The sequence below is a fragment of the Paenibacillus endoradicis genome, assembly GCF_024721975.1.
The window spans coordinates 1-57,671 of the sequence record NZ_JANQBB010000008.1; the positions used below are offsets into that span (position 1 = coordinate 1).

The following is a 57,671-nucleotide window of genomic DNA, read 5'->3' on the forward strand; positions in this document are numbered from 1 at the left end:
CCAGTAGCACCGGTAGCCCCAGTAGCCCCAGTCGCGCCAGTCACTCCGGTTGCGCCATCAGCCCCAGTAGCCCCAGTAGCCCCAGTAGCCCCAGTAGCCCCAGTAGCCCCAGTAGCACCAGTAGCACCGGTAGCCCCAGTAGCCCCAGTCGCGCCAGTCACTCCGGTTGCGCCATCAGCCCCAGTAGCCCCAGTAGCCCCAGTAGCACCGGTAGCCCCAGTAGCCCCAGTCGCGCCAGTCACTCCGGTTGCGCCATCAGCCCCAGTAGCCCCAGTAGCCCCAGTAGCACCGGTAGCCCCAGTAGGTCCAGTCGCGCCAGTCACTCCGGTTGCGCCATCAGCCCCAGTAGCCCCAGTAGGTCCAGTCGCGCCAGTAGCTCCGTCAGCCCCAGTCGCGCCGGTAGGTCCAGTCGCGCCAGTAGCTCCGTCAGTACCAGTAGCACCGGTAGGTCCAGTCGCGCCAGTAGCTCCGTCAGTACCAGTAGCACCGGTAGGTCCAGTAGCACCAGTAGGTCCAGTCGCGCCAGTCACTCCGGTTGCGCCATCAGCGCCAGTAGCTCCGTCAGTACCAGTAGCCCCAGTAGCCCCAGTAGGTCCAGTCGCGCCAGTAGCTCCGTCAGTACCAGTAGCCCCAGTAGGTCCAGTCGCGCCAGTAGCTCCGTCAGTACCAGTAGCTCCGTCAGTACCAGTAGCCCCAGTAGGTCCAGTCGCGCCAGTAGCTCCGTCAGTACCAGTAGCCCCAGTAGGTCCAGTCGCGCCAGTAGCTCCGTCAGCCCCAGTCGCGCCGGTAGGTCCAGTCGCGCCAGTAGCTCCGTCAGTACCAGTAGCCCCAGTAGGTCCAGTCGCGCCAGTAGCTCCGTCAGTACCAGTAGCACCGGTAGGTCCAGTAGCACCAGTAGGTCCAGTCGCGCCAGTAGCTCCGTCAGTACCAGTAGCACCGGTAGGTCCAGTAGCCCCAGTAGGTCCAGTCGCGCCAGTAGCTCCGTCAGTACCAGTAGCACCGGTAGGTCCAGTCGCGCCAGTAGCTCCGTCAGTACCAGTAGCACCGGTAGGTCCAGTAGCCCCAGTCACTCCGGTTGCGCCATCAGCGCCAGTAGCTCCGTCAGTACCAGTAGCCCCAGTAGCCCCAGTAGGTCCAGTCGCGCCAGTAGCTCCGTCAGTACCAGTAGCCCCAGTAGCCCCAGTAGGTCCAGTCGCGCCAGTAGCTCCGTCAGTACCAGTAGCACCGGTAGGTCCAGTAGCACCAGCGGCACCAGTAGGTCCAGCCGCACCAGTAGCTCCGTCAGCCCCAGTAGCACCAGCCGCGCCAGTAGCTCCGTCAGCGCCAGTAGCACCAGCGGCACCAGTAGGTCCAGCCGCACCAGTAGCTCCGTCAGCCCCAGTAGCACCAGCCGCGCCAGTAGCTCCGTCAGCACCAGTAGCACCAGTAGCGCCAGCGGCACCAGTAGCACCAGCCGCGCCAGTAGCTCCATCAGCACCAGTAGCGCCAGCCGCGCCAGTAGCCCCAGCGGCACCAGTAGCGCCGTCAGCACCAGTAGCCCCAGCTGCGCCAGTAGCCCCAGCTGCGCCAGTAGCCCCAGTAGCGCCGTCAGCTCCATCAGCACCAGTAGCGCCAGCCGCGCCAGTAGCCCCAGCGGCACCAGTAGCTCCGTCAGCACCAGTAGCCCCAGCTGCGCCAGTAGCCCCAGCTGCGCCAGTAGCCCCAGTAGCGCCGTCAGCTCCAGCCGCACCAGTAGCCCCAGTAGCGCCATCAGCCCCAGTAGCGCCATCAACCCCAGCTGCGCCAGTAGCCCCAGCTGCGCCAGTAGCGCCGTCAGCCCCAGTAGCACCAGCCGCGCCAGTAGCTCCGTCAGCGCCAGTAGCACCAGCGGCACCAGTAGGTCCAGCCGCACCAGTAGCTCCGTCAGCCCCAGTAGCACCAGCCGCGCCAGTAGCTCCGTCAGCACCAGTAGCCCCAGTAGCGCCATCAGCCCCAGCTGCGCCAGTAGCTCCGTCAGCCCCAGTAGCACCAGCCACGCCAGTAGCTCCGTCAACCCCAGTAGCCCCAGCGGCACCAGTAGCTCCGTCAGCACCAGTAGGTCCAGCCGCGCCAGTAGCTCCGTCAGCACCAGTAGGTCCAGCCGCGCCAGTAGCACCAGTAGCCCCAGTAGGACCTACTGGAATTGTAGGCAACTCAATACTTACGATAGCAGAACCTTGCGTAACAGTAATATCTAATGTTGTAGATTCAAAAGATAGAGTCTGGCCTAATAGCACTGTTGCCGTATCCCCAGTAGGACCTTCGACAGTGAATAATACTTGACTTGTATCAAATACTCCAGTAGCCCCAGTAGGTCCAGCAGGTCCTGTTGGTCCAGGAGGACCTCCCGAAGGTCCAGTAGCTCCCGAAGGTCCAGTAGCTCCTGCAGGTCCAGTAGCCCCAGTAGGTCCAGCAGGTCCAGCTACAGAGATTACTTCGTAATCTGGTGATTGTCCTGGAATACCATGAGGAGGAGAATGTGTTACAACATAGAGTACGCCGTCATAAGAAACAACTTGCCCTACTTGGTAATAATGAGCATATCTCGGATCAAATGGCACGATGTCAGTAAGCCCAATTCCTGGAGGTCCTGGAGGTCCTGGAGGACCCGGAGGACCTGTAGGTCCACGACGACCTGGTGTAGGATGAATCCCACTGATTGTTACTTCTCTAGATTTGTAATTCTTTTCCTGAATCTTATCAATTTGTTTTTTATTGGACTTAGTATCCAAAAAAACACCTCCCTTAGAACTTCTGTATCATACGCGGAAGGCAGTAGATGCGTATGTGTGTATATCCTATCTTTTCACAAAATAATAGCCTAATAGTATAGTAGACTATAGCAACTAAAGATAGTTTAATAATTAGAAAGGACTGCCATACCGTAGTTTATACAGTGAGGCAGCCCTATTTATTTGCAAAAATAAATTAGTTAATAGATAAACCGGCGCTTCCGTATCCTGCAATAACTGTAGCAACATCCAAACCACTAGTAACGGTTGAAGAGAACACTAATAATAGACGAGTTCCTTGAGTGATTGGGATACTTAAGCCAGTCGTATTGCCACTGCTGATAGTACCTATTGCAAGGATTCCACTTAGTGCAGGAGATAATGTTACAATGGCACCAGGAATGGGGCTGAAAATATTATTTGGTGTAGTTGAACTAAATAGTTGAGCAGTTAAAGTAATTGTTGACCCGATAAGTGAAAGTGCAGCTGTTGTACTGAAATATGCAGACATACTTGTAATAATGCCATCTCTAGGAACTGAGAATGCCATGTTCAGCAATAATCCGGTCGATCCAGTTAGATCGATATTAGCACCTACGAGTGTTACGCCTACAGCAGAATTGCCAAATCCAATAAGTGATTTACTGTTAAGGAGACCGCCTAAAACTGTCGTAAGTGAGACAGGTAACCCTGAAGAGTAAGGTATTATCGCACTTGCTCCTGCCAAGCCAGTGGCACCAGTCGTACCAGTCGCGCCAGTAGCTCCATCAGTACCAGTAGCACCAGTAGCACCAGTCGTACCAGTAGCACCAGTAGCACCAGTCGTACCAGCGGCACCAGTAGCACCAGTCGTACCAGCGGCACCAGTAGCACCAGTAGCGCCAGCAACACCAGTAGCTCCAGTGGCACCAGTAGCTCCAGTAGCGCCAGCAACACCAGTGGCACCAGTAGCGCCAGCAACACCAGTGGCACCAGTAGCGCCAGCAGGCCCAGTAACACCAGTGGCACCAGTAGCGCCAGCAGGACCAGTAGCCCCAGCGGCACCAGTAGCGCCAGCAGGACCAGTAGCGCCAGCAGGACCAGTAGCGCCAGCGGCGCCAGTAGCGCCAGCGGCGCCAGTAGCGCCAGCAGGACCAGTAGCGCCAGCAGGACCAGTAGCGCCAGCGGCGCCAGTAGCGCCAGTAGCGCCAGTAGCGCCAGCAGGACCAGTAGCGCCAGCAGGACCAGTAGCCCCAGCGGCGCCAGTAGCGCCAGCAGGACCAGTAGCCCCAGCGGCGCCAGTAGCGCCAGCAGGACCAGTAGCCCCAGCGGCGCCAGTAGCGCCAGCAGGACCAGTAGCCCCAGCGGCGCCAGTAGCGCCAGCAGGCCCAGTAGCGCCAGCAGGACCAGTATCCCCAGCGGCGCCAGTAGCGCCAGCAGGACCAGTAGCCCCAGCGGCGCCAGTAGCGCCAGCAGGCCCAGTAGCGCCAGCAGGCCCAGTAGCGCCAGCGGCGCCAGTAGCGCCAGCAGGACCAGTAGCGCCAGCAGGACCAGTAGCGCCAGCAGGACCAGTAGCGCCAGTAGCGCCAGCAGGACCAGTAGCCCCAGCGGCACCAGTGGCACCAGCAGCGCCAGTAGCCCCAGTAGCTCCGTTAGTACCAGCAGGCCCCGAAGGTCCAGTGGCACCAGTAGGTCCAGGAGGACCTCCCGAAGGTCCAGTGGCACCAGTAGGCCCAGTAGCTCCGTCTAATCCGTCAGTCCCTGGATAACCTCGAGGTCCTTGAGGTCCTGGTGGCCCCGGAGGACCAGTAGGTCCACGACGACCTGGTGTAGGATGAATGCCGCTAATTATTACATTTTTCACCTCGGATCCCTTGGGTTGACTCTTATCAATTTGTTTTTTATTAGTCTTAGTATCCAAAAAAACACCTCCCTTTGAACTTCTATATCATACGGATAAGGTGTTAGAAGCGTATGTGTGAATGTCCTCTTATCTCGAAATAAATAATAGCCTAATAGACTAGATTTTGATCTATCAATATTTTCAACATAATAAAGTATACTAGAAGATTACATTTCTAGTATTTCGGGTGCACTTCAATAATGGGGGAATTTCATGTGTATACACTGATATGACTTGTTAAGCTAGTTCACTTGTTTTTATCTATGTTCAATGACAGAGGCAGAGTTATTATTAGACACTAAATTCACTAAAGGAGCGTAGGGGCTCCTTTAGTACTAGATAATATTGAGATCTCAGATGTATCTTCTGAAACTCTCGCTGTGTTTCCTGAAAGGACAAATATCGCGCCATCTATACCCATTCGCAATTACTATAAACAATATTATTAATAATATGACTTGCCGAATATGGATTCAAATACACAGGATGTCGAAGCGAATAATAGATATTGTTTTGATCGATTAGATTGGCAACATTTCCTTGTGTTATAAATCATCGATTGACTACCCAATCTGTCGATGATGCCGCTTGAGGTGTTACATAAATCGTATTATTAGATAGTCTATGATTGGTTAAGTCAAGTTGAATGAATTCAACAGCTAAAGAATATCTTCGAATAAAAAATTATCCCCAGTGACTATTGTTCCTCCAGGATTATTCAGTAGTTATGTTTGATATCAATTTATCTAACCAACTATTTCAAAGAGTACGAATCAATAAGGGAGTGGCTGATTAGGTAACGCATAAAAAGCCAGAAATCGTAAATGAATATGAGCGAAATGGAAATACTATAAATGTTGTTTTTCTGTTTTAATTGTGCTAAATGAACGTTCGTAATAAAGAGTAAATTGTAACATTGACACACGACAGTGATAATAATATAATTAACTTATAAAAAGTAAGTAACTATAGTAAACGGAGGATGTTATTATGACATTTATAATAAATGAAAATATTTCTCTTGGTGTTGTTAAGTTAAAAGTAGAAAATTTGGCACGATCAATCTCGTTCTATGAAAAAGTGATTGGACTCAAATCTATAAATGTATCTAATAAATCAGCTCAGTTAACGGCAGATGGAACAACAATTTTGGTTGAGCTTGAGGAAATTGAAAATGTATACACGGGATCGCATCGAGGACATAGTGGTTTGTATCACTTTGCTTTGTTATTACCTACTCGTAAGGCATTAGGAAGTATACTACGTCATCTAATAGAACAACGCATTCAACTTGGTCAAGCGGATCATATGGTAAGTGAAGCATTATATTTATCCGATCCAGATAATAATGGGATTGAAATTTATAGAGATCGACCGCGCTCTGAGTGGCAATATGATAGTAATAACATGGTGAAGATGGCTTCTGATCCAATAGATTGGGAAGGTCTGTTAAGAGATAGTGAAGGTGAAGTCTTTAATGGAATTGATGTAGAAACTGTAATGGGGCATATTCACTTACATGTCGCAGATTTGAAGAAAGCTGATGAATTCTATAATAATATTCTTGGTTTTTCTCTTGAATTAGATTGGTCTGCTAATGGAGCATTATTTGCCGGTGCTGGTGGTTATCATCATCATATTGGACTTAATATTTGGAATGGTCGAGGTGCAACACCGCTACCTGATAATGCAACAGGTTTAGAATATTTCACAATCAAAATTCCTAGCGATGGAGATCGTGAGCTAATTGCTGAACGTTTAGAAAAAGCTGGTTATCCGGTTCTTAAGAGTGAAGGATATATGTACGTTGTTGATCCATTCGGAATAGGTATTAGATTGCAATAAACAACGATAGAAAAGAGCTGGTTTATTGTGGGCTTCACTACAATAGACCAGCTCTTTGTACATATAAAGGAAGTTCAAAAATCAGACTTTGATAGCGAAGATTGGCTTCGTAGTGTACTCGACATCGAATATGAAGCTTTACTTGGGAAGTCCGGTACGCGTGTACCAACCACGTACACTTGCGTTTCCTCCTTCCACAAGTAGCGCCTCATCTTCTCGACTCTAAAAGCCCGCTTTTTGAACCTTTATTGAAAGTGGAAGTTCAAAAATCAGACTTTGATAGCGAAGATTGGCTTCGTAGTGTACTCGACATCGAATATGAAGCTTTACTTGGGAAGTCCGGTACGCGTGTACCAACCACGTACACTTGCGTTTCCTCCTTCCACAAGTAGTGTCTCATCTTCTTGACTTTCGAAAGCCCGCTTTTTGAACATGTTCATATCATTTTGATAAACGTTGGCTGTATTTGAACGGTTCGCTTTATTAATAAGATGAGTTATAATGTACAAAATTACTATCATGATAAGCCTAAGGAAGGAAGTAATGTTTTGAATAGAGATAATAGTAACCTATTAAGAAATATAGCCTCTTCTGCCAAAAGAGAGTTAGCGGATATTGTGATTAAAAATGGTAAAATTGTTGATGTTTTTAATCAAGAATTATTAGAGGGCGATGTTGCCATTACGGCTGGAATTATCGTTGGAATTGGGGAATACGAAGGTAAAGTTGTAATAGATGCTAACAATAAGTATATTGCTCCAGGTTTTATTGATGGACATGTTCATATAGAATCAGCAATGCTTACTCCTGTGGAATATTCTCATGTTGTTCTACCTCATGGTGTTACAACAGTTATTGCAGATCCGCATGAAATTGCTAATGTAAGTGGAGAAGATGGAATTGACTATATGCTTACATCTTCTGAAGATATAGCACTCGATGTATATTATATGTTGCCATCTTGTGTTCCGGCAGTTTCATTCGAGAATGCTGGTGCTACATTAACTGCAGAGCAGCTTGAACCATATTATCAACACCAACGAGTGATTGGTTTAGGTGAGGTTATGAATGCACCAGGAGTTATTTCTGGAGATCCTGCTGTTATGAATAAATTACAATCTGCAACAGCTCATCATAAACACATTGATGGACATGCTGCAGGGCTCGATAAAGAAGCTATAAATGTATATATGACTGCGGGTATTCGTACGGATCATGAATGTACGACTCCACAAGAAGTTCGTGACAGGTTACAACGCGGAATGTATGTCATGTTACGTGAAGGATCTGCTGCAAGAAACTTACGTGAAATTATAAAAGCAGTGAATGCTAAAAATGCTAGAAGATGTTTGTTTGTAACGGATGATAAACATTTGGATGATTTAGTGAATGAAGGAAGTATTGATTTTAATGTTCGTCTTGCTATTGAAGAAGGAATCGACCCGATATTAGCTATTCAGATGGCTACATTGAATGCTGCGGAATGTTTTGGGCTTAAAGATCGTGGTGCCATTGCACCGGGTTATATTGCAGACATATTGCTACTCGATAGTATCGAAGAGATCTCTATTTCGCATGTATATAAAGCGGGTCAATTGGTAGCACAAGATAGCAAATATGTTGGACCTGTTGTGCATGCAGCTGATCCAATAGAGAAGATGATATCGAGTATTAATATTAGACCAATTACGAAACAAAATTTAGAGCTTTCAATTACTAACGCTACGAAACAAGCCAATATTATTGGTATTATTCCTAATAGTATTGAAACAAAACATCTCATTGAAGAAGTTGATGTGAATGAATCGTTACACTTCCAACCATCAATAGAGAAAGATCATCTGAAAATGGTCGTAGCTGAACGCCATAATGCGCTAGGAACGGTTGGCGTAGCGATATTGAAGGGGTTAGGTATTACTTCAGGAGCAATTATTGCAACGATTGCACATGATTCTCATAATATCGTAGCGGTAGGAGCAAATGATGAAGATATATTGTTCGGTATTGATGTTATAGAGCAATTAAAGGGTGGCATTGTCATCGTAGATCAAGGCAAAGTACTCGCATCAGTCTCATTACCGATTTCTGGGTTAATGTCTAATCAAAAATTTGAATATGTATATGAGCAACTAGATAATCTGAACAAAGCACTGTGTGATATTGGATTCAATCAAAATTTCAATCCATTTCTTACATTATCATTTCTTGCACTGCCAGTTATTCCAGAGCTGAAACTTACGGATCAAGGTTTATTCAAAGTAAGTGAGTTTACTCATATTAAAGTTGAAGTATAATTGAACAATAATAGCCATCGCAATGTACTGCATTTGCGATGGCTATTATAATGTTAGAAATTATAGAAGAAAACTAGTTTATTTTACATAGCTTTCGAAAATTTCAAGTACTTGCTCTTGGTCATGTGAGATAGAGTAAAGCACATATTTACCTTGACGAACAATTTGATAATTTTTTGCGTTTTCATATTGATCTTGTAAATATTTTTCGAATGTAGCTTGCACATCTTCAGCGCGTTTTGTCAAAGCAGCTTTCACTGTATCGTAGTCAGATTCATTTTTTAATTTAATAATAGCAAGGTCAGCTGCCTTAACATTCATCATTGCTACTTGGAAGATACCTTCTTCAACATATTTACCACTATCAAGATAGAATACATCGGAAATTGCTTCTCCAGTCATTTCCATCATGGAAGAAAACTGTACATCTTTTATAATTTGTGCACTTATTTTACTAATATCAACACTAGCTGGTACTTCCGGCTTAGCAGTAGGTTTAGCTGTTGGTTTAGCAGTTGGCTTAGCAGTAGGTTTAGCTGTTGGTTTAGGTGTTGCAGTAGGTTTAGCAGTTGGCTTAGCTGTAGCCGTTGGTTTTACTGTTGCAGTTGGCTTCGTTGATGCCTCAGGTTTATCAGATGTACTAGGCTTTTCAGTCGGGACTAGTGTTGGTGTAGCTGTTGCTGTAGTATCAGGTGTTGTAGTTGGTTCGGAAGTTGGTTGAGTTTCCTCATCTGTAGTGATGTCTTCTTCGCCTTGGTCAGTATTTGAATTATTATCTACTGCGTTATCATCAGCCGATATGTTTCCAGGTGTGGCTGTTGGGACAGGAACACTATTATTAGCATTGCTCCCACATCCACTAAGTACAATCGTTAGAGCGATAAGTAAAGTGGCTGTCGATTTCCAAATATGTTTTTTCTGTTTCATGTGCAAGTAGGCTCCTTTTTCATATATGTCACAACTAGAGACGCAAACTAATATATAAAGGTTGCACTTATTATTAATTTCACTTAATTATTTAGATGTAACATATAATAAGGGGAACTAAAGATAATATCCGTAAATTATTCACTTTCAATAGTTATATAAGGTAGAATGGACTTGCGACGATTATAAATAATAAAAGATATTTTGGGGTGCTGAATATGATGAAATGGGATGGCCATACACATACACAATTTTGCTATCATGGTAATGATGCTCCATTAGAAAAATATGTAGAACAGGCGATTGCATTAGGTTTCACTCGTTATTCTGTAACGGAACATCCGCCCATTCCAGTAGGTTGGGTTAATAACGAATCGTTGTTTCAAGAATTAGCAATGCCTGAACAAGAACTAGAACAATACTTTGCCTACGTTCAGCAAGTGAAGCTGAAGTATCAGGATCAGATCGAAGTAACGATTGGATTGGAATTAGATTACTTACACGGTCGTACAGATTATACTGATGAACTAATTAGTAAGTGGGGACATTTACTTGAAGATGTTGTTTATTCTGTACATTACTTGCCAGGACGAGATGGGATGTATTGTGTTGACTTTACAGCAGAAGATTTCACGAAAAATTTATTGCAATATTATGGTTCAATGGATACATTGATAGATATTTATTTCGATCATGTAGAACTTGCTATTGAGCATGCTAGTAGGCTTAGTATGCGCAAGCGAATTGGTCACTTGAATCTTATTACTAAATTCGCTCATAAGTTACCACCAGTATCTGAACCGCTAATGAGGGAACGTTTGGAGCAATTACTGCCACTTTTACTGGAAAGTGGTGTGGGTGTAGATATTAATGTGGCTGGATTAAGAGTAGCAACATGTGAACAAGCTTATGTTCCTAGTTGGTTTATTACGAAGGCGACAGAATTAGGTATAGAGTGTGTGTATGGATCAGATGCTCATAAGCCTGAACAAGTAGGGTTATTTTGGGATTGGTACGAGCAAAATATGTCTTAACAAAAAAAGGGACCCACAGCAACGGGCTGTGGGTCAATAATTTATATTATTAAAAAGGGGGTCACTTAGAAGTATAGCCAATTAATATTAAGGCAAGATGAATGAAATATTTCATTCATGTTACAAATTAATAATAGATAATTTCTATTAATGAAAATGATATCTATTTTGGAGGAGCTATTGTGAGTATTCAAGATACGATCTTTCACATTGTAGGCGGTATTGCAATTTTTCTATTCGGAATTAAGTACTTATCCGATGGTTTGCAAAAAACTGCAGGTGATAATATACGTCATTGGCTTGCTACCTATACATTTCATCCGTTACTCGGTGTACTTGTCGGAATACTAATTACAATTTTATTTCAAAGCTCCACAGGAGCAATCATATTAATTATCGGATTGATGAATGCTAATATACTTAGTCTAAGACAAGCGATCAGTGTACTTATCGGTGCTAATATTGGTACGACGGTAACGATATTCATGGTTGGTATTGATGTAGAAAGTTATGCATTACCCATCATTACAGTTGGGGTTATTTTACTATTATTCGTCCATTACAAAAGACTACAGTATATCGGTCAAGTTGTATTTGGTTTTGGCGCATTATTTCTAGGACTATCAATCACAAGAAATGGTTTACAATTACTTTCTCTCTCTGATTATATGACCGATTTTATGCTGAATTTATCTGATGTCCCTTTGTTTGGTATTATTACAGGCATAGTATTGACGCTACTATTTACTAGTTCTAATGCTGCGATAGGTGTATTACAAACCATTGCTAATGAAGGACTAGTTCAATTAGATGGTGCGATTCTAATCTTATTAGGTAGTAATATCGGTTCAGCAGTTATTGCTTGTATTGCAGTTATTGGTGCAACGATTAAAGCGAAGCGGGTAGTATTTCTGCATGTCATATACTATGTATGCGGTACGACAATTTTTCTACTATTACAACATCCGATTTATTCTTTTATAGAATGGATAGGGAAAACGTTACAAATCAAAATGCAACTCGCTACTGCTCATGGAATATTCCAACTCATAACGGGAATAATCTTCATTATATTTACACCACTTCTTATTAAGTTAGCTAATACTGTTATTCAGACGCAGCATACTACAGCAGAAGTTATTTTTGGTGCGCAATATCTAGACAAGCGATTACTTGCTACACCAAGCGTTGCGCTAGGACAAGCTCAATATGAGGTCATCCGCATGGGGACGATTGCTCGTGAAACATTGATGCATGCTTCTCATTATTTCTTTGAACAAGATTCACGTTCTGCAAATTTGGCTTTAAAAAAAGAAACATTAGTGAATGAATTAGATCATCAAATTACTGATTATATGGTACGAATTCATCAACATGGACTGACGGCACAAGAATCCGAGAAAGCTACAGGATTACTTCATATCGTTAATGATTTTGAACGTATTGGTGATCATGCAGACAATGTTGTGGAATTAGCTGATTATTGTATTCGCAATCGACTTCAATTTTCTAAAGAAGCCTTAGAACAATTGCATACGATGTTTGATGCAGCAGAGTGGATTATTTCTCGAGTGATATATGCCCTTGAGCAAAATGACAGATCGGCGGCAGCTGATGTATTAGGAAGAGAAGCAGATCTAGACCGTATGGAGCTTGAGTTTCGTACCGGTCATTTCAAGCGGCTTCATGATAATCGTTGTAAAGGTAATGCAGGTGCGATCTTCCTTGATGTTCTGAGTAACTTGGAGCGTATCGGCGATCATAGTAAAAATATAGCTGAATATGTATTGAAATAGAAGAAATGCCCGTTGAGGTTACGACAATGAGATTGTCGCATCACAAAACAAGGCATTTCTTTTTGCTATATATGATCGATATTATTCATTACTTTTCTGCTGTATGAGCTTCCATTGCTGAGATAACAGCTGGAGTTTCATTAACATTACGTTTGAAAGTTGTGAAGTAGCTTCTAAATTCTGCATGTCACCAGTAGTAATCTGAGTAAGTAAGATATCGGCTTGTTCCAGTAATTCATCTAAAGAGTCAGTGAAACTTGTCGGATCTAAATGTACTGCAATTATAGACGCTGCATGCGTAGAAGTTGCATATTGAGTGCTATGATTAACAATGCTAGCCTCATCAACGTGATACGTGTTAGGTACAGTTGCGGTGGAAACATCAGTCGTACCATCTTGATAGGTGGATAGCGGTTGCTGGATCATCTCCGCTTTACGTAGTTCTTCTTGTTCAGCTTTTTCTTGACGTTCTTTCTCACGAGCTAATTTTTCTTTGCGATTCTGTTCGAACACTGACCAGGTTTCTATTAATCCGCGACCGTTTTTCAGTAATAGCTTTTCTTTCGTTGCATCTGAGATGGTCTGGTCCTTAAACAATTTAGCTATTTTTTTAACATCGCTAACAGGTAATTCATCTCTTGCGGCCGTAAGTGCTATAGTATCACGATATTCAAATGGTAAGTCTTTTAATGGCATTAATTGATCTTCCGTCAAACAATCTTTACGAATTTGCGTCCCCCCGACAATAAGTTTCTTAACTGCGTTGCCAAATTTCAATAACTCGCATTTATTTTTAATGTAACTTTCTGGTTTGCCCAACTTACTGGATAATAGCTTCATTGAGCTATGGAAGCGAGCGTCGTTCATTAATTTATGGAATGCTTCAGCTTCTTCAATTGGAGAGAAGTCTTCACGAGTTAAGTTTTCTGCAATTTGTTCGAAGTAGATATCCATCTCATCTGTCGCCGTTGATACAATACACGGAATGGATTCCAGTCCGACCATTAGGGAAGCCTTATAACGACGGTTACCATAAATGATCATGTAGCGACCATTTTCTACGGTGCGTACTTTAATAGGAGAAAGTAGTCCGATTTCAGAAATACTATTTGCTAGTTCTGCAAGTGCTTCTTGACTAAATTGATATCTCGGTTGATCTTTATCTTCATCGATGAGTGATATCGGAATAAGTGTAATATCCATTATCTATCTCCTTATGTAATAATCTCTTGTCTTCTATTGTATCATGTGTGCACTATTTTTGAACTTGCATTTTAAGCACTTGCGTCAGGCGTTATATTCTGATAGCTTGTAGGGATAAGAAATGGTCAAGTATTTCTGGAAAGCTACTGCTTCCGATCTGTTTTATTTGCAGGAAGTAAATCAAGTAGTCAATAAAAAGTATGTAGGAGGCAATTTAAGATGGCATTAGAAATTGAACGGAAATATCTGTTGGAAATATCTTCACAACAGTTAATAGAGCAAGGTATTATTCAACCACAATCTCAGCAACGCATAGAGCAAACCTATATTGCTATGGATGTTGATCAAGAACTTCGCGTTCGACGTATTAAGGATGCGGCTACAGGAAAATACAGCTATACACATACATTTAAAAATGGGGTTGGACTTGCCCGTGAAGAGGTCGAATATGAGATTACTCAAGTGATCTATGATCAAGTAATGACAGCTTTCGGCTATGTTCCGTTAACGAAAGATCGTATTACTGCTATGTGTAATGATATTACTGTAGAAATTGATATTTATGATCAAGTAGATTTTGTAGTTGTTGAGGTTGAATTTGAATCTATGGATGCAGCTAATCAATTTGTTCCTCCGACTTGGTTTGGAGAAGAAATTAGTTTCAATAAAAAATATAGTAACAAGGCAGTTTGGAAGCAACTTCAAAACAAATAATAGTAATTACTGAGAAAGAGGGATCTTATGATTTCATTCGGTATCATTGGAACTAACTTTATTAGTGATCGATTTATAGCAGCAGGCTCAATGCTGACGAATTTCAAAGTTGGAGCAGTATGTTCTCGTTCAATAAACACAGCTCAAAGCTTTGCTAATAAACATAATATCGTTCATTGCTATACAGATGTAGTAGAGATGCTTGATAGCGGTAATATTCAAGCTTTATATATTGCTTCTCCAACGAATTTACATGCTCATTATGCTCAAATAGCTTTAGAGAAAGGTATTCATGTACTTTGTGAGAAGCCTGTTACTTCTAATAGCAAAGAATTGAAACAATTAATTGAAATAGCATCGCGTAAGCAAGTGCTATTTATGGAAGCGATGAAATCAACGACTATGCCAGCTTTTCGACAGGTTGCTGAACATCTTAATGAGATTGGGCAACCAAGACGCTATTTCGCAAGCTACTGTCAGTACTCATCTCGTTACGATGCATACAAAGCAGGCAATGTACTGAATGCATTCAAGCCTGAATATTCTAACGGTGCATTAATGGATATCGGTGTTTATTGTATCTATCCTGCTGTCATGCTATTCGGTAAGCCGAAGTCAGTAAAAGCTTCAGCATTCATGCTTGATTCTGGGGTGGACGGTGAAGGTAGTATTATATTGGAGTACGATGATATGGATGCGGTTGTTATGTATTCAAAAATCTCCAATTCATCATTGCCAGTTGAGATTCAAGGTGAGCAAGGTAATCTGGTGCTAGATCGCGTAAGTGAACCTAGTCGCGTTACATTGATGCCACGTGGTGGTGAGCAAGTCGATCTGAGCTTACCGACGATTGAGCAAGATATGTATTATGAGATCGAACATTTTATCCAATTACTAGAAGAGAATAAGAAGCAATCACCAATTAATTCTTTCGAAAACTCTCTTATTACAATGGAAATAATGGATGAAGCACGTAAGCAGATTGGACTAGTGTTCCCAGCTGATCTGAAGTAATATTATCTAAGACAATAAAAGACATAGCGCTACAAACTCAGCAAAGTAATTCTGCTTGAGCATGTATAAGCTATGTCTTTTTTCTTATTTCTATTTGTAACAATAGCAATCTAAATAAAGATTAAATTCGGTAAGAAGCAAACGGTTCACCATGACGGAAATCTGTACTTATGTTATTCAACTGTTCCATAAGGTGATCATTAATGGATAACTCTAATGCTTCCAAATTAGTTTCTAATTGAGCCACTTTTGTTGCGCCTACGATGACGGTGCTTACAACGGGTTGATGAAGCAACCATGCAATAGCAAGGTTTGAAGGGGCTGTTCCATTTTCATGAGCAAGTTGCTGTAGATCATGACTTAACTTTAATGTCCGCTCTGTTAGGAATCGATTAAAGCTTGGATCAGTTTGTGCACGCGAATTTTCTGGTACTTGATTGGGCGAGGCATACTTTCCTGTTAATATTCCACCAGCCAGTGGGAAGTAGGGAATAATGCCGATACCTTGATCAACACAAAGTGGTATCAGTTCACGTTCTGGTGTTCGATCAGCTAATGAATAACTGACTTGCTGAGAAATATATCTGTTTAACCCTAGTCGATCACTAATTCCTAAAGCCTTCATTAGCTCCCAAGCGTAGTAGTTAGAACAACCGATGTAACGAACTTTCCCTGAAGTAATCATATCTTCAAGGCAACGCAATGTTTCCTCAAGCGGAGTATTTGGGTCGAATGTGTGAATTTGATATAGATCAATATAATCCGTTTGAAGTCGAGTTAGACTAGCTTCTAGTTGTTGCATAAGGTGATGGCGTGATGAACCTTTATGATAAGGGCTTTTTCCCGTAGGAAGCCCTGCCTTTGTAGTAAGAACGATATCATTACGTTTGCCTTGAATCGCATGACCAATAATAGTTTCCGATTGCGATCCTGCGTATATATTCGCTGTGTCGATAAAAGTAATGCCATTATGAATGGCTCTTTCAATAATTAATGAAGAAGTTTGAGCATCTGAACGTTTGCCAAATGCATTTGTTCCAAGCCCAATTGCCGACACCGTTAATCCACTATTACCAAGTTGTTTGTATCTCATTGTATCCTCCTATAACTTTTTCTATCCCGCAAGTAGCGCTCCATCTTCTCGACTCGCGAAAGCCTGCTTTTTAATTTTCATTTGAATTTCATCATTGTGATGAAAAGTAGCATCGAAAGCACCTGATAAAATTTTTCATGTAAATTTAATATCTTATTATTATGTCATTAAGAAGCAAAGTTGAAAAGCGATGCGCACTAAGAGTATAATTCGATGATAACGTGTTCATAAGCTAAGAAACATTTTAGCTCATGATTCCGAAGTAACTTTTCTATACTTTGAAGTGTTACAAGGGAGCTTAAGAAAGTTTTAGGAGGATGATATTATGTTATTTGTAAGCAACGAAGGCAATCATGATCCAGCAATTAACTTAGCCTTAGAGGAATACATTTTCAGACAACTTCCTGAAAACAATTATCTTCTATTTTATATTAATGAACCTTCAATTATCATTGGTAAAAATCAAAATACAGTTGAAGAAATTAATGCGGAATATGTGAAAGAGAATCATATTCATATTGTACGTCGTATGAGTGGTGGCGGCGCTGTATATCACGATTTAGGTAATTTGAATTTTAGTTTTATTATGAAAGATGACGGGTCATCCTTCCATAATTTCAAAAAGTTCACCGAGCCAGTTGTTGAGGCATTACGTACTATGGGGATTGAAGCGGAATTAACAGGACGTAATGATATACAAATTGGTGAAAAGAAAATATCGGGTAATGCACAGTTCCATTCTAGAGGGAAAATTATAAGTCATGGCACATTGCTATTCAATACAGAAATGCAAAATGTTGCGAGTGCATTGAAAGTTAATGCAGAGAAATATGCTTCCAAATCAACAAAATCTGTTAGAAGTCGTGTCGCTAACATTACGGAATTTTTACAGGAACCAATGACAATTGAGCAATTTCGTCTGAAAATCTTACATTCCATTTTTGCAGGTGAAGGCGAAGTTCAAACTTATGACTTAACAGAAGAAGATTGGAAAAAAATACGTCAACTAGCTGATGAACGTTATCGTAGCTGGGAGTGGACTTACGGCCGTTCTCCACAGTTCAATATGCAACAACGTAAACGCATTGAAGGTGCAGGAACATTCGATGTACGTTTGAATGTACAAGATGGAATCATTCAAGATGCAGCGATTTATGGTGACTTTTTCGGTCGTGGTGACCGTAACGAAGTAGCTGAGCAGCTTGTTGGTTTACGTTATACAGAGGAAGAGCTTAGCAGACAAACTGACAATATTGACCTAGCGTTCTATTTCGGACCGATTACGAAAGAAGACTGGATGGGCTTGTTACTATAGCCAAGCAAATATAACGTGATTTGATCTATATAGAGATCGAATCACGTTTTTTGTTGCAGATGAAAGCTATATAATTGTCGTTATATAATATGCAACTTTATCTTATCATGCTATAATTTTACATTGTAGAATAGGTCTTTAGGAGGAGTAAGTATGTTTAAAAGTTTGCAATCTCGTATGATTTTGTTTTTTTCAACGATACTATGTGTTAGTGGATTCATATTAAGCTATAGTCTATATCAATCCTCTGAAAAATTAATATTACAAACGATAGGTGAGCAAGCTAGGGCAATTGCGTTTTCTGCAAGTGAAATTATTGATGTAGAGCAATTTCAGACATTATCCTCCTCCATGGAAAGAAATACATATTACGATGCTTTACAAGCCCAGCTACAGCAAATTAAAGAAACGAATGGGTTAAAATATTTATATACAATGATATCTAAGCAGCAGAATGGAAAGACTGGATACTACTATATTGTCGATGGAACCGATACGCAAAGTGAATATTTCTCAGCTCTAGGTGATGAAGAGCTTGAAACTGATGAGGCTGTACAAAATACTTTAAAAACTGGTGAAGTGGGAATAGGAAAGTTAGATTATACAGAAGCGTTTGGTGCTACGTTATCTGCTTATCTACCAATAACTTCATCTGGAGGTCAAATCATCGGAGTAATCGGAGCAGATTTTGATGCGACTAATGTTTACGCCCAATTAAAGCAGAACAAACAGGATATGCTGATTATGTCCATTGTCATCGTTTTAATCTCTATTTTACTAGTGTGGATTGTCGCAAGAATAATGACCAAGCCTATAAGTTCGCTTGTAAGTAGTATGAAGAAAGTAAGTAATGGTGTGCTAACTGATAAGATAGAAGTTAAAGGTAGTGGTGAAATTGCCCAGCTATCACAAGTTTTTAATGATATGAGTAGCGATCTACAAGGAATGCTGCAGAGGGTAGCTAGTAGCTTGAAGGTAATCAATGATAGCGTAAATATTTTGAATGAAAATATGGCCTTGTCCGATAAGCTAAATGAAAGAGTAGATAATCATTTGCAGGTCGCCGATCAACAATCTAGTGCTCAGCACCAAGCAACAATTGAAACGAAAAAAGCAATGTATGAAGTTGGAAAAGGGATGCTCTCTGTAGCAGCCACTTCAGAGTCTATGCTAAGTATGGCACATCGAGCTAGTCATATATCTTCTACAGCCAATGAGTCTATGGAGCAATTAGAATTGCAGATGGATCATATCTTCCAATCATCTGCCAAAGTAACGGATGATATTGCCTACTTAAATACTCGCTCGCAAGATATTCAGGAAATGGTTCTAATGATTAAACGTATTGCATCACAAACTGCACTACTAGCATTAAATGCTTCCATTGAGGCTGCTAGAGCTGGAGAGCATGGTAGAGGATTTCATGTCGTTGCCTTGGAGGTACGTAAGTTGGCCGACCAGAGTGACCAAGCTGCAACAGATGTAGAACAACTCATCCATGATATGTTATCACTTACTGAAAAGGTAAATACGGCATCCTCGATCAGTATGAAAGATATTGAATCGGGTGTATCTGCAGTTCAGCTAGCAGGTGAAGCTTTTACTCTTATTTCGCAAGAGGTTAGTGATGTAGAAGATCAAGCTCAGCATGTATCAAGCACATCTGTGCAAATTAGTGAGACAATGGGAAAACTTGATGAATTGGCTAGTCATGCAGCGAGTTTAACTGAGCAATCCTTAAGCGTAACTAAAGAAATGAAGGAAACGATTACTACACAGATTCATTCTGTTGATCAAAGCAGACATACTATTAATCAATTAATTCAACAATCAGTAGAACTTCAAGCTGTTCTAAATAAATTTAAGATAGAACATCAAACAATATAGAACATAACTTTTGAAAAAGTGAATCGTAAGCCGGCAAGTGGTATAATATACTGTAATGTAATGAACCATACTAAGCAAATAAGAGTCATCACAATTAAAGGAGATGTACATATGTCAATCAAAGTAAATGAACAACTAGAAAAATATGCGAAATTAATTGTACAGATTGGGGTTAATGTTCAGCCAGGGCAGCCCGTTTTCATTACAGGAGCTGTAGAACAAGCAAACTTGGTTCGTTCAGTAGCAAATCAAGCTTATGAAGCAGGAGCAAGTAATGTACATGTAGAATGGACAGACGATAAACTTTCACGTTTGAAATATATGAAGGCTTCTGATGAAGTGTTCAGCAATTACCCACAATGGGAAGCAGACAAACGTCTACAATTCTCACAAAAAAATGGCGCATTTATTTCTATCGTATCAGATAGTCCAGATAACCTTTCAGGTGTAGATTCTAATCGTATATCCGCATATCAAAAAGCTTCCGGTACTGGACTAATGGAGTTCAGACGAGCGATGCAAGCTGATAAATTCAGTTGGACAGTCGTTGCTGCTGCAGGTAGTGAATGGGCGAAAAAAGTATTCCCGCAAGCTGCTTCTGATCAAGAGGCAATTGATCTATTATGGAAAGCTATCTTTGCAGCTGTACGTCTAGATGCGGCTGATCCTGTTCAGGCATGGCAAGAGCATAACGATACGTTGCATGCTAAGGCAATTGCACTTAACAATTATCATTTCCAAAAGTTACATTACCGTGCACCAGGAACGGATCTTACAATTGAGCTATCTGATAAGCATTTATGGGTATCAGCTGGTAGCGAGAACGAGCAAGGACATACATTTATGGCGAACATGCCAACAGAAGAAGTATTTACTGTACCTTTGCGAAATGGTACGAATGGTTATGTTTCTAGCACAAAGCCTCTTAGCTACGGTGGTAACGTCATCGATAACTTCAAAATTACATTTGAAGAAGGTCGTATTGTGAAGTATGAAGCAGAGCAAGGTGCAGAATATTTAGCGAAGTTAGTTGAGATTGATGAAGGTTCACATTATTTGGGGGAAGTTGCACTTGTTCCACATCGTTCACCAATTTCCCAATCAGGTGTATTATTCTTTAATACATTATTTGATGAGAATGCTTCGAATCACCTTGCGATCGGTAGCGGATATGCATTCAATATAGATGGCGGTAAAACAATGACACAAGATGAACTTGCAGCTAATGGCGTTAACGCAAGTATTACACATAATGACTTTATGATTGGATCCGGAGATATGGATATTGACGGTATCGGGCAAGATGGAACTGTAATTCCTGTATTCCGTAATGGTGAATGGGCATTCTAGTTGATAAATGAATAGTAATATAAGGAAAACCATATGACATTTGTCATATGGTTTTCCTTACGTTTATGACTTATGAATATGACGGAAATTGTATACAATAGTTATATAAAATGTATTCAATAGCTTAAGAGCTACGATCGGATACGAGGGAGATGTTGTATATGAATGATCCAAAGCAGCTTCAATTGAAGAAAAGCATGTCACCATATGAGAAAACGAAGCTGTCTATTAGTATCAGACAGCTATGCAACACATTAATTCCCGTTATTGCTCTTTGGTACTTAACGTACCTGAGTTTGAGTGTATCTTATTGGATCACGTTACCTCTAAGCATCGCTACTGGTATGTTCGTTATCCGAACATTTATTATTTTCCATGACTGTTGCCATGGCTCTTTCTTCAAGAGCAAGCGCGCTAATGACATTGTAGGGATCATAACTGGTGTCATTACTCATGTCCCTTATCAACAATGGAAAAACTCACATGCCATCCACCATGCAACAAGTAGTAATCTTGATAAACGTGGTGTTGGTGATCTATGGATCATGACAGTAACTGAGTATGAACAATCATCTACTTTCCAAAAATTATATTATAGATTTTATCGTAATCCTCTAGTTATGTTTGTACTAGGACCATTTGTAGTCTTTCTGTTTCAATATCGCTTTAATCGTAAAGGTGCACGTCGTAAAGAAAGAATGAATACGTATTTAATGAACTTCTTAATTGTTGGTATGTATGCATTGTTAACTTGGGCAGTTGGTTGGCAAGCGCTATTACTTGTACAAATTCCAGTATTCTACGTTTCAGGTGCGTTAGGTATTTGGTTGTTCTATGTACAACATCAATTTGAGGATTCTTACTTTGAGCATAATGATGAATGGAGTTATGTGAAAGCAGCAGTTGAAGGTAGTTCTTACTACCGTCTTCCTAAGTTATTACAATGGTTAACAGGAAATATTGGTTTCCACCATGTGCATCATCTTAGCCCGAAAGTTCCAAATTATTTCTTGGAGCAAGCGCATAATGAAACTCCTCCATTGCAGCAAGCAACAACGATCGGAATACGCGAAAGTTTATTATCATTAAAGGTTAGTTTATGGGATGAAGAAACTCAGCGCTTTGTCGGTTTCCGTGAAGCGAAGAAAATAATGGTCAATAATCATCGTCCGTCTAAACAAGCAAGTTAACAATTCGCCCTAACGATGAGCCTAAACTCATTGTTAGGGCGTTATTGTTGGTAGATATGTTAAACTTAACATAAGATTATTGTAGACAGGTAGGATAATACATGAATAAATGGTATCAAACGTTTAGTAGAGGAACGGGTTTATCGCCTTATATTTGGCTTGTCTTCTGTATTTTACCGTTCTACTTTATATTTAACAGTTCGGATTCTATTGAAATGGTATCTGGGACTGTTCTTATTGTTGCCTTTTTTATTTGTTATGTGCTAGCTTTTCTATCAAAGGGTTGGCCAATATATGTATGGACAAGTTTCCAAATCGTAATATCGATGATTATGACAGTTAATTTCAGTTATGTGTACTTTTCGATTTTTCTAGCATTTTTCATCGGGCATATTAAAAGTAAAGCTGGTTTTTATACACTATATATTATTCATTTGATTTCAACGTTTGTAACAGTTAACTATGGTCTTGCTGTGCAGAAAACGATATTTTTCACACAATTCCCATTTATTCTTATCTCACTCATAATCGTTATTTTATTACCGTTCAATACGTACAATCAGAAAAAGCAGGATCAGTTGGAAGGCGAATTGGAGCATGCCAATAAACGAATATCGGAATTAGTTAAGCTAGAGGAGAGACAGCGTATTGCAAGAGATTTACATGATACTGTCGGACAGAAGCTCTCTCTTATTGGACTGAAAAGTGATCTAGCTGGTAAATTATTGCACAAAGATTTATCGCAAGCAGAGCGTGAGATTCAAGATATTCGATCTACAGCAAGAATTGCATCGAAGGAAGTACGAGAGCTAGTGACGAAGATGCGAGGTACTAGACTAGAAGATGAGGTATATATCGTAAGCCAAATTCTAGCAGCAGCAGAGATTGGTTATGAATTAAACGGAGATCCTAAGCTTCAATCAACTGCATTACTTGCTGAAAATGTTCTCTGTATGTGTATGAAGGAAGCTGTCACAAATGTCGTCAAGCATAGTCAAGCAACCCATTGTTACATTTCCATAAATACTACTGCTGATGAGGTTATTCTCACCGTACATGACGATGGTATAGGTATAACATTCGAACAGTCTGATAATCAGGGGAATGGGTTAAGAGGTATGAAGGAACGATTAGAATTCGTGAATGGTTCACTATATATTGACACGACAGATCAAGTTGGGACGACATTGAAAATGTCAGTTCCACATGCCGTTCGTCAACCAATGAAGGAGTCGATAACATGATAAATATTGTACTTGCTGAAGATCAGCGTATGCTGCTCGGAGCTTTGGCTTCGTTAATTGATTTGGAAGACGATATGTCTGTTGTAGGCAAAGCTGCTAATGGTCAAGAAGCACTGGATTATGTTCAAGCGCTACAACCTGATATATGTATTATGGATATTGAGATGCCGATCAAGAGCGGTCTTGAAGCGGCAGAAGAGTTAAAAGGTAGTAATACAAAAGTTATTATTCTTACAACATTTGCTAGAGCAGGTTATTTTGAACGGGCAATTAAGGCAGGGGTATGTGGTTATTTGTTGAAAGATAGTCCATCGGAGGAATTAGCAACATCCATACGTAGTGTAATGGATGGTAAGCGAATTTATGACGCTGAATTAATGGATGAAGCTTATAGTGGTGTTGATAACCCTTTGACAGAACGTGAGCAAGAAGTATTAGGATTAGTTGCAGATGGCAAAAACACAAAAGAAATTGCTAGCGAGCTTTTTCTATCGACTGGAACAGTTCGTAATTATATCTCAACTATTCTTGATAAGCTGGGTGTGAGCAATCGAATCGAAGCGATTACACGTTTCAAAGACAAGGGTTGGTTTAAGTAGTCATTTGACAGATGGAGGCATTCATAAACAGATGAACAATCATGCAACTTGGAAAGCTTATTGGGCCGCAACTCAATTTGCGATCATAATCGGATTTACTTTTTTCTTTGTGAAAATCTCCCTTCCTTATGGTCATTCTTTCGATATACTTGCTCATCGGTTTAGTGTATCTTTTCTATTGTTGCTTGCCATTCTACTTATTAGTCGACAGAAGGTTAGATTAAGTTTACGTGATATTGTGTTAATATTGCCTGTAGCTATTTTCTATCCATCTGTATTTTTTAGTTTTCAGACCTTTGGATTGGAGTTTATCTCAACATCAGAGGCTGGTATTCTACAAGCGATTACGCCAATTGCTACCGTTATTTTATCTGCTATCTTTCTACATGAATACTCCAGTAAGCTCCAAATTGGTTTCTTGTTACTATCGGTAGCAGGAGTAATATACATCTTTGTTATGAAAGGTGTGAATGTAGATATAGCTGATATGAAGGGTGCTATTCTTGTACTAATTTCTGCACTATCATCTTCGGCCTATCATGTTATGACTAGGAAGTTAGGAACGAATTATGCACCACAACAGCTAACATTCGTTATGATGCTTATTGGATTTGTTGTGTTTAATGGATTGGCTCTAGGTAGACATATCATTAACGGTTCTATACTACAATATTTTGAACCATTACAAAGTGGTACATATCTCATATCAATATTTTACTTAGGAGCATTAGCTTCACTATATACCTCATTTTTAACTATAAAAATATTGAAAACATTCAAAGCTGCGCAGCTTAGCGTGTTTAGTAATATTTCTACTTTGATTGCGATAATAGCAGGTGTTGTCCTATTAAAGGAACAGTTAGCTTATTATCACATAATAGGAGGCATTGCTGTCCTTGGTGGTGTTATTGGCATGAATATGGTCGCGCTACGGAAGAATTCAACACCTAGTAGTATATTAATTAAAGATTAATACTTATCGAATGCAATCATACTATTTACAATACTATTAACTGTAATGAGAGTACTGTTATTTATAAAGTAAGCTTTTAATTCTACGATAAATGTGGGATTAAAAGCTTTTTTGTTGTACTTATGAAGCTGACCAGTTAGCAATAAAAATAATCTAAGATATGTTTACAGTTGAACTTGGAAGGCTAATTCAACTCATATTAAAGTAGTCATGAAAAGTTGCAATGAAAGGTGTAAAGGAAAACAGTTAGGGAAAAAATGTAATCGTAGTTGACATGATTGAAATGGTGTTATATAGTTAATTACATAAGTAACTAACCAACCAACATAAATGTATATATATTATCAAAATAATGATGGTAAATGTTATAGAAAGGAGTTTCATGTGAACAATTATTTAGATGGAGAAAAGCCAATATTTCAACAGATTAAGGAACAAATTGAAGATGCTATACTCGATGGGCATATGGGACCGGAAGAACGAATACCATCGATTAATGAATTTGCCAAAGAGTATCAGATTAATCCAGCAACAGCTAATAAAGGGGTTAACGAGCTAGTAGATCGCGGAATCATTTATAAAAAAAGAGGTGTAGGAATGTTCGTAAGTTCGAATGCAAAGCAACTCCTTATTGAAGAGCGAAAAGAAAATTTTGAAGTGAGCTTTATTCAGCCTTTGATCAATGAAGCAGAAAGACTTGGAATAACAATAGAGCAATTAATGACAATGATTGGGAGGAACAATTAATGAATATTGAGGTTTCTAATCTAACAAAGCGCTATAGAAATCATAATGTACTAGACGGATTGAGCTTTGAAATGAAAGGGCCTGCAATCGTTGGACTTCTTGGTCATAATGGAGCGGGCAAGACAAGTTTTCTTAATATTTTGTCAGGATTAGTAGCGCCAAGTGAAGGAAGTATTAGTATTGATGGTCAGTCCGTGTTTGACCATGGAGAACTAATGAAAAATATTTGTGTTATTGGAGAAACAGGTAACTTTCCAGCACATGTAACTGTAGCTCAAGTAATGAAGTTGAATCAATATTTCTATCCGAATTGGAATAATGAACTTGCAGAAGAATTGCTTGTGCAGTTCTCATTGAATAAGAAAATGAAAGTTAAAACGATGTCTAAAGGAATGGTATCAGCGCTTGGAATAATTACAGGCATTGCAAGCGAAGCACCGGTTACCATTTTTGATGAGCCATATATTGGAATGGATGCGGCAGGTCGTCACTTATTTTATGATTTGTTAATTGAACAGTTTTCTATGAATCCGCGCTTAATTATTTTATCTACGCATTTAGTAGATGAAGCAAGTGAATTATTCGAAGATGTCTATATTATGCATGAAGGTAGGCTTATATTGAAACAATCTTACGAGGAACTTCAATCTCGGGTATTCAGGGTCAAGGGTAAATTAGAGGATGTAGAGCGTTATATAGTAGGGCAACAAGTGTTACATCGTAGTCAATTTATGAATGAGCATATCGCTGTAATTATGAGTGATGGCAATGAACAACCACATTCAGGGCTGAAGCGAGAAGCAGTTAAGTTACAAGAATTATTAATACTATTAAGTAAAAACCAACGTAAGGAGCAAATCCGATGAATCAGTGGAAAGGTAGTCTTTATCTATCGCTATTAAGTTACAAAAGAGAATTTTTAATATTTTGGTTAATTAATTCGTCGTTTCTGTTGAATCTTGTTATATGCTACATGTTTCCTGATATTACGTTAATTACAGTCGGTATAGTAGGCACTTATATATTCACATTTATATTATCTACGAAGTTGTTAAATAGGACCTTGTCTATTTCACTTCGATATGGTCTGAATCGTAAACGTTTTCTAGGATCAACAGCGATATTTATTATTATCTGGTCATTCTCTCATGCAATTATGATGTTTTTAATGAATTCTATATTACTTTGGGGAGCAGACATTTTTGAATTGAGTAATATTATTATACCGCAGATATCAATGTTGTTCGGTGATAATGTATCACTATTCATTAATTTACTTATCGATGCTTGTATTATAAGTTTAATATCGGTGAGTGGCATATTCGTTAATATACTATTCTATCGCTTTGGATTAATTGGAGGTTATGGGTTTGTTGGTTTACTAGCAGTCATTCTCTTTATTGGATTACCCTTCAAATGGTATATTCCGCTTGCTGAAGCTGTAATGGGGTTGAATCTTGCGCAATTTATGGGTGTATTATTACTAGTAGCTGCTGTTATATATGGACTTATCTGTATGTTCACAAACAAGATATCTACAATTTCAGCTAATGTGTAAATAGTTACGAGTGGATGTGTCGAGATTATAAACAAACATTATGAAGATTCACTTGAAATGACAACAAGCCATACATCACAACCTGATATAGGTAGTGATGTATGGCTTGTTACTTTGTATAAAGATATTGGTGTTCTAATTGAAGTTCTAACGATTTGGTTCAACAGTAGCTTCACTTTGATTAGAAATAGAATTAGATGATTCTACGATGTGACTGTCCTCATTACTACCCTCATTACCACCTTGTTCAACCTTTGGCTTAACGGGTTTTACTGCTTCGATCTCGAAGTAATGCTTAATTTCAGCTATTTTACGCGGGTCTTCACTTTCCATACGCTCTCTAATAAACTTTGCGACATAGTTATCCCAAGTAGGCTCTAGTTTTTGCATACGTAACAAACGAATTGAATTTTTAATGCCACGACGTTCTTTGGCATTTGTGTACGTATCTACAAATAACTGCTTACGCTCAAAGTCTAAGTCCTGATAGATAGCTTTGAATATATGTGAGGTCATAATCGCATCGTCTAATGCACGATGTGCTTGACCTGAACCTTCGATAGCTAGCTGTTCTAAAGCACCTTCTACACTAACATCGTTCGTTAGTCCTTTTAATCGGGTATATCCCTTTAAGAGGTCAAAGTATGGTGTAGTCATCCAGTAATGATCATCAAGTTTATGCATACGTGTATCAAGAATGATTCGCTTCATATCCTCGCCGCCCCAAGTGATGAACATAACTTCAGAGGAGCTAGATAGCCAAGAAAGAAACTGACCGATTACATAGGGGAATCGGTTTGCAGTATCAATAGATTCTTGGGGGATTCCTGTTTTCTTTTGAATAAAATTATTAAGTTTGGAGAAATAGATAGGTTTAATAAATGCTGAAAAATTATCAACCACTTCTAATTGCTCATTTAACCGAACAGCACCAATCTCAATAACTTCCATAGGTAGTTCGCTGGCAAATTTACGTCCATTGAATTCAATATCAAGTACTATATAATCCAAGTTGTTACCCTCCGTTTTATGATTGCTATTCTATTCTAACAGAAAGTGAGCACAATGGGTTATCATTCACTTTGCAAAGAGAATGGTTTATACTAATTAAGTTGTTATTTAGACATAGTAGCTTATGCTTTCGATGCTACTTTTTGTTTGCAAAGGAGTACATCAGACTGCACAAAAAGTTTTAGCTTATGCTTTCGATGTTACTTTTTGTTTACAAAGGAGTACATCAGACTGCACAAAAAGTTTTAGCTTATGCTTTCGGTGTTACTTTTTGTTTACAAAGGAGTACATCAGAACTGCACAAAAAGTTTTAGGAGGAATTGAAAAGGTATGTCAGATTGGTTTGAATGGTTAAAGTATGTATTTTTAGGTATGATTCAAGGGTTTACTGAACCAATTCCGGTTTCATCGAGTGGACATCTAATGATAGCACAACAATTGATGGGTATGGAGCAACACGGGTTATCATTTGAAATTATGACCAATACAGCATCACTCATAGCTATTATATTCATTTATCGTGAAATGTTAGCCAGATTAGTTAAAAATGGGTTTGGTTACATCAAATCAAAAGATGCTGCCTATAAACCAGATTTTAACTTTATTATGTACATTATTATTGGTTCGATTCCAGCTGGTGTTATCGGCGTGATATTTAAAGATAAAATCGAGGAAATATTCTCATCTTCTATCTATACGGTGGGAATTGCATTGTTAGTAACTGGTGTTGCTTTGTGGTTAATTCGCAATTTACGTGGAGCAAAGCGGGATGGTGATTTATCAGCAAAAGATGCACTACTTGTTGGACTTGCACAAGCTGTAGCCTTAATACCAGGTATTAGTCGCTCGGGATCAACGGTAATTGCATCCATAGCGGTAGGTATGAAGCAAGACACTGCACTTCGCTTTTCATTTATGCTTTACATCCCAGTGAGTGTAGGTGGGGTAATTTTAGGAGTTTCAGATATTGTATCTGACCCAGAATTGCAAGCACTTTGGTTCCCATATTTACTTGCGTTTATTACAACATTGATCGTAACTTATTTCTCTATGAAGTGGTTTATGGGAATTATGGAAAGAGGCAATTTGAGATACTTCTCGTATTATTGTTTCATTGTTGGTACATTAATTCTAATTTTCATGTAATTTAACTTGTATATCAAATAACTTATGTAATTTGAAATTTTATCATTTAATAAACAAGGTGGCTTAATGATGACAAGCATAACTGAAGCTCAATCGCTTTCGAGGTCGAGACGACTGGGTATTGCAACAATATTAGGTTCCTTATCGGCGCTCGGACCGCTATCTATTGATATGTATTTACCAGCATTCCCTCAAATAGCTGAAGAATTCAATACTTCGGCTTCTTTAACTCAAGTAAGCTTAACGGCTTGTCTTATTGGATTGGCCGTTGGACAGCTTGTAATTGGTCCAATTAGTGATGTGAAAGGAAGACGCAAACCATTACTGATTGGAATGCTAATGTATGCAATTGTCTCTATTATTTGCATGTTTTCAACCTCAATATGGGCATTTATTGGTTTAAGATTTGTACAAGGATTGGCAGGAGCAGCGGGTTTAGTTATCTCACGTGCGAGTGTACGAGATCTATACTCTGGTCCTGAATTAATTCGATTTATGGCGACGTTAATGATTATTAATGGGGTCGCACCGATCTTAGCACCAATTATTGGTGGAGAGGTTCTGAATTATACCTCTTGGAAAGGTGTATTTGGTTTATTATCAGTCTTCGGAATTATTATGTTAATTGGGATCTATTATTCATTAGGTGAGACATTACCGGTCCATCGTCGTTCACGTGGAGGTCTCAAAAATACATTGCGAACTTTTGGTTCGTTGCTGAAGGATAAGAGCTTTATCGGCTATGTACTGATGCAAGGGTTTGTTATGGCATCGATGTTTGCATATATTTCAGGATCTTCATTTGTGCTTCAAGGCATTTATGACATGTCTGTTCGTGAATATAGTATTATGTTCGGGATTAATGGTCTAGGAATCGTTATTGCAGGTCAATGTGCAGGTAGACTTGCCCATAAATTTTCACCAAGAAGTATGATCGTAACAGGATTATCAATGAGTGGTTTTGGTGCGATATTATTATTACTTGCAGTATTTGCTGATTTACCACTTGCTTTCGTTGTTATGGGCTTGTTCTTGGTTGTTTCCAGTGTTGGACTAATTAATACGACTGCAGCATCTCTAGCGTTAGAGAAGCAAGGAGAACGTGCTGGAAGTGCTTCTGCGTTGCTCGGAACTACTTCGTTTTTATTCGGAGGAATTGTTGCACCGATTGTAGGGCTTGGTGGTGAAGGAACTGCAATACCTATGGTTGTAACAATAGCTATTATGGTTTCTTGTGCTTGGGTGTTCTATAAATTCTCTCAAAAATATGCATAGCTTTCATGCTTTTTAAGGATTGATAGCATAAGATATAGGCATTGCTGATCACTATGAAAACGTTTATAATTTTCATAGATTACGCTTTCGATGTACTTTTCATTAACGTGAAGTATATCGAGAACTTATGAAAAGTTTGTGTTTACGCTTCCGATGTACTTTTTATTAACGTGAAGTATATCGAGAACTTAATGAAAAGTTTGAGGAGACGCATGCAGATGAAAAAGTTAAAGGTGTTGCAGCAATTAACAGAAGCAGGAGTAGTAGCCGTATTACGCGCAGACTCCGCAGAAGAAGTAGTTGAAATGTCACGCTATGCTATTCAAGGTGGCATTAAAGCAATAGAGATTACGATGACAGTTCCACATGCAACGAAGGCACTTGAACAGCTAAGTGCTGAATACTCATGCGATGTTGATGTAAATAGTCCTAATTTTGCTATTATCGGTGTAGGCACAGTGTTAGATCCTGAGACAGCACGTGCTGCTATTCTCGCAGGTGCAGAATATGTTGTGTCGCCTGCGCTTAATCCAGATACAGTGAAACTATGTAATCGCTATGCAATACCTTGCTTACCAGGAACGATGACTATTCATGAAATTCAATCAGCTCTTGAGCTTGGTGTGGATATTGTTAAGTTATTCCCAGGTAATCTGTACAGTCCTAGTGTTATTTCTTCAATTAAAGGTCCGATTCCACAAGCTAACATTATGCCAACAGGTGGCGTATCATTATCTAATATGAAAGATTGGATTAGTGCAGGTGCGGTAGCAGTTGGTATCGGTTCTGATCTTACGAAGGAAGCTGTGAAAACAGGTGACTTCAATCTAATTAAAATAAAAGCTGAAGCGTATATGGCTGCATATCGTGAAGCTAAAGGTTTTTAAGTAGTTTTGGTCCATCTCTTCAAATGAGAACACAGATCATCAAAATTAGTAAACTGGCGTCTGCGTTCATCTTATGTTTTCTCACCATGCTTGCTTCGCTAGTTGCAGATATCAGCTTTGACCGTGCTTTTTATATGTACAAAAGATTTTTTATGCTTTCGATGTACTTATCGTATACAAGAAGTATATCAGGAAGTTAACGAAAAGTTGGAGCTAATGCTTTCGAAGTACTTTTCGTACGCAGGAAGTATATTAGGAAGTTAACGAAAAGTTGGAGGAGTTGTCATTGTGATGGAATACCGTATTGAGAAGGACACTATGGGTGAGATTAAAGTACCTGCTGATAAGCTATGGGGTGCTCAAACACAAAGAAGCTTGCAGAACTTCAAAATTAGTGGTGAAAAAATGCCACTTGAGGTTGTCTATGCGATGGCAATTGTGAAAAAAGCTTCTGCATTAGCGAATGAACGTCTAGGCGTACTAGATAAAGAAAAGGCTACTGTTATCGGTGAAGCAGTCGATGAGATTTTGGCAGGGCAATGGGACGAGCAATTCCCACTTGTCGTATGGCAAACAGGTAGCGGTACCCAAACGAATATGAATGTTAATGAAGTTGTCGCGTATCGTGCAAACCAAATTCTTGTTGAGCGTGGTAGCGAACTTCGTATTCATCCTAACGATGATGTTAACCGTTCACAAAGTTCTAACGATACATTCCCTGCTGCTATGCATATTGCTGGCGTTATAGCCGTTGAAGATCGTCTATTGCCAGCTATCGATGTACTTAATGCAACGTTAGTGGAGAAGATGAATAAATTCGATAATCTAGTGAAAATTGGTCGTACTCATCTACAAGACGCAACGCCAATTACATTGGGTCAAGAGATTAGTGGTTGGTCAGCAATGCTTGAGAAATCTCGTGAGATGATCGAACATAGTGTAAATAGTATGCGTGAGTTAGCGCTTGGTGGTACAGCAGTTGGGACAGGCTTAAATGCTCATCCAGACTATGCAGTTACTGTTGCTGAAGAGGTAACTAAGCTAACTGGTAAATCATTTATTACAGCAAGTAATAAGTTCCATTCACTAACAAGCCATGATCAAATCGTTTTTACGCATGGTGCGATGAAAGCATTAGCTGCTGATCTAATGAAAATTGCCAATGATGTAAGATGGTTAGCGAGTGGTCCTCGTAGCGGGATTGGCGAGATAACTATTCCTGAAAATGAGCCAGGTAGTTCTATTATGCCAGGTAAAGTTAACCCTACGCAAAGTGAAGCAATGACTATGGCTGTATGTCAAATTATCGGTAACGATACGACTATCGGTATGGCAGCGAGCCAAGGTAACTTTGAACTTAACGTATTTAAACCGGTAATTTTCTATAACTTCCAACAATCACTAGCATTACTTGCTGATACGATGATTTCATTCAATGATAACTGTGCAGTTGGTATTGAGCCTAACGAAGCAGTAATTACACGTAATCTTGAGCAATCATTGATGTTAGTTACTGCACTTAACCCATATATCGGTTATGAAAATGCTGCGAAAATTGCAAAGAACGCTCATAAAAAAGGAATCACATTGAAAGAATCTGCGATTGAAAGTGGCTTGTTAACTTCTGAGCAGTTTGATGAATATGTTCGTCCTGAGAAAATGATCGGTAGAAAATAATATATTTAAGCGAAAAAATCCTATTCGTGTCTTAAGATACGAATAGGATTTTTTATGTTTATTTTTGAAAATTGATAGGTTAATGAAGGGTAAAAGTTCCTTTTGTCGAACACACATAACGCAATAAAGCCGAATGAGAGGTGAAAATCCCTTTCGCCCGAGCCCATTTGAATTCATAAATCCTACCGTTAGAAATGTACGAACATCTTACGCTATGCTATGATAGAACTATATAAAAGTGGCAATGAAAATAATGAAAAAGTAGGTACTATGATGCATTTATTATCAATTGAAAATATATCGAAAAGTTATGGAGAGAAAGTACTTTTTGAGGATGTCACCTTCGGTTTAGAAACGGGAGACAAAATCGGAATCATTGGTGTTAATGGTACTGGAAAATCTACTTTTCTAAAAGTAATAGCTGGAATGGAGCAAGCGGATTCAGGTAAGGTGAGCGTTGCTAACCACGCAGTTATACGTATGCTTCTGCAAGAACCACAGTTTGAACCTAATGAAACAGCACTTGAGCATGTACTTGGTGGTGATTCACCACAACTTCAGGCATGTAAACAATATGCAAACGCGTTAGAATTATTAGAACTTAATCCATCAAGTACTGAGGCACAAGATCAACTTATTAAAGCAAATGAAAAAATGGATGAGTATGATGCTTGGCAACTAGAAAGTGATGCGAAGCAAGCTTTGAATAAACTTGGTATTAACCAATTCGATATGTTAGTTGAAGAGATGTCAGGTGGTCAACGAAAACGTGTTGCTATGGCAGCAGCATTAGTATTACCGTCTGATATTCTTATACTTGACGAGCCTACGAATCATATTGATAATGAATCGGTAGCATGGCTTGAAGGCATGTTACAGAAGCGACGAGGCGCATTACTTATGATTACGCATGATCGTTACTTTTTAGATCGCGTAAGTAATCGGATTGTTGAACTTGATCAAGGTAGAGCATTTTTCTATCAAGCGAATTATAGTCGCTTTTTGGAATTAAAGTTAGAACGTGAAGAGAGTGAAGCTTCATCAGAAGCAAAACGTAAAAGTTTACTACGCAATGAACTCGCTTGGATGCGTAAAGGTGCGAAGGCAAGAACTACGAAGCAGAAAGCTAGAATAGATCGTTTTGAAGAGTTACAAGCAACAACACCGAAGGAAGGCAATGGCAAAGTAGAGTTATCAGTTGCATCTACTCGCCTAGGACGTAAAATTATTGAAGTAGAGAAAATAAGTAAAAGCTTCGGTGATCGTCAATTGATACAAGATTTCAGTTATATTGCAGTACCAGGTGATCGTGTTGGTATCGTTGGTCGCAATGGAGCCGGGAAATCTACGTTGTTGAAAATGATTGGTGGTAGATTAGAGCCTGACGAAGGTCAAATCGATCTTGGCATGACAGTGAAATTAGGATGGTTTTCACAGGAACGCGAAGAAATGAACGAGTCATTACGTGTGCAGGAGTATATTCGTGAAGCTGCTGAGCAAGTGAAAACAGCTGATGGAAGTATGATTTCATCTAGTCAAATGCTGGAGCGTTTTCTATTCAGTTCTACAATGCAATGGACTCCGATATCTAAGTTATCAGGTGGAGAAAAACGTCGCTTGCAATTATTACGAGTATTGATGGAAGCGCCGAATGTATTATTACTTGATGAGCCAACAAATGATCTTGATATTTCAACATTGACGATATTAGAGGACTATTTAGATGATTTCCCTGGCGTTGTGTTTGTTGTATCGCATGATCGTTACTTCTTGGATCGTACAGTTGATAAAATTGTCGGCTTTGAAGATGATGGGGAACAAGTTATTCATACAGGGAACTATTCTGATTACCAAGCTTATGTACAGCAACGAGTAAAAGGTTCTTCAACAGAGAAGACTCCTAGTAAGCCTAAAGTAGAAGAAAAAGTAATTGAGAAAAATCGCCCACAAGAGCCTCAGTTGAAGATGTCGTTTAAAGATCAGCGAGATTATGAGAATATAGAAGATTGGATTATGGAAGCAGAATCCGAGCTAGAGAATATTGCTAAAGAGATGGAAGTTAATGCGAGTTCAGCTGGATTGCTTATTGAGCTTTCAGAAAAACAACAATTAGCAGAACAGAAACTTGAACAGTTGATGGACCGTTGGGCTGAATTAAATGAACTAGCTGACAAAATCGAAGCACAGAAGAAGGGATGAGCTTAGTGAATATTCGTAACATTTATTGTGTTGGTCGTAATTATCATCTACATGCATTAGAGTTAGGCAATGAAGTACCAACTTCTCCTATGATTTTTACGAAGCCAACTCATGCACTCGTTGCGATGAATGGCGGAGATATTGTTATTCCTAAGCAACAAGGCGAAGTTCATTTTGAATTAGAAATCGTATTACGTATTAGCGATCACTATACGTCTGGTATGAGTGCAGAACAGGCTATAGATGCTTTTACTTTAGGGTTAGACTTAACCTTGCGCGATGTTCAAAGTAAGTTAAAAGCGAAAGGATATCCTTGGCTTCCTGCTAAAGGTTTCAAGCAATCTGCTACGTACGGAACATGGTTACCATTTGTTAGCTTAGAACAGATCAATCGTAGCGAGTTTACATTGATACGTAATGGTGAAATTGCTCAGCTTGGTCATCCAAGTGATATGATATTCTCAATTGAACAACTGATTGCCTTTATTGATACTGAGTATGGATTAGGCGCAGGTGATCTAATCTATACAGGTACACCGGCAGGTGTAGCTAAGCTTGATGAAGGTGATCAACTAGAAGCGCAGTATAATGGTGAACGGATTGGTTCGTGCATCATCCAATAAATGAATATGAGATAGTTAAACGCCCCTAGGTACTCGTGCAGATTCGCGCTAGTAACTAGGGGCGTAGTTATTGATAATATTTACTTCATCTATTGTAATCGGTTGACCGAATAAATCGACTGCAACCATATTAAGTTATGTCATTAGCCATTAAATGCGGATAGCATCCATACGTGTTTCTCAAGTGAAGTATGAATAGCAAGTAACATATCTGCCGTAGTTTCATCACCAGCTTCTTGTGCTACAGCCATAGCTTCTTTCAACTCTTGAATAATAATTGTAAAGTCATGAATAACTTCATCAACCATTTGAGTAGCTGTCTCATGGCCTTTAGCTTCTTTAATACTTGAATACTCTAAGTAGTCAACCATTTTAGCAAGTGGTTGGCCTTTTACAGCTAACAAACGCTCAGCAATTTCATCGACATGAAGTGTAGCTTCTTCATAAAGTTCTTGGAATTTAGCATGTAATGTGAAAAATTGAGTTCCTTTTACATACCAGTGGTAGTTGTGTAACTTAACATATAATACGCTCCAGTTAGCAATTTGACGGTTTAATTGTGATTGAATAGTGTTCATAATAATTCCTCCTAAAATGTAGTCTTTTAACATTGTAATCGAATAATAACATTTCCATACGGTTCTGATTTAATATAAACTTAGATCAATTCCTTATTTATAATTATTACAAAATTGTTCGTAAAAGTCAACCTTTTCACTATAAAAATAACTATTGGTTTATGTTAATTAATTTCTATATTGAGTTCATTAGGAGGTAATTCACAAAGCTCGCTTTATAAGTGTACACACTAACCATAATATTTAATAACTTTACTGTCATTATTAAAAATCACACTTAGCAATTTTCATTGCAAGCATTCCTATATGTAAACAAAAAGCTAAAAATTGAAACAATAATTGAAACAGCACAAAAAAACAGATAATAAGTCATATACACAACTTGTTATCTGCTCTATGTTATTAATGGATTTAATTGCTCTCAGCAAGCATAAACACTGCAAGAATAAACATTGCATGTGACCAAGTAAGAGGTACTACCCATGCTGTTTCACCTGTATTTTTATCAACTTGCTCAGGTAGAAGACCTGTTTCCGTACGGTGATCAAGTGCCCATTGCATAAGCTGACGCGCAGAGGATGCTTCACCGTTTGCGAAGCGATAGTGGGCTAACCAAAGTGTTGTTAAGATCCATGGGTTTCCACCAATGTAGTTATCATCTTCGTAACGCTTAATACCACCAACACCTTCAACCGTAAGGCGTTTTTCAATTGCATCAGCTGTTGAGCGCATACGATCAGATTTGGTAGCTACAGCATTGAACGGAACACTAATACCTAGCAAGCTAATATCTACGATTGGATCGTGCTTCAACACATGTTTTTGGTAACCTTTATCAAGGTCTACAATATATCCTTCTGCACCATTAGCTGTATCTGCATTATATTTATAATCAGATACTTTCAGATCAACGCCACGGTAGAAGCTTCGTAGTTCATGGTTAAAGCAGTATGTTTCAATTCCTGCTTGAATACCTGCAGCGGTTGTATTCCACTGATCTTTTAGTAAAGACTCGCCAGCAAGCTCTGCAAACCCAGCTGCAGCAGTTAAACCACCATATACAGCGGCCGAGGAGTACGTATGAGAAGCTTCACGTTCTTCCCAAAGATCAATACTTGGTTTTGGAAGACCAGTTGCTGGATCGATAAATGATTCTAAGAATTGCGCGCCTTTGGAAACTGCTGGCCATACACGAGCAGCAAACTCTCGATCTTCATTCACTAAATAATGTTGCCACATTCCCCAAATAATTGATGCACCCTCATCAATTTGTAGACCCCAAGATGGAGCTAGTTGACCATCGTGATAGTGACGTTGTTGCCAAGAACCATCTGATGATTGAGCAGAAAGTGTCCAATCATAGAAAGCATCAGTCAGATCTTTCAAGCCGACTTTATCAAGTGCTGTAGTGATGAAAGCTGCATCACGACCCCAACAATAAGAATATCCACCACAACGGCTATATGTTTCATCGAACTCAGGAGCAGCAATAATCGTTCCTGTTTTCTCATCGGACATTAGTTTAAACATCAGAATTGAACGCTCATATAGATCCTTAATTTCTTCGTCTTCCACTGGGCAAGGAATAGCATTATTTACATATTGATTCCAATAGGCATTTGTTTCATCAGCCCATTGTTCACTAGTTTTTTTGCGAGCTTTTTCTAATAGATCGACAACTTCTTCCTCATTATTACCAGCGGCTACATAGATTGGAACAATAACCGTCTCACCAGCTGCTACAGTAATTTCATAAGACAATGCACCGTCAGGACGCATATCAATGTTTCCACCGTTGAATTGCCCGGATTGAGCATCTTCCCATGAAATACCTGCTTGATATTTTGCGCATACGATTGCACTAGAAACTCCGAAGAAATATTCGTGACGGAAATGAATTAAAGAATCAGCTAAGTTATTAAACATCGTTGTATTATATAGTCCATTTTCGCAAATTACAAAAGATGAATGAACGACAAAAGAGAACTGCTTAGATACGCCGCTAGTGTTCACAAATGCATATTCACGAACTAATAGATCTGTACTAGGAACAGCAAAATGACGGCTGTTTACAGTAAGACCTTGTGATTCATTAGTGGCATTAATATGCAATACATTACTACGATTAGCATAGTTAATTTCATGGTTCCAACCATTATTTTGTTCATCGAACCAGTCAACATTAGAACCTTCCAGTTGGATACCAACACGCATAGCATCTACGTGCTGAGGTGTATCAATATTGGGCCACCATAATCGATACATTTTACCAGTACGTCCAAGTGTAGCAAGCATACGTGAATTACCAATTACTGCATCAACTAAATACGGTTTTTTATCATTCATCTTTATTAACCCCTCTTATGAAAGTCTTTGATTGAAGATTCTCTTACTACTAAGCGATGTGGAATAATATTGCGCGCTCCAGTATTAAGATTTTCTTGTATACGGCGAACCAGCAAATGTGAAGCAGTATAACCAAGCTGGTAAGTGCCGATGTCAACAGAGCTAATGGCAGGTGAAGCCAACTCTGAAACTGCTATATTATTAAAACTTACAAGGCTAATTTCATTGGGAACGTTGTAGCCTAATTCATTAAGACCCCGCAAGATACCTAGTGTAGTTACATCATCAATAACGACTAGCGCAGTGGGGCGATCAGGAATATCCATAACGAATGACATAGCACGGAATCCACTTTGTTGTAGAAACTCTGCATCAACAATCCATTCAGGATTTACAGATAAACCGGCTTCTTCCATTGCCTTATGATAGCCGGCAAGTCGATCTACTGAAACGGTAAGGTTAGGTAAACCAAGGATAAATCCAATTTTAGTGTGACCTTGATTAATTAGATGAGTTGTTGCATCAAATGAAGCTAATACATTGTCAGTATCAACTGTAATAATATTATCATGCCCTTCAGTCCGACCAATTAATACAGTAGGAAAGTCATGCTTAGATAATATAGAAACGAGTGGGTCATTTTGTCTAGATGATAGCAAAACAACACCATCTACACGCCTCCCTAGTACCAATCTTGCAATCGTATCGTTCTCATCAGCAGGTGAAGTAGCAGCTGCAAGTAACATATCATAACCAGCTCTAGTAGAATGTGCTAATATTCCTCTTAATAATTCGCCAAAGAAGAAGTCTTGGAATAATTCTTCCGCAGGTCGAGGTAATACAATGGCTAATGTTCGAGTTGTTTTTGAAACTAGGCTTTTGGCCATAACATTAGGGTGATAACCCATCTCTTCCATTATTCTTTTTACTTTAGCTGTTGTTGCTTTACTAATTCTAGAATGATTGGAAATGACGCGTGAAACAGTAGAAGGTGAAACTCCTGCTTCTTTTGCTATATCTTTTATTGTGACCATGCTCCAGATCCTTCCTAAATAAACCATCATTTGAATTAACTATAGCTGTAAGCGCAAACTTATGCAATCATTAGATGGTTTTTATTCACTGTACATTTTTTACAATATTTACACAACTAATGAAATAGTAAGAAAATGAGAGCATATGAAAGAAATTACGAGGTAATAAGGAAAAAACAGGTAAAAATAATCTGTGCAATCGTTTTAACAATTTTGGGTTGTATAGTATATTGAATTTACATTATAAAACGCTTACATCAAGACTGAATGAGCGTACAATCGATATTTGTGGGAATTTGTTAAGTTTTCCCGCAATTTTTAATAAAGATTGTACAATCGTTTGCACAAATTAAGTTTTATAAAAGTTAATGAGAAATTTAATAACTTTTATAGCTTAATCTTAAAGTGCAGTGTCTGGGGGTAGGCGTTTTGTTTGTCATTATGCTCAAAAAATGGAAGGGGATCTAGAAAAATGAAAAAAACGCTTGCACTTTGTTTACTTAGCTTAATGTTACTGCTTACTGCTTGTGGAAGTAACAACGGAGGTAACACTCCAAAAAATGCACCAACAAACACTCCGGCTACAACTAACAATGCACCAGCTGAGGAACCTGTTAATAATGCTGGTGAGGAAGCTCCAACATTGACTCCTGAAGAAGGCGCTGAACTAGTAGTTTGGGATTCCAAAAATCAAAGAGCTGTACTAGAAGAGTTAGTAGCTGAATTTACTGCTCAATACAATGTTCCTGTAAAAATTGAAGAAGTTGAATCCCCAGACCAAGTTGGTAAACTTACTATTGATGGACCATCTAAAAATGGTGCTGACGTAGTAACTTTCCCACATGATAGTCTTGGTGCTGCTGTTTCTGCCGGTCTAATTTTACCAAATGATGTATTTGAAGAGGAAACGAGAAAGAATAACGCTGAATCTGCAGTTAATGCAGTAACATATGCTGGTGAACTATATGGTTACCCACGCTCTGTTGAAACATATGGCTTGTTTTACAACAAAGATCTTGTAACTGATGTTCCAAAAACTTTTGATGAAGTCGTTAAATTCGCTGAAGGATTCAATGACACTGCTGCTGGAAAATATGGTTTGATGTGGGAAGTGCAAGATTTCTACTTCAATTACCCGTTCATAGCTACAAACGGTGGTTATATTTTCGGTAGTAATGGAGAAGATCCATCTGATATCGGTATGAACAACGAAGGCGCTGTGAAAGGTCTTGAAATTTTCAAATCTTTGAAAGCTATTCTTCCAATTGCTTCTGGTGATATTACAAAAGACATCATTGAAAGCAAATTTGCTTCTGGTGATATTGCAATGACAATTACTGGTCCTTGGAAAGTTGGAGATTTCCGTAAGCTTGGTATTAACTTTGGTGTAGTTCCAATTCCAACTTTAGATGGTTCTCCTGCAATTTCATTCTCAGGTACTAAAGCTTGGTATGTTAACTCGTACTCAGATTATCCAGTAGCTGCTCGTCTACTTGCTAACTTCTTAGGTTCTAAAGAAAGCCAATTGAAAGACTTCGCTGCTACTGGTGCAATTCCTGCCAATACAGAAGCTATGAAAGATCCTGCATTCATTGCTGATGAAATCGCTGCTGGCATCGCAGCTCAATTCGTAAACTCTAATGCAATGCCATCTATCCCAGAAATGGGCAAAGTATGGGATCCAGGTGCAGCTGCTCTAGCTGATATTTGGAACACAGATATTACTCCAAAAGATGCGATTGACAATGCTGTTCAACAAATTTCTGATGCTATTAATGGAGCAACAAACTAGATAAATAGAACGATGTTGCCTGCCTTTCTTCTAGGGGCGGGCAACAATAATAGAAGGGAGCCATGTGGTATGAAAGGTCAAAAAGTGACCGCAACCATTTTATCTGTTCTTTTCATGGGGCTTGGACAGTTATTCAATAAGCAGTTTATGAAGGGAATTATTTTGCTCGTTATAGAAGCGGCCTCGCTTATGTACTTCATACCGAATTTAGTGAAGGATTTATCGGGAATAATTACTTTGGGTGAACAAGGGACACACTTTGAGAAAGTTAATGGGATGACTGTTACAGTAGCAGGAGATCACTCGATTTATCTTATGATAGACGGATTAATCACTCTATTTTTACTTCTTATTGTAATAGTCATTTATGCAATAAATATTCGTGATGCTTATCGTACGGCAGCAATAATTGAATCAGGGCAACAGATCATCAGCTTCAAACAAACGATTAAAAATATGAATGGGAAAAGTTTCCCTTATATATTACTTTCCGTCCCGATGCTTGGGGTTTTATTCTTAACAATTCTTCCAATTATTTTTATGGTTATGATCGCATTTACAAACTACTCAATGCCTAATCATATTCCACCTAAAAGTTTAGTAGATTGGGTCGGTTTCCAAACTTTCTTAGACTTATTATCATTATCTAGCTGGTCAAAAACATTTTTTGGTGTATTAACTTGGACAGTAATTTGGGCTGTTCTTGCTACAGTTACTTGTTACTTTGGTGGTTTATTAGTTGCATTGCTAATTGAACAAAAAGGTATTCGATTCAAAAAACTATGGAGAACGATTTTCATTCTGCCATATGCAATTCCACAATTGATTTCATTGCTAATTATGCGAAATTTATTCAATGGTCAATTTGGTCCTCTTAATGAATATCTAGCAATGTTTGGACTTGGAAAATTACCATGGTTAACGGATCCAACACTTGCAAAAGCAACAGCTATTTTTGTGAATATGTGGATAGGTATTCCCGTTTCAATGGTTCTCATATTAGGTGTACTTACTGCGATACCGAGAGATATGTATGAGGCTGCTGAAGTAGATGGTGCTAACGCTTATCAAAAATTCAAAATTGTAACGTTGCCATTCGTTCTATTTGCTACAGCGCCAATTCTTATTACACAATTCGCAGGAAACATTAACAATTTTAACTTGATATTCTTACTAACAGGTGGCGATCCAAAAAACGGTAGCTACCAATTTGCAGGAAGTACCGATTTACTCGTAACATGGCTGTACAAATTAACCTTAAATCAAAGCCAATACAATATGGCGTCAGCAATTGGTATTATCATTTTCATCATTATCGCCACATTATCTATTGTGAACTACAGACGTACAAAATCGTTTAAAGAGGAGGATATGATTCAATAATGGGACAAAAACAAAAAAACTTTATAAGACTGTTTTTTAGCTATCTTATCCTCGTTATTATTGCAATCTGTTGTATCTATCCAGCACTTTGGGTAGTCATTTCCTCGTTCAGACCGGGTAGTTCATTGTTCAGCGAAGATTTTATTCCTAAGATATGGACAATGGATCACTATCGAGAATTATTTAATAACTCAACGTTTACGTATGCGGTTTGGTATTGGAATACGCTGAAAATTGCTACAATTACAATGATCCTCTCTACATTACTTTCAACGATCAGTATGTATGCATTGTCTAGATTCCGTTTCAAAGGTCGAAAAAATCTATTATCAATGATTCTTGTGTTAGGTATGTTCCCTGGATTCATGAGCTTAATTCCGTTATATATCCTTCTGATGCAATTTGAACTATTGAATACGCATTTAGCATTGATTATTGTGTACTCATTTGGTTCAGTCCTTATGAATGGATTTGTAATAAAAGGATTCTTCGATACCATTCCAAGAAGTCTCGATGAATCAGCTCGTATTGATGGAGCAACACATTTACAAGTATTTACGAACATTATGCTTCCTCTAGGTAAACCGATCCTAATTTATGTAGCATTAACGACATTTACAGGGGCATGGGTTGACTTTATATTTGCTCGATTAGTATTAACATCACGTGATAGATGGACACTAGCAGTAGGTATGTATGACTTAGTAAATTCATATCAAAATTCAAATTTCACGTTGTTTGCTGCAGGGGCTGTATTAATTGCCGTACCAATAACATTACTTTTCGTATTCCTACAAAAGTTCTTGGTTCAAGGCTTAACTGCTGGCGCATCAAAAGGATAGTGGTGTAATGAATATCAAATATCTATTACAAGGGCAGAGAGCAATCGCTGTCCTTCTCTTTTTAGTTGTTGCAGTGATATTTTCTGGTTGTGTTAACAAAGAAGGTAATTCTACGATTAATGTAGAGCAAGTGAGTCCAACAGTAGAGGTTGATCAACCGAAGGATACCAATGAGGGTAATGAAGTTAGTACTACAGTTACCTCATATGAAGTAGATGAGCAAGATGGGACTATATTTTACGAGATTTTTGTAAGAGCATTTTATGATAGTGATGGTGATGGCATCGGGGATTTGAACGGTGTAACAGCTAAGCTAGATTATTTACAAGAACTTGGAGTCGGTGGTATTTGGCTTATGCCGATATTACAAAACAATTCGTATCATGGTTATGATACAACAGATTACTACCACATATTACCTCAATATGGTACTGAAGAGGATTTGAAAAATCTAATTAAGGAAGCTCATGCTCGTAATATTAAAGTAGTAATGGATCTTGTAGTCAATCATTCTAGTTCTAATCATCCATGGTTCCAAGAAGCACTTCATTATAAGGATAGTAAGTATCGAAATTGGTATCAATTTGCTAATGTGGATGAGAAAGTTCGTTCAGATAGCGCCGCTGGTTCTATAGCATGGCACACGACGGCAGACGGCACAGAAAAGTATTTGGGTATTTTCGTAGATAATATGCCTGATTTTAATTTCGATGAGCCAGAAGTTCGCGTGGAATTCATTAAGATAGGTCAGTATTGGCTTGGAATTGGTCTTGATGGTTATCGTCTAGATGCTGCTAAGCACATTTTTGGAGATTACAAATCTACATTATACGAGCAAGAAACAATCGATAAAAACGTCAAATGGTGGCAGGAGTTCCGCGCAGGTATGGTAGAGGTTAACCCCGATGTATATCTAATAGGAGAGGTGTGGGATTCTTCAACATTAGTAGCTCCATTTTTCAATAATGCACTTGATTCTGCATTTAACTTTGATATTGCAGATCGTATTGTTGGAGCAGCAAAGGATGAGCGAGACAGTGATCTTGCATATTCGCTCGTTAAAGCATATAAAATGTTCAACAAAACATCGAATGGGCAATTTTTAGATGCACCATTCTTAACGAATCATGACCAGACTCGCGTAATGTCAGCAGTTCACGGTAAAGTTGAGCGTGCTAAAGTTGCAGCAAGCATATTACTTACATTACCCGGTACACCATATTTGTATTATGGTGAGGAGATTGGTATGCAAGGCATGAAGCCCGATGAAGATATTCGCGAACCAATGATTTGGTATGAGGACGATGCTGGGGGAGTTGGACAATCAACTTGGAAAGCTGCTAAATATAATATAGGTGATGAACATGTATCGGTAGAAGAACAACTTGTTGACAACTCTTCCATTCTGAATCACTATAAGCAACTCATAAGCTGGCGTAAGGAAGTATCTGCCCTACAAACGGGTGACATATTCGAATTTACGTTAACTACGCGTAATTTTAGTTTAACGCAATATGTACGTGCTACTGCAGGTGAAAGAGTGCTAATTATTCATAACTTGAGTGATGCTATGCAGTTAGCAGAATTGGATCAATCGACTCAGTTTGGTAACTTCACAGAAATTGTTAAAACGACAAATAATGATGCACTTTTGCAAGATGCAACATTGACTATACCGGCATATAGCACAGTCATTATGAAGTGATATTTTTCCGATTAAACAATGTAGTCCGCTTAATCATTAAACGGACTACATTGTTTTTTGTTAATTACTTTATAGCTTTCATAACACGGTACCCGAAAGCGGGTAAATCAAGATGAATCTCATTTGCAATAGCAGCGATATTTTCATTAGATAAAACATCGATCCATTGCTCGTTAATTACAGCTAACTGACAATTTGTTGATTCATTAGCATTATTCATAACGATAATAAATTGATCGTTTGCGTCCCAGCGTTCATAGACAAGTAGTTGCTTATTCGCTTGTGTTACAAATCGCAGATCACCTGTACGAAGTGTCTCATATTGCTTACGTAGCTTGATCGCGCTTTGAAAGAAGGCGAACAATTGTTGATCTTGTTGCTCAGGGTCCCATTCCATACATTTACGGTTAAGTGGATCATATCCGCCGTCCATACCTATTTCATCGCCATAATAGATACAAGGTACACCATAGAATGTCAGCTCAAACAGATATGCTAGCTTCAATCGCTCTTTATTACCTTCGCATAATGTTAGAAGTCGTGTAGTATCATGGCTTCCTAACAGATTAAATGATGCTTCAGTTATTTGTCGCGGGTAACTGACCAATTGTGCTTGAATAGCACTAGCAAAACCATTGGCATCGATCGTTGTATTAGCAAAGAAATTAAGCAGTGCATTGGTAAATGGATAATTCATTACTGCATCGAATTGATCGCCTTGTAACCATGGCATAGAATCATGCATAATTTCACCAAGAATATAAGCTTTAGGATTAGCCAATTTAACTACTTTACGGAATTCACGCCAAAATTGATGATCTACTTCATTAGCTACATCAAGTCGCCACCCATCAATCCCAATTTCATCAATCCAATATTTAGCTACACCTAGTAAGTACTCTTTAACTGCCTCGTTTTCTGTATTTAATTTCGGCATAATTGGTTCAAATGCAAAAGTTTCGTACGTTGGAACACCATCAACTACAGAAAGTGGCCACTCGCGGACATAGAACCAATCTTTATAAATAGATGCTTCGCCGTTCTCTAATAAGTCAATAAATGGAGGGAATGTTTTACCACAATGATTGAATACCGCATCTAGTAGTACTCGAATACCTCTATCATGACAAGCATCAACAAGTTGTTTTAAAGTTTCATTTGTACCGAAGTGGGGATCGACGTTGAAGTAATCTGCGGTATCGTATTTATGATTTGTCGTTGCTTCGAATAAAGGATTGAAATAAATCGCATTAATTCCAAGTTCGGACAAATAATCAAGATGGTTAATAACACCTTGTAGATCACCACCAAAGAAATTTGTTGGAGTAGGCGTTCCTCCCCATGGAAGTACACCTTCAGGATCATTAGAGAGATCGCCGTTGGCAAATCGTTCAGGGAAGATCTGATAGAAGATAGAATCTTTGACCCACTCTGGTGGAGAATTGATGTCGATACGATTCAAGTAAGGGAAGTCGAATAAACCTTCATAGATACGGTCAGGATGTTGATCAAAAAAGCCTTTTTCCAAAAGATATTTTTTCTCTAAATCATCAATTAATTCGAAATAATAAGTTGCTCTTTTGAATTTAGGACGTATAGCTGCTTCCCAGTAATCGAATAGATGATCAGTAGCTAACTTTTTCATAGGCGTGATAATCTTTGTTTGCTCCCAACCATATTTGTCGCCAGAGTAAAGGTTGACTTCGGTAAGATCTTCCTTTTTAGAACGTAGTCGAATATGCAATGTTTCATGATCATAAGCGTAAGCCCAATTAAGTTGACTTCTGTGATAAATAGCTTCCAAATTCATTTTCATCATTCTCCTTTATATGAAATTACATACAAAAAAAGGACCCAACCTCGCACAGCACGAGGTTGAATCCTTAGATTCATTGCCTTTTTGTTTGACATCATTGTATCAAGTGTTTAATGATTTTTCAATTAAAATTTTACTTAACTGTTAAAAAATATTAAATCATATCTAGTACCAAAATGTAGGATACGCTCGATCTTGACGAAGATTGTTAATAATAAGTGCAATTAACACGATAATAAGTGCTCCGATAAGAACGGGTGACCATAGAAAATCCCACCCATAATTTCCAGTAATAATGATAATTGGATTGGCACCTGCTGGTGGATGTGTAGTCTTGGTAAGCATCATAGTAGCAATAGCGATCCCAACAGCTAAGCCGATAACCCATGGAGAATCACCGAACCAATGAAGCATACACATGCCGATTAAGGAGGTGATGAAATGTCCACCGATAATGTTACGAGGTTGAGAAAGAGGAGCATTCCACGCTGAATATGCAAGGACACAAGTAGCGCCAAAGGAAGCCATAAGCCAAGTTGAATTTGTTATCGATGTTAACAATAATAAGGAAATAATAGTAATAAACCCACCAACTAGCGAAGTGAGTATATCTTTAGTATTTACTTTTAACGGGTTCTGTCCTTGTCCTTTCATTTTATTGAAATAGTTAACTATTATAGGAGTAGGTAGTTGAGTCTGAGCATCATCGTAAATTTCTTTCATAAATTATTCCTCCAGTCTTTACTTATGTAATATATGATGAAATAAACTAACCTGTCAAATCTAATTTTAAGGGTTAGTAAACAAAGCGCAAAAATCAATATAAGAGATTTTCTGTCTTTTAAGCTAATAGACGTCACGGCAATAAATTATACTAGAAAAATGTAAATACAGCACGCTCCAAAATAAGCCTACAAAGAAGTGTAATTACTTCCTTGTAGGCTTATTTTTTTGATGTTTAGCTACTTTTTGACGATTTCCGCATATTTGCATCGAACACCATTTTCTTCTACCACTATCATCTATATAGAGCAGAATACATTCAGGGTTTGAACAATGAGTTAATAACTGTAGCTTACTTTCGGCAAGTAAAGTGAGGGCATCATACGCAATATAGGAATATAGCATAGCAATCGGCTCCCCTATAGGTAGTGCAACAAGTTGTCCTCTCCACACATAAGTAAAAGGTGCTTTGGCGATATACTCCTCCATTAATTCAATAAATGCATCAGATATTAATTGCCCATTTGCCATCTGTTCGAACTGCTGACGTAACATTGCTCTTATATGACACAAACCTTCGAATAAAACTTGTTCATCAATAGCACTAATTATAGGAGAAATATGATCCCATTGTGCTAGCTGTGATAACCATTCGTAAACATCATCGATAGTTGAGAACAGATCAATTCTTTTATTACGTCGTATCACCTCTGTATTTACAAGGTCAAGGGAAGGATGACTCGTTTGCAAAGGAAATTTCGTTGATATAGCCATATTAGTTCTCCTATACATAATGAATAGTAGTGAAATAGATTAATTTCATTATATATAAATTACTTGTAAAAGAATATCAGCTAACCTTTGCTTTGTTGTCTGAACTGAGCAGGGGAGACTCCTATTCGCTTTTTGAATGCTTTGGAGAAGGTTGGCAGATCACTGAATCCTACCGAATTAGCGATCTCGCTCATTTTATAGTCGGTTTGTGTAAGAAGTAGTTCAGCTTCTTTCATCCGTAATGTTTGCAAGTAGTTTATTGGTGATTGACCGTATTCCTTCTGAAATTTTTTAGAGAAATGAGTCCGTTCTATACCTACATGGTGAGCAACTCTTTCAATAGAGATCATATCTGCATAATGAATTTCAAGATATTCTCTCCCTTTTTCTAGCCATGATGAGCCTATGTTCTTTTTGCTCGAAGGTCTTTCTGAGCATACTAATTCGTTGAAAATCGTATACATTTGACTCATTCTAGCTAGATCACTATCTTGTTGTTCATACATTTTCTGAAATGCTAAAAATGCATCATTTGTCATTCGGTTAGATCGATGTGGAAATTGCGGACTTAACCCTATTCGCTCAAGAATAGATAAGGCTTGTTTACCATCGAAGGCAAAAAATACTTTTTTTAATGGTTTTAATGGGTTTGTATAGTATTCATGAGTAACTTGTGGAAAAAGGCAAAAGATATCATTTTTTTGTAAATGAAACTGTTGACCGTTCTGAATGAACTGTCCTTCGCCATCAATAATACAAATTAAATAATAGTAAGGGGTAATTCGCGGACCAATATGATAATGCGCCTTGGCGAGATTTGCACCTAATCGAATCGGCCATACTGAACTGTTTTTCTCTATTGTCGATGGCGTGAAGTAATTAATGTTAAGCCATTCTTGATATTCTTCCTTCATAATATCAAACATACAAATACCTCATTTTACCAATGTAATGTATTGAAGTTGATTGCCAATACTTGTGGTTATTATAAAAATTAATAGTGATAACCACGAAATAACAAATATACAAACCAACAAATTGACATAGACGAAACGTACTTTGGCGTTGTAATCTACTTATATCATATTATACCAAGTAATTCTATAGGAAATATAATAATAACGCATCGACAGATATTGAACACATATAAATTATGCATGTATATTAGGAGGGCTACTAAAATGTCTAACAAGCAAAAAGTTGAGCTGGGCTGGTTTATTCCGACGACAGGTGATGGTGAATTTATCGGTATTGCACCAGAAAGACCTGCCTCACCACAATATTTAACGGATGTTGCGAAAGCAGCTGAAGCAGCCGGTTATGAATTTGCATTAATTCCTGCAGGCGGAGAGTGTTGGGATGGTTTCATCGTGGGTTCTTGGATTGCTGCGCAAACAACGAAATTGAAATCACTTGTGGCTTTACGTCCAGGATTAATATCACCGGTACTAGCAGCGAGAACTGCGGCTACACTTGATCAGATGTCTGGTGGTCGAGTAATGATGAATGTAGTTACAGGGCATTATCCACAAGACCTGAAAGCATGTGGTGATCCGTTATATGATCAACATGACCAAAGATATGAACGTACACAAGAGTTTCTTGAAGTAGTAAGAGGAGTATGGGGGCACGGTGGACGTAACGCAGAAGGCTTCAATTATGAAGGAAAGCATTACTTTGTAGAAGGCGGTACTTGCCAGCCAGCTGCTCATCAACAACCACATCCTCCAATTTACTTTGGAGGAAGTTCTGTTGCCGGGAAGAAAACTGCTGCGAAAACTGCTGATGTCTATCTTATGTGGGCAGAACCAGTGGCATGGATTAAGGAACAAATTGCTGAGATGGAAGGTTTCTTACAAGAGCAACGTGAGCAAGAAGGACTTGATCGAAATTTACGTTATGGCATGCGTGCTCAATTGGTTGTTCGTGAAACGGAAGAGGAAGCATGGGATGCAGCGTGGAGAATTTTGAGTAAAGCTGATCCAGAGCAAGTGCAATCAAAGGAAAAGCTACATGCTAAGACGGATGCAGTGGGGCAAGAACGTCAAATGGAATTGTTCCGTCAATCGGAAGAAAATAAATTCGTTATTGCACCAAATATGTGGTCTGGACTATCTGCCATTCGTGGTGGAGGTGCGGTTGCCTTTGTTGGTACGCCGCAGCAAGTAACTGAGCGCATTCTTGAATTTGTAGATGTCGGTGTAACATCATTTATATTGTCAGGGTATCCACATCTGGAAGAAGCAGAAATTACAGGGAGGCTGTTAATGCCAGTACTGAAAGCTGAACTAGCGAAGCGTGGTTTATAGTAGTTCAAAAAGACCGCTTGTGATCACGATGTGAGGCTAGGACGCTGCTTGAGAAACAAATAAAAAGTTTTAGGAGGAAATGATATGAAAAAATCATATTTGCTATCGATAATTGTTGTGTTTGCTTTGGTGCTATCGGCTTGCGGAGCAAGCAATAATGGAAATAAAGTGAATTCATCAAATAAGAATGAATTGAAGCCTAGTAGTAAAGAAGTAACGATTAGTTTTATTCACTGGCGTGGTGAAGACGTGGCAGTACTTGATGGAATTGTTGCGAAATTCGAATCAGAATATCCTAATATTAAAGTTGAAACACAAGTGTTTCCATCTGATCAATATCAAGCGACTGCTCAAGCAAAGCTAGTTGATGGCTCTGTAGGTGATGTATTCACTTCATTCCCAGGTGCACAGTTCGAGGCAATTGCGAAAGCAGGATTGTTTACTGATCTAACTGGTGAGGCCTTTGTAAGTAACTTCACTCCAGGACTAATTGAAGCAGGTCAGAAAGATGACGTGCAATACGCATTGCCATATCAATTGGTATATAACATGCCAATTTACAATGTGAAATTATTCGAGCAATATAATGTAGAAGTACCTAAAGATTGGGATAGCTTCTTAGCAGCTATGGAAACATTCAAGCAAGCAGGCATTACACCGATTGCATTCCCAGGTGCTGATATTGGTCCTGGTCAGATGATGAATACGATGGTAATGAACAACGCAACTGATGAAGATATATTCGTGAAATTAGAAGCGGGTGAAGCGAAGCTTACGGATGAGTGGTGGGTGAAAACACTGTCCCAATTTAAAGAGCTTAACGATAAAGGATATTTGCAAAAGGATGCAGTAGGAACGAAAACAGATGCAGCTAATGCACTATTTATTCAAGAAAAAGCAGCCATTCTTGGTACGGGCTCATTCCAACTAGCGGGTAATAAAGCGGGAAATCCTGAACTAGTACAAGGACTATTAGCGCCTATTACAGTTTCAGAGAATGAAGTTGTATTTGAAGGTATTCATACGACAACATTTATGCTTGCAGTAAATAGTAAATCAAAACATCCTGAAGAAGCTAAATTATTCCTTGAGTATTTAAGTCGTGCTGACATCGCTGCTGAGTATGCAAATGGAACAGGTCAGAATGTGACGGTTGAAGGAGTACAATATACATCAGATGAATTGAAGGCAGTAAGTGAGTGGACAACGAAGAAAACTCGTTTCCAACCTCGTTTTACAATTAGTAATGCTGAAGTGCAAAAAGCAATAACAAGTTCGATCCAATCTGTAATTGGCGGTACTGATCCTCAAAAAGCAGCTCAAGATGCACAGGCGATCGTAGACCAACAGATTGGAAACTAGTCCTATGAAAAAACATCTTAGACTACTACCGTTTGTAGTACCTGGATTATTGTTATATGCTGTTTTGTTTATTTATCCAACAGTAACGGCACTTTATTATTCATTTACCAATTGGGACGGCATGTCGCCGTCCTATCAGTATGTTGGATTTGATAATTATGAGAACGTGAGTAAAGATATCATTTTTCAAAAGTCGCTAGTTAATAATATGAAGTTCATGTTGGCCGTCGTCGTTATCCAGACAATTGTATCATTAATGCTCGCCTTACAAATTCATAAAAAATCTAAGGTAAACGTTGTATTACGGGCCTTATATTTTATGCCAACGATTCTATCTTCCGTTTCTGTTGGCTTTATCTGGTCATTCATCTACGATCCTACTTCGGGCGCGTTGAATGGTATTTTAACGCTTATTGGCCTAGAGAGTTGGACTCAGAACTGGATTGGTAATACAGCAATAGCAATCTTCTCGATTGCAGCTGTGCAAGCGTGGGCGCATATTGGACAGATGACTGTACTTTTCGTGGCTGGTTTGCAAGCAATTCCACCAGAGTTGGTAGAAGCAGCAAAGCTAGATGGTGCAAGTAAAGTAGGATTGTTTTTCCGTATAACATGGCCATTGCTAGCACCAGCTGCAGCGATCGTCGTATCCTATACGACGATTCAATCATTCAAAGCATTCGATCTTGTATTCACAATGACTGGCGGCGGTCCTGCCTATTCAACAGAAATTGTCTCAACTTATATTTATAATGCAGCATTTATGAACTATACATTCGGCAAAGCTGCAACGGCATCCGTCTATTTCTTAGTATTAATCTCTATTATTACTGTTGTTCAATTCAAGTTACTTAAAACTGATCGCGTTTCATACTAGCGGTGATGAGGTGAAAATAGATGCTCAAATGGCTTGGAAGACTATTACTTTTATCATTTGCAATCATTATTATTGGTCCCTTGCTGATCGTCGTATTCACGATGTTCAAAACAACACCGCAGTTCTATAGTGATCCTATTGGTTTGCCTACTCAATTATCATGGCATAATGTGACGGCACTGTTTGATAAGCAGCCGATGTGGACCTATTTCCGCAATAGTGTTGTTGTTACATTATCCAGTGTTCTACTCGTATTGTTGTTAGCAGGTTCGATTTCATATGCGATTATGAGGTATGGTAAGCAAGCAATCGGTGGTGTTATTTTTTCGCTGTTTGCTATCGGGTTGATGGTTCCGTCACAGGTTAATATGATTCCTATCTATTCTTTACTACAGAAGCTTGGCTGGAGTAATAGCCATCTAGGCTTAATTCTTGTAACGGCGTCAGTGCTATTGCCGCTATCGGTATTTATGCTAACAGGATTTATGAAAACATTACCGAAGGAAATATTAGAAGCGGGAGAAATTGATGGGGCAGGCGAATGGAGACTATTGTTACGTATTGTGTTTCCGCTAAGTGCACCGTATGTGGCTACAACGGCTGCATTCTTATTCGTTATCGTCTGGAACGATTTATTATTCCCAATGCTATTGCTATCGGGCAAAGATAAGCTAACACTACCGTTAGCGCTTCTGCAATTCAAAGGAGAATTTATGACCGATTACCCTCTATTAATGACGGGCGTACTTGTTACTGCATTACCAATGATCTTATTGTTCGTATTTTTACAACGCTATTTCATCTCCGGTTCGCTTGCTGGGTCATTGAAGGGATAAATGAAATAAGTATCTAGGAGAACATATAAAAATATCATTAACAACAAAAAGGACTGTGAACTAAGCAGTCCTTTTTGCTATTATTTTTTCAAATAATGAAATTAAATTAATTTATAGAAAGGTAATGTTAGCTATTGCAACATAATTAGCTATTCCTGCCAATGTAGTACTAGTCTAAGAGATTATATATACACATGATTACAAACAAAAATGTAAAGAAAATACTCAAATCAGTAAAAATAGTTTACTGTATTGTCTAGAAAAATCAACTATAGTGATAGGTAAGCTTTAGATGAACTGGAGGTTTCAGTATGTTATATCCACAGTTAACTGCAACTAGACAATTATATTCTTTAGATGGATTTTGGAGATTCGCACCTGATCATCATAATGATGGAGTGTCGAATGATTGGCATAAACAATTAGAGGCAGATCGTGAAATATCAGTCCAAGCTAGCTGGAATGAACAATATCAAGATTTAATGCATTATTTTGGAATAGGTTGGTACGAGCGTGATGTTATGATCCCAAATTCTTTAAAGGACGAACGAATTTGGTTACGGATTGGAGCCGCGAACTATTTGACAACCATTTGGGTCAATGGTGAGCTTGTTGGTGAACATGAAGGAGGACATCTTCCTTTTGAATTTGATATATCGAAAGCAATTATATTGGGTAGAGCCAATCGCATATCGATTCGAGTAGATGCAACGATCACACCCGATCGTCTGCCTCCAGGTGATGTTGAGTCAGAAATGATTATAGGTTTTAAAGGGCAATTCCCTAACAATTACTTTGATTTCTTTCCGTATGGAGGAATTAATCGTCCAGTAAATATATTTTCTACTCCTTCATCCTATATTGAATCTATTCAACTTACGACGGATCTTATTGATGGAATAGGTAAAGTGAGCTTCAAAGTAGGGATATCAGGTCAATCAACAGCCTCATGCTTGCTCCAAGTCGAGCATACATCGATTTCAGTGAATCATTCCTTACATGAGGATGAATTAACTATCGTAGGTCATTTTGATGTCTTCGATGTACGTCCGTGGTGTCCAGCAGACCCATACCTTTATGCTTTGAAAGTAAGTCTTTTAGATGCTAATGGGCATGTAGTTGATGAATATACACAGTCATTTGGAATTCGTAGCGTGAAAATTGAGGATGCAAAATTGTTACTGAATGGAGAACCAATATTTCTTAATGGCTTCGGTATGCATGAAGACTTCCCTGTGCTAGGGAAAGGTATGAATCATGCAGTTATTGCGAAGGATTTCAATTTGCTTAAATGGATGGGAGCCAACTCCATTCGTACGAGCCACTATCCATATAGCGATGAGTTTTTACAATATGCTGATCGTACAGGGCTACTTGTCATTGGTGAAACGCCGTTTGTTGGTTTTGTACCTAGTCATTATACCGATGATATCATTAGAGAAAAGGCGACGAGAGTAATAAGTGAAATGATCCATCGGGATTATAATCATCCGTCTATTATCGCATGGAGTCTTGCTAATGAAGGGCATACCTTCGTTCCAGAAGCAGATCCTTTCTATAAGGCGCTATATGACCATGCACGCTCGCTAGATAGCACTCGTCCAATTACAATTGTGAATTGCTTAGATGTAGAGGATGATTATGCGTTGAAGCATTTTGATTTTGTTAGCCTCAATCGTTATTATGGTTGGTATGAGCAAGCTGCACGCTTGGATGAAGGCTGTGCTATGCTTGATCAAAAGCTAGACCGATGCTATGAATTATTACGGAAGCCAATTATCGTTACAGAATTTGGTGCGGATGCGGTTGCTGGTGTTCATACAGATCCTCCAGAGCTATTTTCTGAGGAGTATCAAGCCGAGATGGTAACTAGACAGTATCAAATTATTGCAAGTAAGCCATATACAATTGGTGCACATGTATGGTCATTTGCTGATTTCAAAACAAGTCAGACTCCATCGCGTGTAGTCGTGAATCGTAAGGGATTGTTTACCCGTGAACGACAGCCAAAACTCGCAGCGCATAAATTGCGTGAAATATGGTTGAAGGAAAAGGGAGAGAAATAAGCGAGCTTAACAACGATGGATGTTGAGTGGAGAAATTAGTAAAAAGCTATCAATGAGAATGTATTAATGCTCTCATTGATAGCTTATTTGTAGATACAGACTGCTTCATTATATTATTTATTTGCGATCAATGAGCTTAAAGTCGTCGTAGTGGAAACCAGGAGCAACGACACAGGATACTAATACCGGTTCATCACCAAGTGGTTTCGTCATTTGCCATTCATTCGCAGGCACTAATGCTTGTGGCAGGTGTCCAGCAGCAATATCAGGGCCAACGATAATTTGCTTCCTAACTGATGGATCGGCATCAGTTCCGCCTAACGTAAGCATAATAGGGCTACCAGCATGCCACATCCAAAGTTCATCGGAATAAACTTTATGCCAATCAGAAAACTCATCCGGATGTAGCAAGAAATAGATGGATGATGCAGATGGCCTTGGGCCAGAGTACGGTGCACCTAATACTTCTTGTGGAATAGTAAAGCTAGCCTTCCAAATCTCCTTGTACCAGCCACCTTCAACATGTGGCTTCAAACCTAGTAATTCAACGTATGGTGATAATTTTTTCGTAGTTGCTTGCATCGCTAATTCTCCTCATCCACTTCATTATTTAGTTTCTCTCTATAGTTCTTTATATCGTAAAACGAATGAAATGTGTATAGTAATTCATTTGTGAATTATATTTATTTGAACATACTGATATTATTTATAATATAAATTCATTAAAACCATCTTAAAAACTAGAGGTAGCATTAAGAATTATATGGAAATGTACATAATATTCTGTTGTAGAAGACTATGATAAACTCTAGTCGTGAATATCGCCTGTAGTTCTACCCGTGTTTGTTCAAAGCCAATAGTAGTTGATTGTATATATAACTGCGTAAGATTCAAAGTTGTAGATTTATTATATCTATTGGTAATTGAACTGGTGAGCATGGAAGTACTGGTATCAGAAATATCAATGATAAAGAAAAGTATATTGAAGATGAGTT

General features: G+C 38.9%; 45 protein-coding genes. 31 read left to right on the top strand and 14 right to left on the bottom strand.

Annotated features, from left to right (window positions below; genetic code table 11):
* Positions 1-2,750 (bottom strand): collagen-like protein (locus NV377_RS25845; protein ID WP_308860205.1); only part of this gene is annotated, 2,750 nt, incomplete at its 3' end.
* Positions 2,751-2,946: 196 nt separating this feature from the next.
* The gene (locus tag NV377_RS22035; RefSeq protein WP_308860206.1) at positions 2,947-4,650 is read right to left on the bottom strand and encodes an exosporium glycoprotein BclB-related protein; all 1,704 of its coding nucleotides are present in this window, start codon (positions 4,648-4,650) and stop codon (positions 2,947-2,949) included.
* A gap of 972 nt (positions 4,651-5,622) precedes the next feature.
* Here NV377_RS22035 and NV377_RS22040 point away from each other — a divergent pair.
* A complete protein-coding gene (locus NV377_RS22040) occupies positions 5,623-6,477 on the top strand; it encodes a VOC family protein (protein WP_258202973.1) in 855 nt (284 codons plus the stop codon).
* Positions 6,478-7,025: 548 nt separating this feature from the next.
* Positions 7,026-8,771: an adenine deaminase gene (gene ade / locus NV377_RS22045; protein WP_258202974.1), complete on the top strand. Its 1,746-nt coding sequence runs from the start codon at positions 7,026-7,028 to the stop codon at positions 8,769-8,771.
* A gap of 78 nt (positions 8,772-8,849) precedes the next feature.
* Here the strand turns inward: ade and NV377_RS22050 are convergent, their stop codons facing one another.
* Positions 8,850-9,698, bottom strand: coding sequence for a DUF4358 domain-containing protein (locus NV377_RS22050; RefSeq protein ID WP_258202975.1), 849 nt, complete (start codon positions 9,696-9,698; stop codon positions 8,850-8,852).
* 218 nt (positions 9,699-9,916) lie between these two features.
* Here NV377_RS22050 and hisJ point away from each other — a divergent pair, with 218 nt between their 5' ends.
* Both hisJ and NV377_RS22060 read left to right on the top strand, forming a co-directional pair.
* Positions 9,917-10,732: a histidinol-phosphatase HisJ gene (gene hisJ, locus NV377_RS22055; RefSeq protein WP_258202976.1), complete on the top strand. Its 816-nt coding sequence runs from the start codon at positions 9,917-9,919 to the stop codon at positions 10,730-10,732.
* 182 nt (positions 10,733-10,914) lie between these two features.
* Entirely contained in the window at positions 10,915-12,528 is a 1,614-nt protein-coding gene (locus NV377_RS22060; protein WP_258202977.1) for a Na/Pi cotransporter family protein, read from the top strand.
* Between the two features lie 81 nt (positions 12,529-12,609).
* On the opposite strand, the gene NV377_RS22065 is transcribed toward NV377_RS22060, so the two are convergent.
* Positions 12,610-13,731 carry a ParB/RepB/Spo0J family partition protein gene (locus NV377_RS22065; RefSeq protein WP_258202978.1) on the bottom strand — a complete coding sequence of 374 codons (1,122 nt, stop codon included), beginning with the start codon at positions 13,729-13,731 and terminating at the stop codon, positions 12,610-12,612.
* A 219-nt stretch (positions 13,732-13,950) separates the two neighbouring features.
* Here NV377_RS22065 and NV377_RS22070 point away from each other — a divergent pair, with 219 nt between their 5' ends.
* Positions 13,951-14,445, top strand: a complete 495-nt coding sequence (locus NV377_RS22070) for a CYTH domain-containing protein (RefSeq protein ID WP_258202979.1) — start codon at positions 13,951-13,953, stop codon at positions 14,443-14,445.
* A gap of 27 nt (positions 14,446-14,472) precedes the next feature.
* Entirely contained in the window at positions 14,473-15,459 is a 987-nt protein-coding gene (locus NV377_RS22075) for a Gfo/Idh/MocA family protein (protein WP_258202980.1), read from the top strand.
* A 121-nt stretch (positions 15,460-15,580) separates the two neighbouring features.
* On the opposite strand, the gene NV377_RS22080 is transcribed toward NV377_RS22075, so the two are convergent.
* Complete coding sequence (locus tag NV377_RS22080) at positions 15,581-16,552, bottom strand: aldo/keto reductase (RefSeq protein WP_258202981.1); 972 nt, start codon at positions 16,550-16,552, stop codon at positions 15,581-15,583.
* A 325-nt stretch (positions 16,553-16,877) separates the two neighbouring features.
* Here NV377_RS22080 and lplA point away from each other — a divergent pair, with 325 nt between their 5' ends.
* From lplA to NV377_RS22130, 10 genes are all read left to right on the top strand, one after another.
* Positions 16,878-17,867: a lipoate--protein ligase gene (gene lplA / locus NV377_RS22085; RefSeq protein ID WP_258202982.1), complete on the top strand. Its 990-nt coding sequence runs from the start codon at positions 16,878-16,880 to the stop codon at positions 17,865-17,867.
* A 153-nt stretch (positions 17,868-18,020) separates the two neighbouring features.
* The gene (locus tag NV377_RS22090) at positions 18,021-19,754 is read left to right on the top strand and encodes a methyl-accepting chemotaxis protein (protein WP_258202983.1); all 1,734 of its coding nucleotides are present in this window, start codon (positions 18,021-18,023) and stop codon (positions 19,752-19,754) included.
* 111 nt (positions 19,755-19,865) lie between these two features.
* Positions 19,866-21,104: an aminopeptidase gene (locus NV377_RS22095; RefSeq protein WP_258202984.1), complete on the top strand. Its 1,239-nt coding sequence runs from the start codon at positions 19,866-19,868 to the stop codon at positions 21,102-21,104.
* Between the two features lie 161 nt (positions 21,105-21,265).
* Entirely contained in the window at positions 21,266-22,294 is a 1,029-nt protein-coding gene (desA, locus tag NV377_RS22100; RefSeq protein WP_258202985.1) for a Delta(5) desaturase DesA, read from the top strand.
* 101 nt (positions 22,295-22,395) lie between these two features.
* Entirely contained in the window at positions 22,396-23,538 is a 1,143-nt protein-coding gene (locus tag NV377_RS22105; protein WP_258202986.1) for a sensor histidine kinase, read from the top strand.
* Positions 23,535-24,137 (top strand): response regulator transcription factor, encoded by a 603-nt coding sequence (locus tag NV377_RS22110; protein ID WP_258202987.1) that lies wholly within the window; start codon positions 23,535-23,537, stop codon positions 24,135-24,137. The genes NV377_RS22105 and NV377_RS22110 overlap by 4 nt, the downstream gene beginning before the upstream one ends.
* Positions 24,138-24,168: 31 nt before the next feature.
* Positions 24,169-25,110 (top strand): DMT family transporter, encoded by a 942-nt coding sequence (locus tag NV377_RS22115; RefSeq protein ID WP_258202988.1) that lies wholly within the window; start codon positions 24,169-24,171, stop codon positions 25,108-25,110.
* 384 nt (positions 25,111-25,494) lie between these two features.
* Positions 25,495-25,857 (top strand): GntR family transcriptional regulator, encoded by a 363-nt coding sequence (locus tag NV377_RS22120; protein WP_258202989.1) that lies wholly within the window; start codon positions 25,495-25,497, stop codon positions 25,855-25,857.
* Positions 25,857-26,723: an ABC transporter ATP-binding protein gene (locus NV377_RS22125; protein WP_258202990.1), complete on the top strand. Its 867-nt coding sequence runs from the start codon at positions 25,857-25,859 to the stop codon at positions 26,721-26,723. The genes NV377_RS22120 and NV377_RS22125 overlap by 1 nt, the downstream gene beginning before the upstream one ends.
* A complete protein-coding gene (locus NV377_RS22130) occupies positions 26,720-27,415 on the top strand; it encodes a hypothetical protein (protein ID WP_258202991.1) in 696 nt (231 codons plus the stop codon). The genes NV377_RS22125 and NV377_RS22130 overlap by 4 nt, the downstream gene beginning before the upstream one ends.
* A 147-nt stretch (positions 27,416-27,562) precedes the next feature.
* Here NV377_RS22130 and NV377_RS22135 read toward each other — a convergent pair whose 3' ends face one another.
* Entirely contained in the window at positions 27,563-28,426 is an 864-nt protein-coding gene (locus NV377_RS22135) for a 3'-5' exonuclease (RefSeq protein ID WP_258202992.1), read from the bottom strand.
* Between the two features lie 330 nt (positions 28,427-28,756).
* On the opposite strand from NV377_RS22135, the gene NV377_RS22140 reads away from it, so the two are divergent.
* The 6 genes from NV377_RS22140 (at position 28,757) to NV377_RS22165 (ending at position 36,233) form a co-directional block, all read left to right on the top strand.
* Positions 28,757-29,572 carry an undecaprenyl-diphosphate phosphatase gene (locus NV377_RS22140; RefSeq protein ID WP_258202993.1) on the top strand — a complete coding sequence of 272 codons (816 nt, stop codon included), beginning with the start codon at positions 28,757-28,759 and terminating at the stop codon, positions 29,570-29,572.
* Between the two features lie 69 nt (positions 29,573-29,641).
* On the top strand, positions 29,642-30,847 hold the full coding sequence (locus tag NV377_RS22145) for a multidrug effflux MFS transporter (RefSeq protein ID WP_373425849.1): 1,206 nt from the start codon (positions 29,642-29,644) through the stop codon (positions 30,845-30,847).
* A 218-nt stretch (positions 30,848-31,065) separates the two neighbouring features.
* Entirely contained in the window at positions 31,066-31,734 is a 669-nt protein-coding gene (locus tag NV377_RS22150; protein WP_258202995.1) for a bifunctional 2-keto-4-hydroxyglutarate aldolase/2-keto-3-deoxy-6-phosphogluconate aldolase, read from the top strand.
* Positions 31,735-32,025: 291 nt separating this feature from the next.
* Positions 32,026-33,411, top strand: coding sequence for a class II fumarate hydratase (fumC, locus tag NV377_RS22155; protein ID WP_258203185.1), 1,386 nt, complete (start codon positions 32,026-32,028; stop codon positions 33,409-33,411).
* Between the two features lie 273 nt (positions 33,412-33,684).
* Entirely contained in the window at positions 33,685-35,610 is a 1,926-nt protein-coding gene (locus NV377_RS22160) for an ABC-F family ATP-binding cassette domain-containing protein (protein WP_258203186.1), read from the top strand.
* Positions 35,607-36,233, top strand: a complete 627-nt coding sequence (locus NV377_RS22165; RefSeq protein ID WP_258202996.1) for a fumarylacetoacetate hydrolase family protein — start codon at positions 35,607-35,609, stop codon at positions 36,231-36,233. Before NV377_RS22160 ends, NV377_RS22165 begins: the two co-directional genes overlap by 4 nt.
* A gap of 143 nt (positions 36,234-36,376) precedes the next feature.
* Here the strand turns inward: NV377_RS22165 and NV377_RS22170 are convergent, their stop codons facing one another.
* The 3 genes from NV377_RS22170 to NV377_RS22180 all read right to left on the bottom strand — a co-directional run bounded on the left by NV377_RS22170 (position 36,377) and on the right by NV377_RS22180 (position 40,191).
* The gene (locus NV377_RS22170) at positions 36,377-36,811 is read right to left on the bottom strand and encodes a Dps family protein (protein WP_258202997.1); all 435 of its coding nucleotides are present in this window, start codon (positions 36,809-36,811) and stop codon (positions 36,377-36,379) included.
* A 411-nt stretch (positions 36,812-37,222) separates the two neighbouring features.
* A complete protein-coding gene (locus NV377_RS22175) occupies positions 37,223-39,157 on the bottom strand; it encodes a glycoside hydrolase family 15 protein (protein ID WP_258202998.1) in 1,935 nt (644 codons plus the stop codon).
* A gap of 5 nt (positions 39,158-39,162) precedes the next feature.
* Complete coding sequence (locus NV377_RS22180; protein WP_258202999.1) at positions 39,163-40,191, bottom strand: LacI family DNA-binding transcriptional regulator; 1,029 nt, start codon at positions 40,189-40,191, stop codon at positions 39,163-39,165.
* Between the two features lie 472 nt (positions 40,192-40,663).
* Between NV377_RS22180 and NV377_RS22185 the strand changes: the two genes are divergently transcribed.
* The 4 genes from NV377_RS22185 to NV377_RS22200 all read left to right on the top strand — a co-directional run bounded on the left by NV377_RS22185 (position 40,664) and on the right by NV377_RS22200 (position 45,913).
* Positions 40,664-41,983: a sugar ABC transporter substrate-binding protein gene (locus tag NV377_RS22185; protein WP_258203000.1), complete on the top strand. Its 1,320-nt coding sequence runs from the start codon at positions 40,664-40,666 to the stop codon at positions 41,981-41,983.
* Between the two features lie 69 nt (positions 41,984-42,052).
* Positions 42,053-43,366: a carbohydrate ABC transporter permease gene (locus NV377_RS22190; protein WP_258203001.1), complete on the top strand. Its 1,314-nt coding sequence runs from the start codon at positions 42,053-42,055 to the stop codon at positions 43,364-43,366.
* Positions 43,366-44,208 carry a sugar ABC transporter permease gene (locus NV377_RS22195; protein ID WP_258203002.1) on the top strand — a complete coding sequence of 281 codons (843 nt, stop codon included), beginning with the start codon at positions 43,366-43,368 and terminating at the stop codon, positions 44,206-44,208. The genes NV377_RS22190 and NV377_RS22195 overlap by 1 nt, the downstream gene beginning before the upstream one ends.
* Positions 44,209-44,215: 7 nt before the next feature.
* Positions 44,216-45,913 (top strand): alpha-amylase family glycosyl hydrolase, encoded by a 1,698-nt coding sequence (locus NV377_RS22200; RefSeq protein ID WP_258203003.1) that lies wholly within the window; start codon positions 44,216-44,218, stop codon positions 45,911-45,913.
* A 64-nt stretch (positions 45,914-45,977) separates the two neighbouring features.
* On the opposite strand, the gene NV377_RS22205 is transcribed toward NV377_RS22200, so the two are convergent.
* The 4 genes from NV377_RS22205 to NV377_RS22220 form a co-directional block, all read right to left on the bottom strand.
* Complete coding sequence (locus tag NV377_RS22205) at positions 45,978-47,723, bottom strand: alpha-glycosidase (RefSeq protein ID WP_258203004.1); 1,746 nt, start codon at positions 47,721-47,723, stop codon at positions 45,978-45,980.
* Positions 47,724-47,894: 171 nt separating this feature from the next.
* Complete coding sequence (locus NV377_RS22210) at positions 47,895-48,452, bottom strand: HPP family protein (RefSeq protein ID WP_258203005.1); 558 nt, start codon at positions 48,450-48,452, stop codon at positions 47,895-47,897.
* A 204-nt stretch (positions 48,453-48,656) separates the two neighbouring features.
* Positions 48,657-49,226 carry a CGNR zinc finger domain-containing protein gene (locus tag NV377_RS22215; RefSeq protein ID WP_258203006.1) on the bottom strand — a complete coding sequence of 190 codons (570 nt, stop codon included), beginning with the start codon at positions 49,224-49,226 and terminating at the stop codon, positions 48,657-48,659.
* An 80-nt stretch (positions 49,227-49,306) separates the two neighbouring features.
* Positions 49,307-50,152, bottom strand: a complete 846-nt coding sequence (locus NV377_RS22220) for an AraC family transcriptional regulator (protein WP_258203007.1) — start codon at positions 50,150-50,152, stop codon at positions 49,307-49,309.
* A 255-nt stretch (positions 50,153-50,407) separates the two neighbouring features.
* Between NV377_RS22220 and NV377_RS22225 the strand changes: the two genes are divergently transcribed.
* The 5 genes from NV377_RS22225 (at position 50,408) to uidA (ending at position 56,676) form a co-directional block, all read left to right on the top strand.
* Positions 50,408-51,535, top strand: coding sequence for an LLM class flavin-dependent oxidoreductase (locus tag NV377_RS22225; RefSeq protein ID WP_258203008.1), 1,128 nt, complete (start codon positions 50,408-50,410; stop codon positions 51,533-51,535).
* An 84-nt stretch (positions 51,536-51,619) separates the two neighbouring features.
* Positions 51,620-52,897 (top strand): ABC transporter substrate-binding protein, encoded by a 1,278-nt coding sequence (locus NV377_RS22230; protein ID WP_258203009.1) that lies wholly within the window; start codon positions 51,620-51,622, stop codon positions 52,895-52,897.
* A gap of 4 nt (positions 52,898-52,901) precedes the next feature.
* On the top strand, positions 52,902-53,774 hold the full coding sequence (locus NV377_RS22235) for a carbohydrate ABC transporter permease (protein ID WP_258203010.1): 873 nt from the start codon (positions 52,902-52,904) through the stop codon (positions 53,772-53,774).
* A gap of 20 nt (positions 53,775-53,794) precedes the next feature.
* Positions 53,795-54,610 (top strand): carbohydrate ABC transporter permease, encoded by an 816-nt coding sequence (locus NV377_RS22240; RefSeq protein ID WP_258203011.1) that lies wholly within the window; start codon positions 53,795-53,797, stop codon positions 54,608-54,610.
* Between the two features lie 311 nt (positions 54,611-54,921).
* A complete protein-coding gene (gene uidA, locus NV377_RS22245; RefSeq protein ID WP_258203012.1) occupies positions 54,922-56,676 on the top strand; it encodes a beta-glucuronidase in 1,755 nt (584 codons plus the stop codon).
* Positions 56,677-56,793: 117 nt separating this feature from the next.
* Here the strand turns inward: uidA and NV377_RS22250 are convergent, their stop codons facing one another.
* A complete protein-coding gene (locus NV377_RS22250) occupies positions 56,794-57,258 on the bottom strand; it encodes a cupin domain-containing protein (RefSeq protein ID WP_258203013.1) in 465 nt (154 codons plus the stop codon).
* Positions 57,259-57,671 lie beyond the last annotated feature (413 nt).

Excerpts from the sequence above, each read along its gene's own strand:
- NV377_RS22105 (WP_258202986.1), top strand. The coding sequence starts at position 22,396 with ATGAATAAATGGTATCAAACGTTTAGTAGAGGAACGGGTTTATCGCCT.
- NV377_RS22050 (WP_258202975.1), bottom strand. The coding sequence starts at position 9,698 with ATGAAACAGAAAAAACATATTTGGAAATCGACAGCCACTTTACTTATC.
- NV377_RS22040 (WP_258202973.1), top strand. The coding sequence starts at position 5,623 with ATGACATTTATAATAAATGAAAATATTTCTCTTGGTGTTGTTAAGTTA.
- NV377_RS22080 (WP_258202981.1), bottom strand. The coding sequence starts at position 16,552 with ATGAGATACAAACAACTTGGTAATAGTGGATTAACGGTGTCGGCAATT.
- desA (WP_258202985.1), top strand. The coding sequence starts at position 21,266 with ATGAATGATCCAAAGCAGCTTCAATTGAAGAAAAGCATGTCACCATAT.
- NV377_RS22130 (WP_258202991.1), top strand. The coding sequence starts at position 26,720 with ATGAATCAGTGGAAAGGTAGTCTTTATCTATCGCTATTAAGTTACAAA.
- fumC (WP_258203185.1), top strand. The coding sequence starts at position 32,026 with ATGGAATACCGTATTGAGAAGGACACTATGGGTGAGATTAAAGTACCT.
- lplA (WP_258202982.1), top strand. The coding sequence starts at position 16,878 with ATGTTATTTGTAAGCAACGAAGGCAATCATGATCCAGCAATTAACTTA.
- NV377_RS22150 (WP_258202995.1), top strand. The coding sequence starts at position 31,066 with ATGAAAAAGTTAAAGGTGTTGCAGCAATTAACAGAAGCAGGAGTAGTA.
- NV377_RS22230 (WP_258203009.1), top strand. The coding sequence starts at position 51,620 with ATGAAAAAATCATATTTGCTATCGATAATTGTTGTGTTTGCTTTGGTG.
- NV377_RS22065 (WP_258202978.1), bottom strand. The coding sequence starts at position 13,731 with ATGGATATTACACTTATTCCGATATCACTCATCGATGAAGATAAAGAT.
- NV377_RS22235 (WP_258203010.1), top strand. The coding sequence starts at position 52,902 with ATGAAAAAACATCTTAGACTACTACCGTTTGTAGTACCTGGATTATTG.
- NV377_RS22185 (WP_258203000.1), top strand. The coding sequence starts at position 40,664 with ATGAAAAAAACGCTTGCACTTTGTTTACTTAGCTTAATGTTACTGCTT.
- NV377_RS22070 (WP_258202979.1), top strand. The coding sequence starts at position 13,951 with ATGGCATTAGAAATTGAACGGAAATATCTGTTGGAAATATCTTCACAA.
- NV377_RS22240 (WP_258203011.1), top strand. The coding sequence starts at position 53,795 with ATGCTCAAATGGCTTGGAAGACTATTACTTTTATCATTTGCAATCATT.
- NV377_RS22195 (WP_258203002.1), top strand. The coding sequence starts at position 43,366 with ATGGGACAAAAACAAAAAAACTTTATAAGACTGTTTTTTAGCTATCTT.
- NV377_RS22170 (WP_258202997.1), bottom strand. The coding sequence starts at position 36,811 with ATGAACACTATTCAATCACAATTAAACCGTCAAATTGCTAACTGGAGC.
- NV377_RS22160 (WP_258203186.1), top strand. The coding sequence starts at position 33,685 with ATGCATTTATTATCAATTGAAAATATATCGAAAAGTTATGGAGAGAAA.
- NV377_RS22165 (WP_258202996.1), top strand. The coding sequence starts at position 35,607 with ATGAGCTTAGTGAATATTCGTAACATTTATTGTGTTGGTCGTAATTAT.
- NV377_RS22205 (WP_258203004.1), bottom strand. The coding sequence starts at position 47,723 with ATGAATTTGGAAGCTATTTATCACAGAAGTCAACTTAATTGGGCTTAC.
- NV377_RS22075 (WP_258202980.1), top strand. The coding sequence starts at position 14,473 with ATGATTTCATTCGGTATCATTGGAACTAACTTTATTAGTGATCGATTT.
- NV377_RS22225 (WP_258203008.1), top strand. The coding sequence starts at position 50,408 with ATGTCTAACAAGCAAAAAGTTGAGCTGGGCTGGTTTATTCCGACGACA.
- NV377_RS22145 (WP_373425849.1), top strand. The coding sequence starts at position 29,642 with ATGACAAGCATAACTGAAGCTCAATCGCTTTCGAGGTCGAGACGACTG.
- NV377_RS22175 (WP_258202998.1), bottom strand. The coding sequence starts at position 39,157 with ATGAATGATAAAAAACCGTATTTAGTTGATGCAGTAATTGGTAATTCA.
- NV377_RS22115 (WP_258202988.1), top strand. The coding sequence starts at position 24,169 with ATGAACAATCATGCAACTTGGAAAGCTTATTGGGCCGCAACTCAATTT.
- NV377_RS22215 (WP_258203006.1), bottom strand. The coding sequence starts at position 49,226 with ATGGCTATATCAACGAAATTTCCTTTGCAAACGAGTCATCCTTCCCTT.
- NV377_RS22180 (WP_258202999.1), bottom strand. The coding sequence starts at position 40,191 with ATGGTCACAATAAAAGATATAGCAAAAGAAGCAGGAGTTTCACCTTCT.
- NV377_RS22210 (WP_258203005.1), bottom strand. The coding sequence starts at position 48,452 with ATGAAAGAAATTTACGATGATGCTCAGACTCAACTACCTACTCCTATA.
- hisJ (WP_258202976.1), top strand. The coding sequence starts at position 9,917 with ATGATGAAATGGGATGGCCATACACATACACAATTTTGCTATCATGGT.
- NV377_RS22125 (WP_258202990.1), top strand. The coding sequence starts at position 25,857 with ATGAATATTGAGGTTTCTAATCTAACAAAGCGCTATAGAAATCATAAT.
- NV377_RS22250 (WP_258203013.1), bottom strand. The coding sequence starts at position 57,258 with ATGCAAGCAACTACGAAAAAATTATCACCATACGTTGAATTACTAGGT.
- NV377_RS22190 (WP_258203001.1), top strand. The coding sequence starts at position 42,053 with ATGAAAGGTCAAAAAGTGACCGCAACCATTTTATCTGTTCTTTTCATG.
- NV377_RS22200 (WP_258203003.1), top strand. The coding sequence starts at position 44,216 with ATGAATATCAAATATCTATTACAAGGGCAGAGAGCAATCGCTGTCCTT.
- NV377_RS22110 (WP_258202987.1), top strand. The coding sequence starts at position 23,535 with ATGATAAATATTGTACTTGCTGAAGATCAGCGTATGCTGCTCGGAGCT.
- NV377_RS22140 (WP_258202993.1), top strand. The coding sequence starts at position 28,757 with ATGTCAGATTGGTTTGAATGGTTAAAGTATGTATTTTTAGGTATGATT.
- NV377_RS22220 (WP_258203007.1), bottom strand. The coding sequence starts at position 50,152 with ATGTTTGATATTATGAAGGAAGAATATCAAGAATGGCTTAACATTAAT.
- NV377_RS22095 (WP_258202984.1), top strand. The coding sequence starts at position 19,866 with ATGTCAATCAAAGTAAATGAACAACTAGAAAAATATGCGAAATTAATT.
- uidA (WP_258203012.1), top strand. The coding sequence starts at position 54,922 with ATGTTATATCCACAGTTAACTGCAACTAGACAATTATATTCTTTAGAT.
- NV377_RS22090 (WP_258202983.1), top strand. The coding sequence starts at position 18,021 with ATGTTTAAAAGTTTGCAATCTCGTATGATTTTGTTTTTTTCAACGATA.